We start from the raw sequence: 55,081 nt of genomic DNA on the forward strand, positions 1-55,081 counted from the left end.
CGTAACTTCTGATTAGAAGTTGCGCTGGAAGCGGATGAAGCCGCTCCAGTGGTCGTCCATGATCGGAGTACCAGCCGGCGCATCAATGTTGGTGTAGTTGACTGCGAGCTTCGCGTCGAAGTTCTCGACGATCTCGTAATCCACGGTCAGACCAGCGTTGATGACATCAACGTCGCCGCCTGCGAGGTTCGAGATGAAGTCATGACCAACGGCGTCGTAGTACTGAGCACCGATAGAAGCCTTCAGCTTCGGCGTGAACTTGTAGCCGATGAGGCCGCCAACGGACCACTCCGAACCGAAGCGAGCAACGTTCGGCGTGCCGAAGCCGCCGAGATCGAACGGATCGGTCGAGTAGAAGTTGATGCCGCTTTCGTAGATCGCCATTGCCTGTGCAAACAGACGCTCGGTCAGGTCAGCCTTGACGATTGCCTTAAGAGCGAACTCTTCTGCAGTTGCGTCGTAAGCAGCGTAGAAGTCTGCAGTGCCCCAACCCTGAGCAACGCCAACCTTACCGACGAAGTTCGGCGTGTAGTCGTAGTTGCTGTCAGCCTCTTCGAGAGCGAGCGTGGCGGTGAAGCCGTTGCCTGCTGCGAAGGTGTAGTTGATGAAGTGAACGCGATCACCACCGCCATTGTCGAACTCACCCGAGATGGATGCGTCGTACAGCGTGTCGGAGAGACCCATGGAGAGGCCGCCGAGCGAGATGATTGCCTGCTGCAGACCAACGGTCGAGCCAACACCCGTGGAGTAGGCGTTGCCGTCGTTGACGTCCCAAGCAGCCGGGAACGTGGCGGTCGCACCGGTCGTGGACGTTGCGCGCAGCTTGATGAAGCCGCCGAGCGTGCCGTATTCGGTCTCGGAGCGGGCGTCGATGTTGAGCTCGCCGCGAGCGTACTTGCGCCAGCCGTCGTCGTTCTCGTTCCAGTTGATCTGGTAACGGACCATGCCGCCGATCTTCAGGCAGGTTTCGGTGCCCGGGATGTAGAAGAAGCCTGCGCCGTAGACGTCGCAAACGCGAACGTATTCCATCGGCTCCGGCTCGGGAACGATGATCGGGTCGGCTGCTTTTGCGCCGGTGGCAGCAGCTGCGAGAGCTGCGGAGCCGATGAGAAGGCTCTTGAGTTTCATGTTCTGACCTCCAGTCAAAGTTCTAAATGCGGGTCTGGGTATTTTTGCTGAAGGACAGCGTTCCCTGCCCCATCCCCAAGAATTGAAAAGTTCACGCTCTCGCGTCCCCTTTCCGAGCCTGACATTACTCATGGGGCCGCCGGGTTCAACCGCGATTACGCGGCAAGGCCCTCTGGCGACCTTCTATCCGGAATGGCTGTTGCACAAATGACACGATCTGAGCCGCCGGGTAAGCCTTTCTTAACACTTGGAGCCCGGATGAGCCCATAAGCGGAGGGTGTAGTAGGCCAATTCTACTGTGTTTCGGAGACGAATCGTGGGGAATCGAGAATGAAATGCCGGACGGAAGCCAGGCTTGATTCTCTGACGACTCTTCGCGGAACTGGCGTCGTCAGCGCTGTCCGCTGACGACGATGTGGAATTTCTCTATAATAAAGCATGGAAATTCGAATGCCGTATTGATTGTCGGTCCGGTTTTCTTTATCCAGCGTCTCGCCGGAGAGGTGGCCGAGTGGTCGAAGGCGCTCCCCTGCTAAGGGAGTAGACCCCAAAAGGGTCTCGTGGGTTCGAATCCCATCCTCTCCGCCATTTTCCCTTAGCTTTGACAATCCACCCAGCAGTTCAGACAAGCCGCACTTCGCGGTGATGGCCACCGACGCAGGTCGGATCCCGCCTGGATTCCCTTGTTCTCGGGCATTTTTGCTTCCACCGGTCTCATGATTCTGACTGGAGGTCAGAACATGAAACTCAAGAGCCTTCTCATCGGCTCCGCGGCTCTCGCAGCTGCTGCCACCGGCGCCAAGGCTGCCGATCCGCTTTTCGTTGCCGAGCCGGAGCCGATGGAATACGTCCGGGTCTGCGACGTCTATGGTGCCGGCTTCTTCTATATTCCGGGCACCGAAACCTGCCTGAAGATCGGCGGCTATGCGCGCTATCAGATCGACTGGTCGGATGCCGATGATTCCAAGCGTTCCCTCATGGGCGGGGATGTCTATGACGAGGTCTGGGAAACCTGGGGAGCCGGACGCAGCGATAAAGCTGGCGGCTGGCGCAAGCTCGCTCGGGCCAACCTGACAATCGACGCCCGTTCGGAAACCGAGTTCGGTACGCTGGGCAGCTTTATCGAGCTGCGGGCTGACGCCTATTCAGGTGTTTCTCGCCTCGGCGCGCCGAGCGGAAGTGGTCCATTCTCTGTCAATGGTGCAACGCGCGGCGCATATCTGAATCAGGCCTACATCACGCTTGGCGGGTTCTTCCTGGGCTACAAGAGCACGATCTTTGATCAGGGGCTCGGCGGTGAGTTCGATGCTGGCGGCTTTGATTCTTCGGTTCACACGCTGGGTTACACCTTTGTGCCGGGCAACGGCGTGTCGGTTTCGCTGGCGCTGGAAGAGAACGACTACAATTACGACTACACGCCCAATGTGGTCGGTAAGGTGGGTGTCTCGCAGGGCTGGGGGTCGTTCGACGCATTCGCAGCCTATGACGCAACGGCCAAGGAATGGGGCCTCAAGGGCTTTGCCCAGTTCAAGGCGACCAATCAGCTGAGCGTCGAGCTGCTGGCCACCTACTTCTCGGATCCGAGCCTCTACAGCAATGGCTATGACTACTCGGCCGGTGGTTACCTGAAATATGCTGCAACGCAGAAACTCTCGGTCGGTCTCGGCGGTCAGTACTTTGCTGACAAACATGGCTCCAAAGCCGACGACTGGGCTATTGGCGGTGTCATCGACTACGAGCTGGTCGAGAATCTCGATACCAAGATCGCCGTGAACTACAAGGATGGCGACAGCTACAAGGACGGCGCGATGAGCGGTTTCTTCCGCATCACGCGAAGCTTCTAACGAAGCAGCAGTGCATACCGGGATCTGGCGAGACTTCGCCGGGTCCCGGCCTTGGAGATATCGTTGTTGGCGGGCGCTTCGATCAATTGAGAGTGCTTTTGGTGACAGGGGTTGGCGACATCTTCGTGCAGGCTCTCCCATGGGTGGGTTTGCCAGTTCCGTTCAACAGGGCCGCTTAAAAATACAGACGAATGCCGCGGGGGCTCAGCGGGGCGGACGGATCAATAAGAATAAGCGTGTGTTCTTTGGACCATCAGTTAGTGGTGATGGTATCTCCGACAATCGGAGGTTGTGTACATGGGGAACTGGTACAAACTCGCTCCGTTGAGTTTCTTCGGAGGTCAGGACAAGGTTGAAATAAACGCCCTGAATTGCGTCCGGGACGCTCTCTGACATGGGGAGCGTCAGTCGTCTGGAAGAGGCATGGGGTGTTTCAGGAGAGGGCTACTCTGTCACTTTCGACAGTGAGCGGCTCCGGCTTGTCTCTGAATTCAGCCTGAAGGAGCTCTTTGCAAAGTATGGCGACATACTTTGGGAGCCTGGCTCGCACAAATACAATGTCACCTTCTTTATCGGGGAGCTGGATGAGCTCCTGATGGGGAAGCGCTTCAGCACATTCGGGCAGGATGCCCTTGATGCGTTGATCGGGAAATTGCGCGCTCGCGGAAACAGCAATGCGACCATCAATCGAAAGATGGCCGCGCTGAGCAAGCTTCTGCGGAAAGCGCATAAAATGGGTGACATTCACAGCCTGCCCGAATTTCGACGTCAGAAAGAGCGCTCCGGACGCATCCGCTTTCTCTCGTGGAGCGAAGAGGAGATGCTTTTCGCCGCGATCCGACGCCGCAGCGAAGATGCCTGGCGGCTTTCTGTCTTTCTGGTGGATACGGGGTGCAGGCTGGGCGAAGCCATCGGGCTGACCTGGAACGACGTACAGGGTGGACGCGCGAGCTTTTGGATCACGAAATCCGCGCGTGCGCGCTCCGTGCCGCTGACGGCGCGTGCGCAGAACGCTGCCGGTGTCCGGAAAGAGGGGCGGGAAGGGCCGTTCGCCATGCTGCGGCAGGCCCAGTTTCGCACCATCTGGAATGAAGCCAAGGCAGAGGTGGGACTCTCACAGGATACGCAGGTCGTGCCGCATGTGCTGCGCCACACATGTGCGTCGCGTCTTGTGCAGGGCGGTATTGATCTGCGCCGGGTGCAGATGTGGCTTGGCCACCAGACGCTGACAATGACCATGCGCTATGCGCATCTGGCGACCGGCGATCTCGACCCCTGCGTCGACGTTCTGGAGCGATGCTCCTGCGGGAAGATCACGACGGCCAGCTAGGCTCTGGTCCTGTGCCGGTGTGTTGGGGAGGGCGCTATCGCGGTCGGTGGGGGGGCTTTATCCAGAGTGTCGCGGTGCTTTTTCGGCCTGATCGACAAAGGCTGCGATGTTTTCCGGCAAATCACCGGTTTCGAGCAGTGGTGCGTGTCCCTGTCCGGGAACGACAATGGACTGCATGTCAGGATGCCGGGTTTCCATCTCGCCCAGTGTTTTCATGGAGAGAAGACGCGAATTCTCACCGCGCACCGCAAGAAGCGGAATGCCGGTCAGGCCGGAAAAGAGCGGCCATAGCTCCGGAAGCGGGCGATCCAGGTCTATCTCTTTGAGTGGCTTGACGAGTTTCGGATCGAAATCCGCCAGAAGGCTTCCGTTTTCCTGCCGATAGAGCGCACCGGTAAAGCGTTCCCAGTCTTCATCCGAAAGGGCGGAAAAGGCATCGCCGTGGATGGTTTTCTGGATCTCAATCGCTTCTTTGAGTGTGGCCGGTTTGGGCGCGCGTTGCAGATAGGAGCGGATCTGGGCAAGACCGTCTCCTTCCACCACCGGGCCGATATCGTTGAGAACAACTGCCTTCAAAAGGGCAGGCCGTGAGGCGCTGAGCGCCATGATAATCAATCCGCCACGCGAGGTGCCGATGAAGGCTGCGTGTTCGACGCCCATAACGGCAAGGCCGGTGGTGATATCGGCGGCCTCAATGGCCACGTCATAATGACGCCAGTCCGGGTCGCGGTCGGACAGGCCGCGTCCGCGATAGTCGAAGACGATGACCTTGCGCGGTTTCGGGGCATCGGTCGCGAGAAAAAGGGCGAGCGGGTGGAAGTCCCGCGCATTGCGTGTCAGGCCGGGAAGGCAAACCACGGGCAGACCGGGATTGTCCTCACCATAAACGCGAGCGTGAAGTTTCAGGCCATCCTGCGCCGTGTAGTAGACATCGCGAAAATCTTCTTCCGACACAGCTTCCCTCGAATGTCGCCTGTTTGCTGTTTGTATCAGACGGTTGGCGCATTGATCAGAGTCTCGATCAGCCGCCGACCGTCAGATCTTTTTCGATGTCGAACCGGCCGGTCAACTGCATCTTGTAGATCTGCAGATTCTCCATCACCCGTTGAACATAGTTGCGCGTTTCCGAATAGGGAATGCGTTCGATCCAGTCGACGATCTCCTCCACCGATTTTCCGCGTGGATCACCATAGCGTCCCATCCATTCCGTGGCGCGGCTCGGACCGGCATTGTAGCCGGCGAAAGTGAGGATGTAGGAGCCGTTGAAGCGCGCGAGCTGTTCTTCCAGATAGGCTGCGCCAAGCGTCACATTGTAGGTGGGGTCTGCCGTCAGGCGGGCGCGGGAATAGGGCAGGCCGCTCTTGCGCGCCATTTCCTGTGCAGTTGCAGGCATGAGCTGCAGGAGGCCGCGCGCTCCGGCGGGTGAGACGGCGGCGGCGTTGAACTCGGTTTCCTGCCGGGCAATGGCGTAGGCGAGGGCCTGTCGGGCGGACGGGATGGAGGCGGCGTCCGGGATTGCGCCGACCGGATGGGCAAGTGCGCCGATGTCCAGTCCGCGCCCGGCTGCGATCTTGCCGACGCGCAGCGCCGTTGTGTAGTCGCCTCGGTTTGCCGCCATATTGGCCAGAAGCGCCAGCTCGCCCGGATTGTCGAGCTGTTGCGCGAGTTTCCGGTAAAGGCTGCCAGCGCGCCATGCATGGCTTGTCTGTTCCAGGCTCTTGATTGCTCGCACCATCTCGCGGGCAAAAAAGTGCCGCCGGTTGTCGTCCCGGGGGGCAGGCGCATCGGCTGCAAGCTTTGATTGCCCAAGCCGGGCCGTCGCCAGCTGCCCGTAGAAGGTCGCGCCGAAGCGCGCTGCCTCTTTATAATGGGCGTCCGCATCCCCGGGGCCGCCGGCCTCTGCCGCGCGGCCGAGCCAGTAATGCGCTCTGGCGTTGGAAATCGGCCCTTCGGCGATCCCGGCGATGCGCGCGAAATGCTCTGCCGCCTTTTCAGGCCTGTCGAGCATGCGCAATGCATACCAGCCGGCATGGAACTCCGCATCGGCTGCCCGCGAAGGGCTTTCGGCCGCATGGTTCGCCGCGATCTTATAGGCCGTTTCCGCGTCATCGATATCCAGAAGCTCGCGGGAGAGGACGCGTCGCTCCACCCACCATTCATCCGGGTCGATCAGGCTTTGCGCATCCTGCGGCGCGGTCAGCATGACCTTTGCAGCTTCATCGAAACGGCCGCTGCGGCGCAAATAACGGGTTTTTGCGAAAAGATATCCGGCGCTCTGCTGCGCCTCGGGCACGGCGTCGAGCAGCTCTTCCGCATTTTTCTCGCCGCGAATGACCGCCGCCCATGCCTTGGTCAGTTCCACACCGCCGGCGCGTTCTGCGACGCGTTCGGCGGAGCGTATGCGCGCATTATAAAGCATCTGCTCCATCCGCACCCGGTGGTCGGCGGTTGAAAGCAGGGTGTCGAACTCTTTCATGAACGCTGTTTCGCGCGCCGCATCGAGTTTTGCCTCGCGCCAGAATGTGGATACCAGCGCACGCGCCTTGTCTTCCTGCGATAGCGCCAGATGCGCGCGGGCAAGCGCCACCGTTCCCTCAAAGGTTCGGGGCGGCATGTCTCCAAGCAGGGCGACGACCACATTGGGGCGCTGATTCTCGCGATAAAGCGCCCGCTCGCTGTGATCGCGCAGGGTGAGCATGCCGGGCCAGCCGGCGAGGTCGCCGGCAGTCTTGGCAATTTCGGCGCTGGACAGCGTGTCGCTGGCGGAAAGAACCAGAGACCAGCTCAAAATGCGGCGCTCGAGCCCGTTTTCCGTCATGCTGTTGCGCAGGGTGCGCGCCGTTTCGGGATCTCCGGTCGAGATGGCGTCCAGTCCCGCGATCATGGCGCGCATGTCGGTCGACTGACCGGTTTCGCCGTCCACGACATTGGGGCGCACGGTTGCACGGGTCAGCGCGTCAATCACGGCGCTGGGCGCAGTTGCTGCATCGGGACGCGCAAAGGGGATGGGCGCCATTTCGGGCAAAGACTGGGCCTGCACGATTGTCGAAACGGAGAGGAGAAGCAGCGGGACAAGCGCGGCTGATGTCTTCATGCAAAAAGCACCCGAACAGGTCGACCAGAGGTCCGACGATAATGAACCAGCGTGGACGCTGTTTTTTTCGGCGAGACGGGCCCGACCCCGTCCTGCTGAAGCAAACATGCCACTCAGGTCGGATTCTTGCGGGCAAGAGATGGCAAGACTATGGTGCGCCGCGACATCTTCGGCTAGAAGCATCCGTCGGCGGTTCTGGCCGTCATAATTGCATCCAATCTCATTCAGGAGTTCGACATTATGTTCAGGGGGTCTCTCACAGCGCTTGTGACACCGTTTGCCAAAGATGGCAGCCTGGACAAAAAAGCGTTTCGCGAACTCGTTGAATGGCAGATTGCCGAAGGCACGACGGGTCTTGTTCCGGTCGGCACCACGGGCGAAACGCCCACGCTGACGCATGAAGAGCATCGCGAAGTGGTCCAGATCTGCGTCGAGACGGCTGCCGGTCGCGTTCCGGTGATCGCAGGCGCAGGGTCCAATTCCACCCGCGAGGCCGTTGCGCTGGCCAAGTTCGCCGAAGAGGTGAAGGCCGACGCAGCACTGGTGGTCACGCCGTATTACAACAAGCCGACGCAGAACGGTCTCTATGAGCATTTTGCGACGGTGGCGCGTTCGACGAGCCTGCCGATCATCATCTACAACATTCCGCCGCGTTCGGTGATCGACATGTCGCCCGAGACCATGGGCCGGCTGGCGAAGGACTTTGCCAATATTGTCGGTGTGAAGGACGCAACGGCAAAGGTCGACCGGGTTTCAGAGCAGCGTCTCACCTGCGGCAAGGACTTCATCCAGCTCTCCGGCGAAGATGCGTCGGCTCTGGGCTTCAACGCACATGGCGGCGTCGGCTGCATTTCGGTGACGGCCAATGTGGCGCCGCGCCTGTGCGCGGAGTTCCAGGCGGCAACGCTTGCCAATGACAAGGAAAAGGCCCTTGAACTGCAGGACCGGCTGATGCCGCTGCACAAGGCGATCTTCATCGAGCCGGGCCTGTGCGGTGCGAAATATGCGCTGTCGCGTCTCGGCAAGGCCGAAAATCGGGTCCGCCTGCCGCTCGTGCCGATCGAGGCTTCCACCGCGGCGGCCATCGACGCAGCCATGCAGCACGCAGGCCTGCTGAAGTAGAGCATTTTGCAGCCGGGCAAATACGCCCGGCGTCGCACAAATGCGGTGAAACAAACGGGCATTCTTCTGCCCGCTGGAAGGCGGAAGCGCTCATGAGCGCTTCCGGCGCATTTGGGACACATGGCGAAAGACAAGAATCCGAACGTTCAGACGATTGCCGAAAACCGCAAGGCGCGCTTCTCCTATGAAGTGCTGGACACGCTGGAAGCCGGCATTGTTCTGACGGGCACCGAAGTGAAGTCGCTGCGCGAAGGGCATGCGAACATCCAGGAAGCCTATGCCTCGATAGAGGACGGCGAATGCTGGCTGATCAACTCGTATATCCAGGAATATTCCGCCGGCAACCGGTTCAACCATGAGCCGCGGCGCAAGCGCAAACTGCTGATCTCCAAGCGGGAACTCTCAAGGTTCGCCCAGTCAATCGAGCGGGAGGGCATGACCCTCGTGCCTCTCAAGCTCTATTTCAACGAGCGCGGGCTGGCCAAGCTCCAGGTCGCCGTGGCGCGCGGCAAGAAGCTGCACGACAAGCGCGAGACGGCCAAGAAGCGCGACTGGAACCGCGAAAAGGCAAGGCTCCTGAAGCAGAGCGGTTGATCCGCAGACTGCCGCAGAAGCGTTTCGCCATCAGAATCTAATTATCGAGAAATTCGCGTATATCGCGGAAAACGCTGACGAACATGTCTTCGGTCAGGCGACCGGTGTTCGTGTTGTAGCGCGAGCAGTGGTAGCTCGAGAATATGGAGAAGCCGGCGACTTCCTGGCGCGCGCCATGCGCGAACTTGTGTGCCGCGACGCGGCCGCCAAGGGCGCGCACGGTTGACTGATGCGCGATCACGCCGAGCGTCAGAATGGCCTTCATGTTTTTGAAGCGCTTCATCGTGGGGGCGAAAAAGTGTTCGCGGCAGGTGTTTATTTCCGAACCCACGGGCTTGTTTTCCGGCGGCACGCAGCGCACGGCATTAACGATTGCCGCATCGATGAGGGTGAGGCTGTCGTCTGGGCGCGCCTCATACTCTCCTTCGGCGAAACCAAAGCGTTTCAGCGTGCTGTAGAGGAGGTCGCCGGCGTAATCGCCGGTGAAGGGGCGGCCGGATTTGTTCGCGCCGCGCAGGCCCGGTGCGAGGCCGACAATCAGAAGCGAGACATTGTCGTCGCCGCCTTTGGGAAGAAAAGCCGGGACCGGCGCGTTGTGCCACTCGGGCTCCTTGACGCGCCAGTCTGCGATGAACTGGTGCAGGCGCGGACAAAGCGCGCAATCACGCGGCGGCTCGGTGGCCTGCGCCGGAACAGTGCTCATAGATCGTCGAACGTCTCGTCATCTTCAGGATCAGCCTTGCGGGAAGGCCGCTCGCTTGTCGCACGGCCAACTTCGTCGCGCAATGAGGAGAGATCGATGAAATTGTCCGCCTGACGGCGAAGATCGTCAGCGATCATCGGCGGCTGGGACTGGATGGTGGAAACGACGCTGACCTTGCGGCCCTTGCGCTGAAGAGCCTCGACCAGCGTGCGGAAGTCACCATCACCGGAGAAGATCACGTAATGATCGACCACGTCGCACAGCTCGAGCGCATCGATTGCCAGCTCGATGTCCATGTTGCCCTTGATCTTGCGGCGACCTGCGGAGTCGGTGAACTCCTTGGCCGGCTTGGTAACGACCTTGTAGCCATTGTAATCCAGCCAGTCGATCAGCGGGCGAATGGACGAATACTCCTGATCCTCCACCAGAGCGGTGTAGTAGTAGGCGCGCAGCAGGTAGCCGCGTTCCTTGAAGCTGCTCAGGAGCTTGCGGTAATCGATGTCGAACCCTAATGCCCGCGATGTGGCATACAAATTTGCGCCATCAATGAAGAGCGCTATCTTTTCCCGTGGATCGAACATCGTCAAATTTCCTGTTTCAAAAAAGGTTGGCGCACAAAACGAAAGCGTCGCGCCGGAAGGTGCCCAAAAAGCTATCTCTTATGAGGAAATAGCGCTGAACTATGATAGTTCCAACCAATATATAAATTCGTCATAATTACAAGCTGTGGGCTGGCGCGCCGGCTGCCATCACCGCGCCGCAATTGCGTGTTGATCGGAAAGCAAGCGTTGCGTCTCGGCCTTGAATTTTTCGGGCTGGCAGGGTATTGACGCGCTGGATTTCCTTGCAGATTTACGCATGAAAGGGGCACTGAATGGCCCGTGTGACCGTTGAAGACTGTATCGACAAGGTCGATAACCGCTTTGATCTCGTGCTCCTGGCGAGCCACCGCGCCCGCCAGATTTCGCAGGGCGAAGCAATTACCGTGGACCGCGACAACGACAAGAACCCCGTTGTCGCCCTGCGCGAGATCGCTGACGAGACCCTGTCTCCGGGCGACCTCAAAGAAGATCTGATTCACTCGCTGCAGAAGCATGTCGAGGTTGACGAGCCGGAAGCCGATCTCCCGGAGATCAGCGAGCCGTCCGCCGAGGCCGTGGAAGCAAGCGCAGAGCAGCCGGAGGAGGAGATTTCCTTCGACCGCATGAGCGAAGAAGATCTGCTCGCCGGCATCGAAGGCCTCGTGCCGCCGGAAAAAAGCGACGATTTCTGATCGACACGAATGTTCGGCATGGCAATCTCTTCCTTGCCGGAACATTCCTGCCTATCTTAAACATGCGCCGTGCACCTCGCGGCGCATGTTTTGCTTTGCGTAGACAACAATAAGAACAGAGGAAGCCGCCCATGATGCGTCAATACGAGCTTGTCGAGCGTGTTCAACGCTACAAGCCGGACGTCAATGAGGCGCTACTCAACAAGGCCTATGTCTACGCAATGCAGAAGCACGGTCATCAGCGCCGCGCCTCTGGCGATCCCTATTTTTCGCATCCTCTGGAAGTTGCCGCCATCCTGACCGACATGCATCTGGACGAGGCGACCATTGCTGTCGCCCTCCTGCATGACACAATCGAGGATACGAGCGCCACGCGCGCTGAGATCGATGAACTGTTCGGCCCCGATATCGGCAAGCTCGTCGAGGGTTTGACCAAGCTGAAGCGCCTCGATCTTGTTTCCAAGAAGGCGCATCAGGCAGAAAACCTGCGCAAGCTTCTGCTCGCCATTTCCGACGATGTGCGCGTGCTTCTGGTGAAGCTCGCTGACCGTCTGCACAACATGCGCACGCTCGATCACGTGCCCGAGCACAAGCGGCTCCGGATCGCCGAAGAGACCATGGACATCTATGCGCCGCTGGCCGGCCGCATGGGCATGCAGGACATGCGCGAGGAGCTTGAAGAGCTCGCCTTCCGCCACATCAATCCCGAAGCGTTTCGCGCTGTGACGGAGCGGCTGGCGGAGTTCTTCGAGCGCAATCGCGGGGTCATCAAGGCCATTGAAGAGGCGCTGTCACACCTCTTTACAGAACACCAGATCGAGGCGACGGTGAAGAGCCGCCAGAAGAAGCCCTGGTCGGTGTTCCGCAAGATGGAGACGAAGGCGCTTTCCTTCGAGCAGCTGTCGGACATTTTCGGTTTCCGCGTGCTCGTCGATACGGTCGAAGACTGTTACCGGGCGCTGGGCGTCATCCACTCCACTTGGTCGATGGTGCCGGGGCGCTTCAAGGACTACATCTCCACGCCCAAGCAGAATGACTACCGGTCGATCCATACGACGATTGTCGGGCCGTCGCGCCAGCGCGTGGAACTGCAGATCCGCACCTATGACATGCACGGCATTGCCGAATACGGTGTTGCCGCGCATTCGATCTACAAGGATTTCGGCGGCAAGGTGAACGGCGCGGATCACCGCATCTCGCGCGACACCAATGCCTATGCCTGGCTGCGGCGCACCATCGAGGCGCTGTCTGAGGGCGATACGCCGGAAGACTTCCTCGAAAACACCAAGCTGGAGCTGTTCCAGGACCAGGTTTTCTGCTTCACGCCCAAGGGGCGGCTGATCGCGCTGCCGCGCGGGGCAACGCCCATCGACTTTGCCTATGCGGTCCACACCGAGGTGGGCGACACCTGTGTCGGCGCAAAGGTCAATGGCCGGATCATGCCGCTCATGACCGAGCTGAAGAACGGCGACGAAGTGGAGATCATCCGCTCCAAGGCGCAGGTGCCGCCGGCGGCGTGGGAATCGGTCGTTGTCACCGGCAAGGCGCGCGCCGCCATCCGCCGCGCCACGCGAAACGCGATCCGCAAACAGTATTCCGGTCTCGGCGCGCGCATTCTCGAGCGCGCCTTCGAGCGGGCCGAAAAGACCTTTTCGCGCGATGCGCTGAAGCCGGTGCTGCACCGGCTCGGTCGGCAGGATGTGGAGGATGTTCTGGCTGCGGTCGGGCGCGGGGAGCTTTCCTCGCAGGACGTGGTTCGCGCCGTGTTCCCCGACTACAAGGACGAGCGCGTCACGCAGGCCCCCAAGGAGCGCGAGGAGGGCTGGTTCAACCTGCGCAATGCGGCGGGCATGCTGTTCCAGATCCCCGGCCGCTCTTCGCGCAAGGCCAAGCGCACCACGCGTGATGCTTCGGGCGAAACCCCGCAGGGCAGCGCTGTGCCGATTCGCGGCGTGACGGGCGATCTGCCGGTCAGCTTCGCGCCTGAAGGGGCGGTGCCGGGCGATCGCATTGTCGGCATTCTTCAACCCGGTTCCGGCATCACCATTTATCCGATCCAGTCGCCGGCGCTCACCGCGTTCGACGATCAGCCGGAGCGGTGGATCGATGTGCGCTGGGACATTGACGAGCACATGAAGGAGCGCTTCCCGGTCCGCATGTCCGTCACGGCCATCAACGAGCCCGGTTCGCTGGCCGAGATCGCGCAGGTGGTGGCCTCAAACGATGCCAACATCCACACGCTTGCCATGGAGCGCACCGCGCCCGATTTCACCGAAATGCTGTTCGATCTCGAGGTCTGGGACCTGAAGCATCTCAACCGGCTGATTTCGCAACTCAAGGAAATCACGAGCGTGAGCGATGCGCACCGCGTGAACGGCTGATCGCACGGGTGGGCAAGGCATCACAATGTTGCGGCCCGCTGTCCGATGGTGGTGGGGCATGCGCCAATAGGCGGTTGCGCCGCCCCGACAGTCAGCAAAATGGCCCGCCCGTTCGCAAATTGGTTACTTGCGGCGCGGCCGGGGTGAATTGACCCGACCAGCGCTCATGAACAACGTGCCGAATGCGCTGTTTCTGGCAAGATACGCCTTTGGCGAGACTGGGAGTAGGCGGGGTGATCGCGGTTTTCACCCTGATCGTTTTGCTGTTCTACCCAATGCCTGGGGCCAGCGCACACCCGGCTCCCGAGATGGCAACCGCAAGCGTGATTGCAGTCGCCGCTGATCATGGGCCTGAGGGCGGTGCTCATGATGACGTGGATGCCTCCGCTCAGGATTGCTGCGCTCTTCACTGCATGCCCATGGGGCAGTCCTCTTTCCATGCCATCCGGCCTGTGCGCTTCGCCGCGTGTCTGGCCGCTGATCCGGCAGAAAACATCTGCGCCTTTCAGGCTAAACGATTGCTCAAGCCGCCCCGTCAAAACCTCTCCTGAACATTCTCCCCGCGCGATCTGAACGCCTCACGCATCGCCGTGCGTTCGTCCGGGCGCGGGGAGGAACGCTCCTTCTGTTCAAGAGAGGCTGATATGAAAGCTCTACTGCATTTCGACAGTGGCGGGATCAAGCGCGCCGCCCGGCCGTTCCGCTCCGCCCTTTCAAAGCTGCATCTCGTCGCCCGCCGTGCGGAGCTGACGGGCGCATATCCAGACCGGCAAAGCGCCGTGCGCGCAGCGCCGGGCTGGGCGCTGACCGATTACGATCACGAAGCGGTCGTGCCCGTTGCGCTCGACAAGATGAGCCGGGTCATTGACTGGGATTACCCGATCCTCTTCTGGCTCGAACGGGAGTTGCGCGCACGCAATGGCGCGCCGTTGCGCCTGCTGGATGCCGGTGGGCATGTGGGCACCAAGTTCCGTGCCTTTCGTGACCTTCTGGACCTCTCAAGGGTGCAATGGCAGGTCTATGAACTGCCGGCGATGGTGAAGGCGGGAAGGGATATGGCGGTTTCCGAAGGTCTGGAGGCGCAACTCTCGTTTTGCGATTGCCTTGAGGAAATAGAAGAAGCGGACATCCTGCTTTGCTCGGGGCTGCTGCAATATCTGGATATGCCGTTTCCCGATTTCGTCAAAAGCCTGCCTGCGCGGCCAAGGGTCATCCTTCTCAACAAGGTCGCCTTAAGGGAAGGGCCTTCGGTCTACACGCTGCAGCGTGGCGGGCCGACCTATCTGCCCTACCATATCCGCAACAAGGCCCGCTTTCTGGATGATCTGGAGGCGCTCGGTTATCAGGTCGTCGACAGCTGGCGCATCCAGTATCTGGCGCATCAGGTTGCGAGTCACCCTGAACTCGGCTGGAGCGAAAGCCGCGGCTACATGCTTCAGGACAGGAACATGGCGCGCGTTTCATAGCCGCGCGTCATGCGGTCACTGATTGATCGGCGGCGTCAAAATTCTGCCGTTTCAGGCGCTTAGAACAATTGCGTTTCCGGCCATCTCTTCGGAAGCGCAATTGGTCGAGTGGTTGCCCTTGCCCCATCTGTCTCAGCTTGCCTATATCGATGCACAAACCGGTTTGCGGGAACGCGCCGTTAAGGAGGTCGGTCTTATAGGATCGGAGTGCTGGGGGAGAAGCATGTTGGCATTCGGGGGTGCGGTGTAGTCGCGATGTTGTTTCGACGTAGAAAACCTGCCGATTTATGGGAAAAGACGCGAACCCTCGTTTGGCCGCGTCGGTCTTTCTGGCGATCCGCACAATATTTCGTAAAGCGGGCCCTTCGGCTCACGGCAACGCCGCATGCCATCGCAGCCGGCGTTGCGGCAGGCGTTTTTGCGTCCTTCACGCCCTTCATGGGCTTTCACTTTTTCATCGCCGCCGGTCTGGCCTGGTGCCTGGGCGGAAACCTTGTCGCCTCGGCCATCGGCACCGCCATTGGAAATCCGCTGACATTCCCCTTCATCTGGGGCGCGACGCTCGAGACCGGGCGCATGATCCTCTACGGCGGCGATATTCCTCAGGGAGCGCCCATCCATCTGGGCAAGATGCTGAGCCATCTCGAATTCTCGCAGCTCTGGGAGCCACTCCTGAAGCCCATGTCCATCGGCGCTCTGCCGCTCGGGATCACCTTCGCTCTGGTCTTCTATTTTCTGACACGCTGGGCGGTTTTCGGGTTTCGTGAGCAGCGCCGCAAACGCCTTGCCGAGCGCGCACGCCGCAGGGCGAACCAGCAGGCCTTTGGTGCAGGGACGGCAACAAGTTCATGATTATCGGTATCGGAAGCGACCTGATCGACATTCGGCGCGTCGCAAAAACGCTCGATCGCTACGGCGAACGGTTCACGCAGCGTGTGTTCACGGAGGTGGAGCGCGCGAAGTCTGACAAGCGCCGCGAGCGTGCTGCCTCCTACGCCAAGCGCTTCGCAGCCAAGGAAGCCTGCTCCAAGGCGTTGGGCACGGGCATTTCGCGCGGTGTCTTCTGGCGCGAAATGGGCGTCGTGAACCTGCCGGGCGGCAAGCCGACCATGGAGCTTTCTGGACGCGCGCGCGAGCACGCCATGAACATGACGCCGCCTGGAATGAAAGTGCTTGTCCATTTGACCATTACCGACGACTTTCCGCTGGCTCAGGCATTCGTGATTATCGAGGCGGTTCCCGACACGGGAAACTGAGGCTGAAAACTGCGCAAGGGAGCGTTGTCGCATTGCCGCCGCCTTTCTGGCGCGATAAGACCGTGCCGAAACAGTCGAACCGAGGAAGTAATGAGCGTGGCTGACAAGACGAAGAAGAAATCGGGCGGGGCAGGCGAGACGGTGAGCGTGATCGTCCAGGCGCTTATTCTGGCGCTGGTTATCCGCACTTTCTTTTTTCAGCCATTCTCCATTCCATCGGGTTCGATGCGTCCGACCCTGCTAGAAGGCGACTATTTGTTCGTCACCAAGTGGGCTTACGGTTATTCACGCCATTCGCTGCCGTTCTCGCCGCCGCTGTTCTCCGGCCGTATCTGGGCGTCCGAGCCCGAGCGCGGCGATGTGGTGGTGTTCAAGTTCCCGCCGAACCCGTCCATCGATTACATCAAGCGTGTGGTTGGCCTGCCGGGCGACAAGATCCAGATGCGCGATGGTGTTCTCTTCATCAATGATGAGCCGGTGCAGCGCGAGAAGCTTGGCCAGATCACCGATCCCGACATCACGGAGATGGACCGCCCGGTCGATGTCTATCGCGAGACCCTGCCCAATGGCGTTTCCTACGAGACGCTGGACCTGACGGAGAACGGCGTGGGCGACAACACGCGTGAGTTCGTGGTTCCTGAAGGGCATTACTTCATGATGGGCGACAACCGCGACAACTCCGCCGACAGCCGTTTCTCGGTCGGTTTCGTGCCGGCTGAAAACCTGGTGGGCCGCGCCAATGTGATCTTCTTCTCCATCGCCGGCGGAGCGAGCCCGCTTGAGCTGTGGCGCTGGCCGTCGGAAGTGCGCCCGTCGCGCATTCTCAACTGGGTCGACTGAGCCTTGCCAAAAACCATGGCTGTCAAACGTCTGCGCGGACCCCAGCTCGTCGCTGAGGTGTCCCGGCGCACCGGGTTTGCTTACAAGGACGCCGCGCTGGTCGAGGAAGCGATGACGCATTCCAGCGCGCGCGGTCGCGCGGGCGTGGATTATCAGCGTCTTGAATTTCTCGGCGACCGGGTTCTCGGACTGGCCGTTGCCGAACTGCTTTTCGAAAGCTTTCCCAAAGCGCCGGAAGGCGAACTCTCGGTGCGCCTCAATGCGCTGGTGAATGCCGAGACGCTGGCCGAAGTCGCCGACGAACTGGATATCAGCCCGCTGATCCATATGGGCAGCGATTTGCGTGGGGCTGCGACACGCAAACAGATCAATCTGCGCGCCGATGTGATGGAAGCCCTGATTGCGGTCGTCTTCCTGGAAGCGGGGATCGACGCGGCCCGCACATTCGTTCGCACCCATTGGGGATCGCGCGCGCGGGCCAAGGGCGCTGACCGACGCGATCCCAAGACAGCGCTGCAGGAATGGGCGCATCAGGTTGCTGGCGTCACGCCAGCCTATAGTGTTGACGATCGGCAGGGACCGGATCACGATCCGGTCTTCTCGGTCGCCGTAAAGATCAAGGGTTATGACCCCGCATTCGGCAAGGGACGCTCCAAGCGCGAAGCCGAGCAGGCGGCGGCCACGACCATGCTGGAGCGCGAAGGCGTCTGGCATAGAAACGAGAACGTATCATGAGTGAAGACATATCGATTGACAGCCCGCAGGGTGAAACCCGCTCCGGCTTCGTGGCGCTGATCGGCGCGCCGAATGCCGGCAAATCGACGCTGCTCAATCAGCTCGTGGGCGCAAAAGTGTCCATCGTCACCCATAAGGTGCAGACGACCCGCGCCATCGTGCGCGGCATCGCCACCCATGAGAGTGCGCAGATCGTGTTCATCGACACGCCGGGCATCTTCAACCCGCGCCGCACGCTCGACCGCGCCATGGTCACCACCGCCTGGGGTGGGGCCAAGGACGCCGATGTGGTGGCGTTCCTCATCGATGCCGAACGCGGCATCAAGGGAGATGCGGCAGCCATTCTTGAAAAGCTCAAGGACGTCGCTCAGCCCAAGATCCTCATCCTCAACAAGGTCGACCGCGTGAAGCGCGAAACCCTTCTTGAGCTGGCGGCAAAGGCCAATGAGGCGGTGGCGTTCGAGCGCACCTTCATGGTCTCGGCGCTGCAGGGCTCGGGCTGCGATGACCTGCTTTCCTATTTCGCTGAAACGCTGCCGGTCGGTCCCTGGTACTATCCGGAAGACCAGATTTCGGATCTGCCGATGCGCCAGCTCGCTGCCGAGATCACGCGCGAGAAGCTGTTCCTGCGGCTGCATCAGGAAGTGCCTTACGCCATCCATGTGGAGACGGAGAAATGGGAGGAGCGCAAGGACGGGTCCGTGCGCATCGACCAGGTCGTCTATGTGGAGCGCGACAGCCAGAAGAAAATCGTGCTCGGCCACAAGGGCTCGGCCATCCGTGCCGTCGGACAGGCCGCGCGTGAGGAAATCGCCGATATTCTCGAGCAGAAGGTTCATCTCTTCCTGTTCGTCAAGGTGCGCGAAGGCTGGGGCAATGACCCCGAGCGCTACCGCGAGATGGGGCTTGAATTCCCGTCCTGACGGGAGGACAGTGGCCGCATGGAATGGCGCGACGAAGGGATCATTCTGGGCGTCAGAAAGTATGGCGAGACGAGCGTCGTCCTTGAAACGATGACGGCGGCGCATGGCCGTCATCTGGGGTTGGTGAAGGGTGGCCGGTCACGCCGCATGCAGCCACTCTTGCAGCCGGGCAATCGTGTTGATCTCGTCTGGCGCGCCCGGCTTGAAGAGCATCTCGGCGCGTTTCAGGTTGAACCTCTCGAGCTCAACGCCGCGCGATTGCTCGCCTCGGCCGTCGCCATTCACGGCATCCAGCTTCTGGCTGCACATCTGCGGCTCATGCCCGAGCGCGACGCGCATGCCGGGCTCTACGAAACACTCAAGGTCATCACGGCGCATCTGGACGATCCCGAGATTGCCGGGCCTCTGATGGTGCGCTTCGAGCTGGCGCTTCTGGATGAGCTGGGTTTCGGGCTCGACCTTGGAAAATGCGCGCTAACGGGAAGCCGTGAAGGGCTGGCCTATGTCTCTCCCAAATCGGGACGTGCGGTGACGCAGGAGGCCGGAACGCCGTGGCGCGACAAGCTTTTGCCATTGCCTGCATTCCTGACCACGCGGAACATGGCGGAGACGACGCGCGAAGCGCTGGACGACGCTTATCGTCTGACCGGCTTCTTCTTTCACCGCAATGTCTACGAGCCGCGCGGCATGGAAGAGCCTGATGCGCGCGGCGGTTTCCTTCTGGCGCTGGCCCGCTGCGCCGGGCGCGCCACGGACTGATCTTCGCTTACTCTGCCGGCGCGAGAGACGGGCGCGTCACGGCGGCTTCCCGGATCGGCATGTGAACAACGGCGGCGAACAGGCCGAGCAGCACGCCAAGCCACCACACGGGATCGTAGCTGCCGAAAACGTCGTAGAGATAGCCGCCCAGCCAGACGCCCAGGAAAGAGCCGACCTGGTGGGAGAAGAACACGATCCCGCCCAGAAGCCCCAGATGGCCCGTGCCGAACATGATCGCCACCAGACCGTTCGTCGGGGGCACGGTGGAGAGCCATAAAAGCCCCATGACGATGGCGAAGATGATGACGCTTGTGGGTGTCTGGGGCAGGAGCAGGAAGGCCGTCACCGCGATGGAGCGCGCGATATAGATCAGCGACAGGAAGCCCGGCTTTGAATAGCGTTGACCGATATAGCCGGACGCCAGAGAGCCGATAATGTTGAAAAAGCCGATCAGCGCCAGCGCGATTACCGCATAGCGCGCATCAATGCCGATATCGCCGATATAGGCGGGGAAGTGCGCGGTGATGAAGGCGACCTGAAAACCGCAGACGAAGAAGCCCGCAACCAGCAGAAGAAAACTGCGATGGCCGAAAGCCTCACGCAACGCTTCGCCGATGGTCTGCTTGAAGATCTCGGCGCTGTTTCTGGCGGTGGCGGCATTGCCGACGAGCGGGATTGCCAGAAGCGGCACCACCAGCATGGCTATGCTCATATAGACAAGCGTGTCCGACCAGCCGAATGCATCAATCAGCCCCTGACTGATCGGGGCGAAGACGAACATGCCGGCCGAGCCGGCGGCAGTCGCCAGACCGAAGATCAGGCTGCGCTTGTTGGCAGGCGTGCTGCGCGCGAAGGCCGCAAGAATGATGCCGAAGGAGCCGCCCGCGACGCCGAGCCCCACAAGCACGCCACCGCCGATATGCAGCATGGCTTCGCTGGTGGGCATCGACATCATCAGAAGACCGGCAGCGTAGATCACCGCAGAAAGCGCCAGAACCCGCCAGGTTCCAAACCGGTCTGCTATCGCGCCGAAGATCGGCTGACCGACGCCCCAGAGCAGGTTCTGGATCGCCATGGCAAGGCCGAATGTGGTGCGGTCCCAGCCGGTTTCGGCCAGAAGCGGGAGCTGAAAGAAACCCATCGCCGAACGTGGGCCGAAGTTCAGTGCCGCGATCAGGCATCCGCAGACAACCACCAGCCAGGGAAAAGAGGGCTGGCCGGCATCCCGGCTGGTGCTTTGCTGTGTCATGGGAGTTTGCGCCTTGCGGTTCCAGTGTGGGAGGACGTTTCGGCGTGCAACCTAGCTCAGCAGTGCAACTGTTTTAATCGACAAATTGTGCACGAAAGATCAGTTTTTCTCATAATTTAGCTGGCGTCATGGGAATAAACCGGCGGACAGAAGCGTTGATGTAAAAGAAGCATCAGGACCCGTCCGAAAGACGGGCAGGGGGCATGGACGGCAGACGAAAGGCGATTGTCGGCGAGATACCGGGGCTCCGGCGCTATGCGCGCGCGCTCATGCATGATGCCGATGCCGCTGACGATCTCGTGCAGGACTGTCTGGAGCGCGCTTTTCTGCGGCTCGACAACTGGCAGACCGGAACGTCGCCGCGCCGATGGCTCTTTACGCTGATGCACAATCTTTTCGTGGATGGCGTCCGCGCGCGCAAACGGCGTGGCGAGGTGTCCGATCAGGTGGCGTTCGATGCGCCGGATCTGTCGAGCGCGCCGGAACAGAATGGCGTTCTTGATCTGCGCGACGTGCTCGACGCCCTTCAGGACGTGGCGCCCGAGCGGCGCGCCGCCATTCTGCTGGTCGGCGTGGAGGGCATGAGCTACGCCGAGGCTGCACAGGTTCTGGACATCCCGACGGGAACGCTTATGTCGCGCGTGGCGCGCGGGCGGCAGGATCTGCGTGACGTGCTCGATCTTGCGCGGCGGCGGCGCATTCTCAAGGCGGTGGAATGATGACGCAACGCAGCTTTGATGAGAGAGACATCCACCTTGCGCTCGATGGCGAGTTGCCGGCCGAGGACATGGCTGCCTATGAAGCCTGGCTCATGGCGCGACCCGACATGCGGGCGCTCAGCGCGCGCTATGCTTCCGACCGTGCGCTTCTGCGCGAGACGCTCTCGGGGCTTGCCGGTGAGGAGCCGCCGCAGCGATTATCTGATGTGGGGCTGGGAGCCGGTCGACGCAAAAGCCCGGCGCGCCGCCGCAGCATGGTTGCAGCGGCTGCCGCGCTGCTTCTGGCAGTGGGGGTGAGTGCCGGATATTGGGCAGGGCGCACAGGCTTCAATGGTGCTGAAACACTCGCCACGCTTGAAGTCGTGGGGCAGGCGGTTGCGGCGCATCAGGTTTATGCGTCGGAAAAGCTGCATGTGGTCGAGGTTGGGGCGAGCGATCGCAACCATCTGGTCGGCTGGCTTTCAAACCGCGTGGGCACCCAGCTGGTGGCGCCTGATCTGAGGCCGGAGGGTTTCGACCTCATGGGCGGACGGCTTCTGCCTTCGGGCGACAAGACGGCAGCGCAGTTCATGTATGAAGACCCGGAAGGCGAGCGGGTTTCTCTTTATGTCGCGCACTGCCTTCAGGATGAGAAAACAGGCTTCCGCCTGTTCGAGGAGGAGGGTAGCCGCGCCTTCTACTGGCATGAAAACGGGTTTTCCTACACCGTGGCCGGTGCGATCCCGCAAGCGCAGCTGCTGGAGCTGGCGAATGCCACCTATCGCCAGCTGATCGCCGGCAGGTGATGCCGGGTTGGTTGCTCTGAAGAAAAGGCGTTCCACCCATCCTGTGAACGGGTGGAACGGTTTGGTTCAGCCTTTTGCAAGAGCCTTTGTGGCGCCGCCGGAGGCGGGCTTCTTGCTGTCGAGCGGCAGGTAATGCACATCGCGCTGCGGGAAGGGAATGGAAATGCCCTTCTCGTCAAACGCCTGCTTGGCCGCCTTCGTCATGTCGAGGCGCGTCTGCCACCAGTCGGCGGTCGAGGTCCAGTAGCGCAGCGTGACGGCCACGGCGCTGTCGCCAAGTTCGGACACGTAGGTCACCGGTTCCTGATCTTTCAGAATGCGCTCGTCGGCAGCGGCCAGATCCATCATGGTCTGCTGCGCCAGATCGATGTCGTCGCCATAGCCGATGCCGATCACCAGGTCGTTGCGGCGGCGCGAGTTGCGCGAATAATTGGTGACCGAGGTGTTCCACAGCGAGCTGTTGGGCGCGAGAATGTAGAGGCCGTCGACGGTCTTCATTTCCGTGGCGAAGAGGCCAATGGCCTGGATGGTGCCGGAAATGCCGCTGGCTTCCACGAACTCGCCGACCCGGAAGGGTTTCAGGACCAGCAGCATGATGCCGGCCGCCACATTCTGGAGCGTGCCCTGAAGCGCAAGGCCAATGGCGATGCTGGCGGCGCCCAGCGCTGCAATGATGCTGGCGGTTTGCACGCCAAACTGGGCGAGTACCGTGACGCCGACGAGAACCAGAACCGCATAGCGGGCGACCTGGGACAGGAAGCTGGTGAGCGTGGCGTCGAAGGAGCGGAAATGCTCGAGCGTGCGGCGCACCCATTTTTCGACCATGCCCGCGACGATGAAGCCGGCAATGATGAGAATGATGGCGCCGAGAATCGAGAAGGCGTAGGAAACAGCGAATGCGCTGACCTCCGCCCAGGCCGCCTGGGCAGCGGTCGTGATGGTCTCAGTTTTAAATTCCATTGTGGGGGACGTCTCCGTGCCATTGTGGTCGTTTGCGGCGTGCGAGGGCTGGAAGAAACTTGCCCTCCCTTTGTGTGCGGCGCGCCGTGAGCGGCCGACAGGCGCTCGACTGCGAAAGCCGGCGAACACCCGTGTCTAACAAGCCTTGCATCCGGCTGTAAATCCGGCGTGACAGGGAGGAGAATACAAAGCCGGCTGCTCAGCCCTGCCGGCCAAGCTCGATTTCCGCAAAGCGCGCGAGGAAGGCTTCCTGCGCCAGTCTGGGCGGCTGGGGGGCGATTGCGATGCCTTCCGGTGGCATGCCGCGCGGGCGGCCGAAAAACTTCGCCGCTTCGGGAACCTCAAAACCCGCCAGTTGCGTCGCTTCGTAGAAGGCGGCGATCTGGTCGGCGCGTTTGATGGCCTTTTTCAGCTTTTGCGAGAGGTCGGGCGGAAGCGAGAAGCGCAGATGGATGGCTGTCTGAAGCCGCTTCTCGACGGATTTGTAATCATCGCCCAGCGTTGCCTTGAAGGGCGAGATCATGTCGCCGATCACATATTCGGGAGCATCGTGCAGAAGCGCGGCGAGCGCATGGTCCGGCGTGGCGTCGCCCGAAAGCTGGCTGAAGATCTCTTCCACGAGAAGGGAATGCTGCGCGACGGAATAGGCGTGGTCACCCCTTGTCTGCCCGTTCCAGCGCGCGACACGCGCAAGCCCGTGTGCGATGTCGATGATCTCTACATCGAGAGGTGAGGGATCGAGCAGATCGAGGCGGCGGCCGGAAAGCATCCGCTGCCAGGCGCGCATTCCGGTCTTTGCCGTCGGGGGCGCCATCAGCCCGCATCTCCGTCACTGGCCGGAAAGGTGAACGTCGCCCAGGCCGGAATGGCGAGGGTCACTTCGGTTTCGCCTGCGGTGATCGGGTTGCCGGCGTCCATCGCGTCCTTCACCCGGTCGATCCGGGCGATGGCGAGCGCCTGATTGCCGGACACGGTTCCAAGCGCGCCCAGCGGCTTGCCGCCTGCCCTGAGCTCGGTTCCGGCGGCGGGCAGGTCTGCATCGGCCTGAGCGATCAGAAGCCTGCGGCGCGCGGTGCCGCGATGGTGCATGCGCGAGACGACCTCCTGACCGACATAGCAACCCTTCCTGAGGCCGACGCCGCCATTCTGGTCGAAAAGCACATCATGGGGAAAGGCGTCGCCGAGTTCGTAGTCGCTGCCGCTTTCTGCAACGGCATGGGCGATCCGCAGGCGGTCCAGATCCTCGACGCCGGCATCCTGTGCGGGCGCATCTCCATAGTGCCGATAGACCGTGATGGTCTCTGGGAAACGTTGGTCGATTACGGTTGAATCACTGTATGAAGAACCAGAATCACTTTCCCATGAAACAGAGATAACACTCTGTTCAGGCGAGGAAATCTGAGCCTTGGCGCGCAGCTTGTAGAGCGTGAGGCGCTTGACCAGATCTGCTGCAATATCGGCCCGGCATTCGATGCGGAATGCTTCGTCGCCCGCCCTTGAGATCAGGAAATCGAACAGGATCTTGCCCTGCGGCGTCAAAAGCGCCCCGGGGCGACACTCACCGGAGCCAAGCTTTGCGAGGTCCGTGGTGATCACGTTTTGCAGAAAATGTTCGGCCTCGGGGCCCTCAAGCGTGAAGAGCGCGCGATTGTCGAGATGGCAGGTCGGCATGGTTGATCCGGGGAAGATTCTAGATAGGGCCTGCCCTCTAGCTAGGATGCTTTTGCGCTGGCGACAACCCGGCTTCTTTGTCTGAGGCCATGCCCAGGGGCCTGACCCTAGCGCCCGGTCTTTTCACGCAACCGCGCCGCCGCTTCGGCGAGCGTTCTCGCGCTTTTCGCGCTCAGCCCGCCATCCTGATAATCACGGCGGATCGCATCTTCGATTTCATCGGCGATGCTGTCGAGGGAGGGGCCTCTGTCGGTTCCTTGAGCACTTCGGTGATCGAACAGATTGATCCAGTGGTCCGTGTCGCGGCCAAAGCGCATCAGGCGATCCAGATAGATTTCCGCACTGCCATCGCGCGACAGAAGGCCAAACAGGCCCGCAGCCAGCGAGAGCGGGCTCATGACCACGTCGCGAAGACCATCGGCCATCAGCTTGACCTGAAAGAGAACCACGCGGCGCACCAGCCGCGTTCGTTGGCCCGAGCTTTTGGAAGTTGCAAAAGCACCGGCTCGAGGCTTCGCCATCCCGTTCATGCGTTCCTCCCTGAAACTCAATTGGATATGGGGGCGCAGTGCCCGATTGCAAGAAATGCGGTCTTCGCTTGCAGTCAGTCTCCGGCGACGAAGAAGGACCAGCGCCCCTCAGGCGTGATGCCCACACGATAGAAGATGTAAGCGCCGAAGCTCTTCATGTCTTCATAGTCGCCGGCCGTGACGAGCGTGAAGAGTTCCACACGTTGCTTCTTGTCGAGCGTTTCCAGCGGCAGGGCGAAGAAATAGGGCCAGACATACATTTCCTGCGGCGTGCCCTGATCGAGATGCACATAACCCGCCTGCAGAACCTCAAGCAGGATTGCGAGAATTTCCTGACCTTCCTCGTCGCCTGATAACTCCAGAAGATGCTCAAGCGGGTCGCCCTCCAGAAGGCCCAGCGAGAGGCGCGTTCCGGTTTCGCTGTTGCCGATCAACGGGCGCAGCTGTTCGAGATCGCCGCTCTTGGTCGCTTCAACGATCAGGCCATGCATGCGGCGCACGGGTTCGGGCAGCTGCTCCAGATCGTACTGAACCTGAGGGATATTCTTGCCGATCTCGGTGTCAGGACGCACCGTGTCGCGCAGGGGGGTGTCCTTCAGGGGCGTCGCACCCTCTGCGTCGCCGGGCGTATCGCTGTTTCCGGCAGGCATGCGGATGGGCGGGGGAAGCGGAACACGCTCCACGCTGTCGGTGTCTGCTTCTTCTTCCGCTGCCGGTGCCTCATGCAGTTCGCTCAGCGCCAGCGCCGGGGTGGCGGCCCCCATGGTCAGCAGCAGCGCTACCGGTCCGGCCAGAAGTCGCCATCCGGGCCCGGCCAGCGACAGCGGGGTTGCAAGGCTCTGAACGTTCAGGAGATGCCGCATCATTATCAGGTCTCAGTTTCCGTAGCGCTGCACGATTTCTTCGGACAGGCGCGAACCTTCTTCCATATACCGGTCAATGGCGGCCAGAGCCTGCGCCGTGCACTTCTCATAGGTGCCGGCGAAGGAGCGGTAGCCATGATTGAAGCTGGCGATCAGCTTTTCGCGGCGATCCGGCGTCGGCGTTTCCGTTTCGAGAAGCGCTTCCATCTTCTCGCGCCATGCTCCGGATTTCTCGCCGCACAGGTTGCGCAGATAATGGACGGAGCCGATCACCTCCGCGAGCTGCAAAAGCGGCTTCTCATAGCTGGCGTCATTGGCTTGCGCGGCAGGTGTCGCCATCACGATCACGGCCAGAAGCCCTGTTCTTACCGATCCTCTACGCATGCCGTGTTGTCACCCAGCGAGCCCCAGACTGTCAAACCCCGTGCTTTTCCAGAGTATGGCACATGGCCTTGAAGAAAGTGGCAAGATTGAGAGCATTCTCCAGGCCATGTTCAAGAGGCGGCCAGGTGTTGCAGTTCTTCAATGATTTCGCGCGTGCTGTCGGTCAGCGGCATGGCGGCGAACGCATCGGCGGAAAACCAGCCGGCTTCGCTTGCATCGTCACCGGCAACCGGCTCACCGGTCATGACCGTGGCGCAGAAGACGGTGAGCCGATAGATCTTTGCGTCGTCCCCGTTCAGCACGATCTCGCGATAGGGGCTGGCGGTCGTCACGGTCAGTCCGGTTTCCTCCAGAAGCTCGCGGGCCAGCGCCTGTTCGGCGGTTTCGCCCGCCTCCACGCGCCCTCCCGGAAAAGCGAAGTAATCCTTCGCCGGGGCGCGTCCCCGGCGCACCAGAAGAAAGCAACCATTCTTTTGTACTGCGGCCGATACGGCGCGTATTTCCTTTGGTTTAGTCGGCAAAAGCCTTGCATCCTCTCCGTTCATCGCCAAAAGTCCGGCGCTATATTTATGTTCTGATAAGTTGGGGGAACGCAATCATGCAGGCATTGAGGAGCGGAAAACTTGTCGCCGGTCTGGTGGCCATGCTGTCGCTTTCGGCGTGCGCAACGCTAAACGAGACCCAGTGCGAAACGGTAAACTGGAGCGATCTGGGGCGCAGCGATGGCGCTGCCGGCCGCAGCACCTCCTACATCCAGCGGCACCGCGAGGCCTGCGTGAAGTACAATCTGCCGGTCGATGAGAACGCGTGGCGTTCGGGCTGGGAAGACGGCATTCGCCGCTACTGCACGCCTGAAAACGGTTTGAGCGTTGGGCGCGAAGGCCGCAGCTATGCCAATTCGTGCCCGGCGCGAATCGCTCCCGGTTTTGAAAACGCCTATCGGGTTGGCAAGCGCGTACACGACGCCCAGTCTGACTACGACCGGCTGAAGAGTGACCTTGAGCGTCTCTATGACGATCTGGAAGATGCGGCCAAGGGCGAGGAGCGCCGCAAGGTGCGCAACCGGATTTCGCTGAAAGAGTCGGAGCTGTTCCTCGCCGAGGGCCGCCTGCGCGATGCCCAGCGTCTTTATGATCGCTATCTCTATGAGGAAGGCGGCCGGTACTAGGTCGCCGGTGATACCGGTATGTGTGGTCGCTTTGCCCTGACATCGACGCCCGACGCGGTGCAGTCGCTTCTGGCGGTAACGGATTTCGAGCCGTTTCCGCCGCGCTACAACATTGCGCCCACACAGCCGATCCTCATGGCAATGTCGGGTCCGACGCGCGCGCCGGGCTCCAATCTCCCGGCGCGGCAGACCATGCTCGTGCGCTGGGGGCTTATCCCGTCCTGGGCGAAGAACCCCGCCGATCTTTCCCTGCTGTTCAACGCGCGCTCCGAGACGGCGGCTGAAAAGGCGTCGTTTCGCACGGCCATGCGCCATCGCCGTACGCTGGTCCCGGCCAACGGCTTCTATGAATGGCGGCGCGTCGGCAGCAAGAAGGCCGAGCCTTACTGGATCAGGCCGAAGCAGGGCGGGCTGATTGCGTTTGGCGGGCTCATGGAAAGCTGGTCGGAACCGGGCGGAACCGAAATGGACACCGGCGCGATCCTGACCACCGAGGCGAATGAGGACTTGCGCGGCATCCATCACCGCATGCCGGTGGTGATCCAGCCCGAGGATTTCGAGCGCTGGCTCGACTGCCTCAATCAGGAACCGCGCCACGTGGCCGATCTCCTGAAGCCGGCCCAGCCGGATTTCTTCGAGGCAGTGCCCGTTTCAGACCGGGTCAACAAGGTGGCCAATGTCGGCCCGGACCTTCAGGAGCGTGTGGAGCGCCGTGAAGAGGCGCGCTCCGCGCCCAAACCCCGCGACGATGGCGGGCAGCTCGATCTTTTTTAGAGCATCGGCCCGGAAATCGGAATCGATTTTCGGAAAGCACGATGCGCAGGTTCAATAGGTTAGAGCGTCCTTTGTGCATCCGAATGAACGCACAAAGGACGCTCTAAAACACCGTGCGCAGAAGGTGCACTGCCTCGGCGCCATAGCGATAAACGCCCTCGCGCACGCCACGGAAGGACTGCGTCGTCACATCGCTGACGGGCAGGGGCAGTTCGTCGGTGGAGATGCGGCCCAGAATGAGGTCTGCCAGAGACTTGCCGAACACGGTTCCGGGGCCGATGCCGCGACCGTTGTAACCGGAAAAGCCGATCACATTGTCGCCGAGGCGGTGGAATTTTGGCAAATGGTCGGCAGTCATCCCGATATGGCCATACCAGCAGTTTTCAAACCGCGTGCCTTTGAGTTCGGGGAAAAGCCGCGCAATGGCGCGCGCGGCCCAGGCGCGGTGAATGGCCTGTCCGGTGCCTTTCAGGGCACCGACACTGCCAAAGACCAGCCGGCCCTCGCGGTCCCAGCGGAAGGAGGTCAGGATCTGCTTCGTGTCCCACGCGCCCTGACGCCCGGGCAGGATCGTGTCGCGCACGGCCTGCGGCAGCGGCGGGGTGGCGAAGTTGAAATAGGGGAGGTGAACGATCTCCTGCCGGATCTGCGGCCAGGGCGAGTTTGTATAGGCATTGGTGGCGACGATGACATGGCGCGCCGTCAGTGCGCCAGTCGAAGTCTCCAGCCGCCAGTCGCTGCCGCTGCGCTCCGCCTTCGTGACGCGGGAACCGGTGTGAAGGCGTGCGCCGGCATTTTGGGCCGCATGGGCAAGCCCGCGCGCATAGGCAAGTGGCTGGATGGTGCCGGCGCGTTCATCGAGAAGCGCGCCGGAAAAAGCCCGGCTGCCAACCTTCGCGCGCGTTTCTTCGCGATCAAGCAGTCTGACCGGCGCACCGCGCGCCTGCCACTGCCGGGCGCGTTCGCCCAGCTGCGCGAGGCCGCTTTCGCCGACAGCGCAATGAAGCGTGCCGACAGGCATCGCCTCGCAGTCCATGCCGTGCTGCGTCGCCAGGTCGAACACCACGCGCGGCGCATCGCCCAGAAGGTCGAGCAGGCGCTCGCCATAGGTTTCGCCGAGAATGCCGGGCAGATCGTCGGGCATCACCCACATGCCGGCATTGACGAGGCCGACATTGCGTCCCGAGCCGCCGAAGCCGATTTCCTCGGCTTCCAGAAGCACCACGTCCGTGCCGGCTTCCGCCAGAAACAGCGCTGCGGACAGCCCGGTGTAACCGCCGCCGACAATGGCGACCTGCGCCCTGGCGTCGCCAGACAGCGTCTCGGTTTGCGGGGCGGGGGGCGCGGTCTTCTCCCACAGGCCGTGGGAAAGCGGGTCGTTCCTCATGATGCGGGCTCATTCAACGCTTGGATTGCCGCGACACTTCACATGCCGATCGCTGGCGATCCAAGCGAAAAATCCGCATCACTTCATGCGCACGTCGCATTGAAGTGGTCAAAACGCGCTACACACCATCCTCACCACCGTTCTCACGGTGTTCGGAGATTGCGCTGCCCCTTGCCACACGCTCCGGCTGTCGCCGGAACAAAACCTCAGTCGGTCTGCGTGTCGTAGGGGTGCTGACGGGGTGCCGGTGCAGGCTTTTCAGACTTGCACTGCAGAGCGGCATTGATCGCTGCCGGACCAACCGCATGATACTGGCTAAGCAAAAGCTTGTCCTGTTCGGCGGTATACTCTGCTGGCTTGTTCATATCGCGGGGCATAACTCTTCCTTGATTCCGCGTTGTCGTCCCTTCCGAGCAGATGGGGACCGAATCCGACAAAATCTTGACAGACCGCCCAGCCGGAAGAAGCATCTTTAAAATTGCCGCATCAGCCTTAACAATTCCTTCACAATGGCCCTGTGCTTGCAATACCTCTTTAGGGCCGCGAAGTCGGCTTTGCTTCTCATCCCCAGCCTTTTGGCTTTCAGCTTTTAGTCTTGACGCATTTGCTGCCGGCGGCGATAAGAACGCCTATGAAAACGCTGTGCGCCATTATCGGCATTTGCATTATCGGCTAGCGCCAAACCGCTGGTCCGGACGTTTTCGCCCTCCTTTCCCGACGAGAAAAACGCCCAGGCCAGACGGCCGGAGTGAGCCGTGCCCGCAGTGCAGAACCGCACCGGCGCGACGATGGGTTGAAAACGGAAGGCGAGGATGACGAACGGTTTCAAGGGCCTCAGGGTCTACAACACGCTGACGCGGGCCAAAGAGGACTTCGTCCCCATCGATGCGGACAGGGTGCGCATGTATGTGTGCGGGCCGACTGTCTATGACTATGCGCATATCGGCAATGCGCGTCCGGCCATTGTCTTCGACATCCTGTTCCGGCTCCTGCGCCATCTCTATGGCGAGGATCACGTCACCTATGTGCGCAACATCACGGACGTGGATGACAAGATCAACGCACGCGCCCGGCGCGACTATCCCGATCTGCCGCTCAATGAGGCGATCCGCGAAGTCACGCAGAAAACGGCCGACCAGTATCACGCCGATGTGGCGGCCCTTGGCTGCCTGAGGCCGACAATCGAGCCGCGCGCAACCGAGTTCGTTCTGCCCCGCGCCGACGGGCTGACGGACATGGCGAGCCTGATTCAAACTCTCATGGATCGCGGCCATGCCTATGAAGCGAATGGGGAAATCCTTTTCGATACAGCCTCCATGCCGGCCTATGGCGGGCTTTCCAAGCGCAAGCTGGAAGACCAGCAGGCCGGCGCGCGCATCGCCGTCGAGGCGCACAAGAAGAACCCGGCTGACTTCGTCCTCTGGAAGCAGTCCTCTGCGGATGAGCCGGGCTGGGACGCGCAGTTCACCATCGATGGCGAGGCGGTGACGATCCGTGGCCGGCCCGGCTGGCACATCGAGTGCTCGGCCATGTCGGCGGCCTATCTGGGCGAGGAGTTCGACATTCACGGCGGTGGCCTCGACCTGATTTTCCCGCACCATGAAAACGAGATTGCGCAATCATGCTGCGCCCATGGCCGTGATGTCATGGCGCGCTACTGGATGCACAACGGCTTCCTCCAGGTGGAGAGGCGCAAGATGTCCAAGTCGGAAGGCAATTTCGTCACCATCAACCAGCTTCTGGAGACGGAAGTGTTCGGCGGTCGATCATGGCCGGGCGAAGTGCTGCGGCTTGCCATGCTGATGACCCATTATCGCGAGCCGATCGATTTTTCGGTACGCAAGCTGGAAGAGGCCGAAGCGGTGCTCGATGGTTGGTACCGCGCCGTTGGCGATGTTGCGGCGGGTGGTGCTGGATGCGCCGACATGGTGGCCGCGCTCAGCGATGATCTTGGCACGACGGGCGCCATCGCGGCGCTGCACGAATTGCGCAGCGAAGCGGCCAAAGGCAATGATGAAGCGCGGCAGGCGCTCAAGGCGAGCGCCGGCCTTCTCGGGCTGCTGGGGCAGACGGAAAGCGAATGGTTCGCCGCAAAGGTGTCAGACGCGTCCATCGATACGGGCGCTGTTGAGGCCGCCGTCGAGGAGCGGCTCAAGCAGTTGCGCGAAAAGAACTTCGCCGAAGCCGACCGCATCCGCGATGAACTTACGGCGCAGGGGGTGCAGCTGATGGACTACAAGGATCCTGAAAGCGGCGAGCGTCGCACGAAGTGGGAGGTGAAACGGTGATCGATCATATCGGCATACGCACGGCGGATTTCGACCGCGCGAAAGCGTTTTACGACAAGGCAATGGCGCCGCTTGGCGCATCGCTGCTCATGATGGTGCCGCCGGAACATACTGATGGCGTGAAAGTGGGCGGATATGGCCGCGACCGGCCGGTCTACTGGCTGAGCGAAGGCGCGCCGGCGAGCGAGCCAAAACACATCGCCTTCACCGCCAATACGCGCGACGAGGTGGATGCGTTTTACAGGGCGGCGCTGGAAGCCGGCGGTCGTGACAATGGCGCTCCGGGCCCCAGACCGCACTACCACCCCGATTATTACGGGGCCTTCGTGTTCGATCCTGACGGCAACAATGTGGAAGCCGTCTGTCACAGGCCAGTATAGAGCATTTTGCAGTCAGGTGAGATCACCTGACGTCCGCATAAATGCGGAGAAACAAGCAGATGGAGCGGATAAGGGAGGGACAGGAAATGAGCCTCGACAACAAGCCCGTCGATTCCGGCGGTTGCCAGTGCGGTGCGGTTCGTTTCCATGTCGAGGGCGCGCTGGGCGAAGCATCGGTGTGCCACTGCCGCATGTGCCAGAAGGCCAGCGGAAACATCATGCTCCCACTGGTCTCCGTCACCGGGGCAAAACTGAGCTGGACGCGCGGTGAACCGAAGCGCTTCCAGTCTTCCTCCCATGTCCGGCGCGGCTTCTGCGCTGATTGCGGCACCCCGCTTACCTATGAAGCGCCGCACGGTGTCGCGATCACCATCGCCGCCTTCGACCAGCCCGGGGATATCGCTCCGGTGGTGCAGTGGGGCGTGGAGAACAAGCTGCCATACACGGACGGCATACCGGCGCTGCCGGCATACACATCGGACGATGACGAGGAGGCCGCAGAGCTTCTGCGGGGGCTCGTTTCCCATCAGCATCCCGACCACGACACGGAAGAATGGCCGTTGCCCGCAAACGGGCGGAAAGACAAAGAAAATGACTGAATTGCGCACGCTTTATCCCGAGATCGAGCCCTTCGACAGCGGTATGCTGGATGTGGGCGATGGCCATACGATTTACTGGGAGCGTGTGGGAACGCGGGGCGCCAAGCCGGCGGTCTTCCTGCATGGCGGACCGGGGGGCGGCTGCGGGCCGACGCATCGCCGGGCCTTCGATCCCGAAAAATACGACGTGATGCTTTTTGATCAGCGCGGTTGTGGCCGCTCCCTGCCGCATGCGGAACTCGAGGCCAACACCACCTGGCATCTCGTCTCCGACATTGAGCGGCTGCGCGCCATGATGGGCGTGGAGAAATGGCAGGTGTTTGGCGGTTCGTGGGGCTCGACGCTGGCGCTCGCCTATGCCGAGACACATCCCGAACGGGTGTCGGAACTCATCGTGCGCGGCGTCTACACGCTGACCCGCGCCGAGCTCGAATGGTACTACCAGTTCGGCGTGTCGCAGATGTTCCCCGAGAAGTGGGAGCGCTTCCTTGCGCCGATCCCGCAGGCCGAGCGCGGCGACCTGATGGCCGCCTACCGCAAGCGCCTCGTCTCGGAGGATCGTGCTGTCCAGCTTGAAGCGGCCAAGGCCTGGAGCCTGTGGGAAGGGGAGACCATCACCCTTCTGCCCGATCCCTCGCTGACGGAGCAGCATGGCGATGATGATTTCGCCATCGCCTTTGCGCGGATTGAAAACCATTTCTTCGTTCATGGCGGCTGGTTCGAGGAAGGCCAGCTGCTGCGCGACGCGCACAAGCTTGCCGGCATTCCCGGTGTGATCGTTCACGGGCGTTACGACATGCCGTGCCCGGCGCACTATGCCTGGCAGCTCCACAAGGCGTGGCCCGATGCCGAGTTCCACCTGATCGAGGGCGCGGGGCACGCCTTCTCCGAACCGGGCATTCTCGACCGTCTGATCCGGGCAACCGACCAATTCGCAGGCAAATGACCATGGCAGACAAAGAACGCATCTACCTTTTCGACACCACGCTGCGCGATGGTCAGCAGACGCCGGGCGTGGATTTCTCGGTCGAAGACAAGATCGCCGTGGCCAAGCTGCTCGACGATTTCGGCTTCGATTATGTGGAGGGCGGCTATCCGGGCGCAAACCCGACCGACACGGCCTTCTTTTCCAAGAAACGCACCTCGGATGCCGCATTCGTCGCCTTCGGCATGACGAAGCGCGCCGGCGTCTCGGCGTCCAACGATCCGGGCCTTGCAGCGCTTTTGCAGTCGCAGAGCGATGCGATCTGCTTCGTCGCCAAGAGCTGGGATTACCATGTGCGCGTGGCGCTGGGCTGCACCAATGAGGAAAACCTCGAATCGATCACCGCATCGGTCGAGGCCTCCGTCGCCAAAGGCAAGGAAACGCTGCTCGACTGCGAACACTTCTTCGATGGCTACAAGGCCAATCCGGATTATGCGCTTGCCTGCGCCAAAGCCGCTTACGATGCGGGCTGTCGCTGGGTGGTGCTGTGCGACACCAATGGCGGCACGCAGCCGGCTGAAATCCGGGAGATCGTGCAGGCGGTGATAGCGGCCGGCATTCCCGGCGACCATCTGGGCATCCATGCGCATGACGATACGGGCCAGGCGGTGGCGAATTCGCTCGCCGCAGTCGAGGCCGGCGTCAGGCAGGTGCAGGGCACGCTGAACGGCATTGGCGAGCGCTGCGGCAACGCCAATCTGGTGACCATTCTGCCGACGCTTGCGCTCAAGCCTGCCTATGCCGACCGGTTCACCACCGGCATTCCGGCCGAAAAGCTCGCCGATCTTTCGCGGCTGGCGCATGGTTTCGACGAGCTTTTGAACCGCGCGCCGGAGCAGCAGGCGCCCTATGTCGGTGCATCGGCCTTCACCACCAAGGCCGGCATTCATGCCTCCGCGGTGCTGAAAGAGCCGGAAACCTATGAACACGTGCCGCCGGAAAGCGTCGGCAACACGCGCCGCGTGATGGTCTCCGATCAGGGCGGAAAATCAAACTTCATCGCCGAGCTGAAGCGTCGGGGCATTGCGGTCGACAAGGCCGATCCGCGCCTCGATACGCTGATCTCGCTGGTCAAGGACCGTGAGGCGCAGGGCTATGCCTATGAGGGCGCGGATGCGAGTTTCGAGCTTCTGGCACGGCGCACGCTTGGCCGGGTGCCGGAGTTCTTCAAGGTCGATGGTTTCCGCTGCATGGTGGAGCGCCGGTTTGACGCCAATGGCGACCTGAAAACCGTGTCGGAAGCCGTGGTGCGGGTGACCGTGGATGGCGAGACGCTGATGTCGGTTGCCGAAGGGCATGGCCCGGTCAATGCGCTCGATATCGCGCTGCGCAAGGATCTCGGCAAATATCAGAGCGAGATTTCGGATCTGGCGCTGGCCGATTACAAGGTGCGTATTCTAAACGGCGGCACGGAAGCAATCACGCGTGTTCTGATCGAATCCTTCGATGGCAGCGGCGCCCGCTGGTGGACCGTCGGCGTGTCCGACAACATCATCGACGCTTCGTTTCAGGCGCTGATGGACTCCATCATCTACAAGCTGGTCAAGAACCGGGACAGCGACGGAGAGGCGGCTGTCGACGCTGCCTGATTTCTCCTGACGCAACGCTGGACCAATAAAATGAAATGGCGACGGGCGCGCCTGCTGTGACAGGATGCCCGTCCATGGCTTTGGCCGTTGTTTCGTGGAACACTGATGTCTGAGATTGCCGGTAAGCCGCTCGATGAGAGCCGCAATGATGCGCTGCGCGGATTTGTTTTCGCGATGTCGGCCTATGCCATGTGGGGCTTTCTACCGCTCTACATGAAGCTGGTCGCGCATATCCCGGCAACGGAAGTGGTTGCGCACCGTGTTCTGTGGTCGCTGCCGGTGGCGGCGGTGATCCTGCTTGTTCTGGGGCGCACCAGCGATGTGCGAGAGGCGCTTCGCTCGCCGCGCACCCTCATGATGGCAGCGCTCACGGCGGCGATCATCTCGTGCAACTGGGGCATTTATGTCTGGGCCATCGCCACCGACCGCGCGGTCGAAACGGCGCTTGGCTATTACATCAATCCGCTTGTCAGCATCGCCATGGCGGCCATCTTTCTCGGCGAGCGGCTGAACCGCCTTCAGATCGCGGCGGTGTGTCTGGCGGCGGTGGCCGTGGTGGTTCTCACCACCGATGCGGGCGGGCTGCCATGGGTTTCGCTCAGCCTCGCCCTGAGCTTCGCGGCCTATGGAATCCTGCGCAAGACGCTGCCGATCGGACCGAGCCAGGGCTTTTTCCTGGAAGTGCTGATCCTCACCCTGCCGGCAATCGGCTATCTGGGGTGGCTCGCCTTTGCGGGCGAAGCGCATTTCGGCCCGGCAAGCCCCACAGACATGCTGCTTCTCATCGGCTGCGGCCCGGTGACGGCCATCCCGCTCATCCTGTTTGCCTCCGGCGCGAAGCTTCTGCGCTATTCCACCATCGGCATCATGCAGTACACGGCGCCGACCATGATCTTCCTGATTGCCGTGTTCGTGTTCAAGGAGCCGTTCGGCGGTGTGAAGGCGATTGCCTTCGCCCTCATCTGGGCAGCTCTCGCACTCTACAGCTGGTCGATGCTGCGCGAGGCGCGGCAGGCAAAAAAATAGCCGCCCCTGAGGGCGGCAAAAAATCCGATGATGCCGGAAGGGGTGCGGCGGGCATCTTCGGCCAGAGCATCGGGCCGAAAAGCGGGTGCCGCTTTTCGGTTGCCCCGATGCTCCATCAAGAAACCAGATCGCCCTTTGGGCGTAGGGCGATCCAGGGACGTTCACGCGGGACAGGACGAACCGGAGAGCGCTTTGCGGGACGACGCTCCGGCGATGGATGCCTGCATCAGCGATGCACCGCGCACCCTCATGGAAGCAGGCTTGTGTGACAGACGCACTGCAATCCGTTGAACTTCCGGTGACAGTTCGGGCCAGTGACAGTCCTGACGAACAGCGTTGATAATTGTGGACAGTCAGAGCCTGTCGATGGTTGCCGTGTCGCCTTCGTCGCCCGCCGTGCGCGTTGCCGCAGCTTTCAGGATCGCGGGGACGATGTCCTCGGCCCTGTCCACCACAATGGGGCGCACACGATGATCCGAATGCACGAAACCTTCCTGTTTCATGTGTTCGATCAGTGTGAGAAGCGGGTTCCAGAAACCACCGATATTGGCGAAGACCATCGGCTTTTCATGCCGGGCGAGCTGCGCCCAGGTCATGATTTCGACGATCTCCTCCAGCGTGCCGATGCCGCCGGGCAGGGCCACGAAGGCGTCTGCGCGCTCGAACATGCCGTGCTTGCGCTGGTGCATGTCCTCGGTGATGATCAGCTCGTCCAGTTCCGTCAGCTCGACTTCGTTGGCTTCGCGGCGGATCAGGAATTTGGGGATGATCCCGGTGACCTTGCCGCCGGCATCCATGGTTCCACGGGCGACAGCGCCCATGATGCCCTTGGTGCCTGCGCCGTAAACCAGCCGCAGGCCGGCATCCGCCAGCCCCCGTCCCAGCGTAAGGCCTGCCTGGAAATGACTTTCATCGCGCCCATTGCTCGATCCGCAATAAACGCATACCGACTCGATTGTGTTCATGGAAACCATTGCTTGTCTGGGTTACTGTTGTGGTCAAGAGGGCAAGGGCTTTTTCTTGTAGGCGGAGTGAAAAAGCGTTACAGCCTGTCATAAACGGAAAAACGTGCATTATGGGCTTTACACCATCCAAGGGGCTTCTCTTCGTCTCCGGCGCCGTCATTGCGGGTCTCGGAGCAGCATATGTTCTGGGCGCATTTGATAAGCCGGAGCCGTCGCCGGCTGCCGTTTCAGGGTCTCCCGATGCTGGTGCGCCAGCCACACCGTCTGCAAAACCTGATGACGCGAAGGCCGCAGCCGACACCAAGGAAGCGCGTCTTGAGGAAGCTGCGAGCGCAGACGATGCGAAGGCTTCGGACGCGCTGAGCCCGGCGGAAGAGGTCTTGCCGCCGTCCTTCGACATCGTCCGTGTCGAGCCGAATGGCTCCATGGTGATTGCCGGGCGGGCTACGCCCGATGCGCAGGTCGAGATCATCAACGGGTCTTCCGTTCTCGCCATTGCCACAACAGGCGCTTCAGGGGATTTCGCTGCGGTTCTCGACGAGCCGCTGGAGCCGGGCGACTATCAGATCGTGCTGCGCGCGACGACCGGGGACAATGTGGTCGCGACCTCGCTGGAAACGGCCATCGTGACCGTTCCCGACGACGAGACCGGTCAGGTGCTTGCCCTGGTGGACAAGCCGGGCGCGCCAAGCCGCCTCATCACCGTGCCGGAAGCAAAGGCCCCGCAGGCGGAGACTGCACAGGCGTCCGCTCCCGCAGCAGCGTCCGGGCAGGGGGAAGGCGAGCAGGTTGCCGCTGCTGATGCCGGTGCGCCGGTAGCAAATGCACCGGCACGACAGGATACGACGCAGCCCGCAGCTGAAACTCGGGCGACGGGCGACGAGCCGGTCGAGACAGCCAGCGCCCAGGATGCGCAGCCGGCCGCAACAGGTGAGGCTCCGGCCCAGACGCCGAAAGCGCAGAGCGCGACGTCGCCCTTCATCGAGGCGGTTGAAATCGACGGTGGCGAGGTGTTCGTCGCCGGTGCGGCGCGGGCGGGAAGCACGCTGCGCGTCTACGCAAACCAGATCCTGCTCGGCGAGACGGTCGCCACGCCCAACGGGCGCTTCCTGATCGAAGCGACGCGCGAACTGCCGGTCGGGGACTATATCGTCCGGGCCGACATGCTGTCGGATGACGGCCGCACCGTGATCGGGCGCGCTGCCGTGCCTTTCACACGCTCCGAAGGCGAGCAGATCGCAGCGGTCGCGAAGCCGGAGGGGCAGGCCCCGACGCTGAATGATGCAAGCAATGGCAAGGATGCGCGTCTGCCCGAGGGCAATGGTCAGGCGGCAGACGGGACGGGCGAAAGCACGCCCCAGGGCCAGCAGGCCGTCGCATCTGCCGGCGACAGCGCGTCGGAGAACGGAGCCACCGCTCCCAAGCTCGCGCCTGTGGATGGCTCCGTGATCATTCGTCGTGGCGACACGCTCTGGCACATTTCGCGGCGCGTTTACGGGCAGGGCATCCGCTACACGACGCTTTATCTGGCAAATCAGGACCAGATCGAGGATCCCGACCGCATCTGGCCGGGGCAGGTTTTCGCCGTGCCCGAGACCACGCAGGAAGGCGAGCCGGCCGACATGAAGGCCATCGAAGAGCGCATGGTCACGCCGGAAAATCCGGGTTAGCCAAAAGGAAAATCCGCGTAGCCCTTGAAGAATGGCAGGCTTTCATCGTATATCGCCGATTAACGATGAAAGTTTTGCCATGGCACGCGCCCTGTCGGATGAATGTTGCCCGCACCAGAAGCTGGTGCAGGGCTTCAATGCCCTGTCTCACCCTGCGCGGATCAAGATCCTCAAACACCTGTCGGGGTTTGACGCCTGCTGCTGCAAGGAAGTGGTGCAGCATCTGGATCTCGCCCAGTCCACGGTTTCCCAGCATCTGAAGGTGCTGGTGGAGGCGGGGCTGGTGCAGGTGCGACCGGAGCGTCAGAGCTCCCGCTATGAGGTCGATACCGAAGCGCTTGCCAGCCTTTCCGAAGCTTTGTCGCTGTTGACGCAAACCTGCGTCGACGCGAAAGAAAACAAGAAGTTACGGCTGGAGGCCGAAGCGAATGAGCAATAAGACCGTATCCGCGGAAGGCTCCACCCTCGAGACATTGCGCAATCTCTGGCCCTATATGTGGCCGAGCGACCGGGCGGATCTGAAACGGCGCGTGGTGATCGCGGCCTTCTTCCTGGTGCTGGCGAAGATCATCCTGGTTTTCGTGCCCTATTTCTACAAATGGGCGACCAACACGCTGTCGGGCGAGGGCACGGCGCCGGCTTTCCTGCCGGCCATGCTGGCCGGGCCGATCATGCTGGTCGTTGCCTATAACGTGGTGCGGGTTGTCCAGCTTGGCTTCAACCAGCTGCGCGATGCGCTGTTTGCACGTGTCGGGCAGCATGCTGTCCGGCAGCTTGCCCACCGCACCTTCGTGCACATGCACAATCTCTCGCTGCGCTTTCATCTGGAGCGCCGCACGGGCGGCCTGTCGCGCATCATCGAGCGCGGCACCAAGGGCATCGACACGATTGTCCGCTTCACGATCCTGAACACGATCCCGACGCTCTTGGAATTCCTGCTGGCGGCGGGCATCTTCGCCTTCGCCTATGGCTGGATCTACGTGGCCATCGTCGCTGTCACCGTCTGGCTCTACACCTGGTTCACGGTGAAGGCGAGCGACTGGCGGATCGGTATTCGCCGGCAGATGAACGATTCCGACACGGAAGCCAACACCAAGGCAATCGACTCGCTGCTCAACTTCGAGACCGTCAAATATTTCAACAACGAGGCCATGGAGGCGCGCCGCTTCGACCGTTCCATGGAGCGTTATGAGGATGCGGCGACCCGCACCTGGACCTCGCTTGGCTGGCTGAACTTCGGGCAGGGCGTCATTCTGGGGCTCGGCATGACGGCGGCCATGGGGCTTTCTGCCTATGAGGTGATGCAGGGTACGCAGACCGTGGGCGATTTCGTCTTCATCAACGCCATGCTGATGCAGCTCTCCATCCCGCTCAACTTCATCGGCTTCGTCTATCGCGAAATCCGTCAGGGCCTGACAGACATCGAGCAGATGTTCGACCTGCTGGATGTGAGCGCGGAAGTGACCGACAAGCCGGATGCAAGGCCGCTCGAGGTCGATCAGGGCACGGTCCGCTTCCACGATGTGCGCTTTTCCTACGATCCCGAGCGTCCGATCCTCAAGGGCGTCGATTTCGAGATCCCGGCTGGCAACACCGTTGCCGTTGTCGGGCCTTCGGGCGCCGGAAAGTCCACCATCTCGCGTCTTCTTTTCCGCTTCTATGACGCGCAGAGCGGCGAGATCACCATTGATGGTCAGAACGTCAAGGATGTGACGCAGAAGAGCCTGCGTGCGGCCATTGGCATGGTTCCGCAGGACACGGTCCTGTTCAACGACACGATCGCCTACAACATCCGCTATGGCCGGCCAGACGCCACGGATGAAGAGGTGCGCAAGGCCGCCGAGATGGCGCAGATCGGGGCTTTCATCGAAAGCCTGCCGGAAGGCTATGACACGATGGTCGGCGAGCGCGGGCTGAAGCTCTCGGGTGGCGAGAAGCAGCGCGTCGCGATTGCGCGCACCATCCTCAAGGCCCCGCCCATTCTGCTGCTCGATGAGGCGACCTCTGCGCTCGACACGCATACGGAGCAGGAAATTCAGGCCGCGCTCGACACGGTCAGCCGTGGGCGCACCACGCTGGTCATCGCGCACCGCCTGTCCACCGTCATCAATGCCGACGAGATCATCGTGCTCAAGGGCGGCGAAATCGCCGAACGCGGCCGCCATCTCGCACTGCTTGATGCGGGCGGTCTTTATGCGGAGATGTGGAACCGTCAGCGCGAGGCCACGGAAGCCGAAGAGGCCCTGCGCAAGGCGCGCGAAACGGACGAGATGGGCGTGGTCGTGCGCCGCGAGCCTGCCTACTGACGGACCGGTGGATTGTTTCGGGTTCGACTGGATGTCGGACCCGGAAAATCTTCCGAAACAAGAACTTGTCGGCGGATATACTGGTTCCGACATTTGCCTTCATTGCCCTCGCATTGCACATGCAGGTGTTGGAAACCAACCGCTGATCAGGCCAGATCGCCGTGCGTCCGTTCGGACGCACAAAGGACGATCGAAATAATGGATGGAGCATCGGATTAACCGAAAACCGGTTTCCACTTTTCGGTCCGATGCTCTAACGCGTTGCGGGACAACCCGGATTCCGTTACGAAGGCCGCTAATTCATTCGATTTGAAAGTGGCCTTTCATGAGCCTTGTTGACACGATCCGCAAAACCTTCGTGCCGATACACCGGGAGGGGTATCCCTTTATCGCAGCCTTTGCCGGCGCCACCATCATTCTCGGCTTTATCTGGGAACCGCTGTTCTGGATCGGCCTGATCCTGACCGCCTGGTGCGTGTATTTCTATCGTGACCCCGAGCGCGTAACGCCCGTCGACGACGACCTGGTCATCGCGCCCGCCGATGGCGTCATTTCCTTTGTCGGTCCCGCCGTTCCGCCCGCCGAACTCGGCATGGGCGAAGGGGAGATGACCCGCATCTCCGTCTTCATGAATGTCTTCTCCTGCCACATCAACCGCGCGCCGGTGCGCGGCCGCATCTCGCTGATCGAGCATCGGCCGGGCCGCTTCCTCAATGCCGAGCTCGACAAGGCCAGCGCCGAGAACGAGCGCAATGGCCTCGTGATCGAAAGCCCGCATGGCCCGATCCCGGTGGTGCAGATTGCCGGTCTCGTGGCGCGGCGCATCGTGTGCTGGGCGGAAGCGCCGGGCGAGATCGCCGTTGGTGAGCGCTTCGGCCTGATCCGCTTCGGGTCGCGCGTTGATGTCTATCTGCCGGCAGGAGCCGTTCCGCGCGTCGCCATCGGCCAGACTTCCGTTGGCGGCGAGACCGTTCTTGCAGCGTTCGACAGTGCGCTGAAACAGCCCATCGTGCGGGTTTCCTGATGGCCGGGCCCTTTCCACCATTTGAGCCGCACGGCGGGGGCGGGCCGAAGCTGAGTGAAATTCCCCTGCGCATGCTGGTGCCGAACGTGATTACCGTTCTGGCCATCTGCGCGGGGCTTTCGGGCATCCGGCTCGCCTTTGAGGGGCGGGTCGAGATCGCCGTTGTGATGGTCCTCATCGCCGCGTTTCTGGACGCCGTGGACGGGCGTGTTGCGCGCATGCTCAAGGCGTCGTCCAATTTCGGCGCGCAGATGGATTCGCTGGCCGACATCGTCAATTTCGGTGTTGCGCCGCCGCTGGTGCTTTATGCCTATGTGCTGGATCAGGCGGGCGCGCTGGGCTGGATTGCGGCGCTGCTCTTCGCCATCGCGTGCTGCCTGCGTCTTGCCCGCTTCAACGTGATGCTGGATGATCCGAACCGTCCTGCATGGCACACGGACTATTTCGTCGGCGTGCCGGCTCCGGCCGGGGCGGCACTGGTTCTGTTACCCGTTTATCTGGGCTTTCTCGGCATCGCGCCGGACATGACCATGGCGCTTGCAGCCTCTGCCTACACGGTGCTGATCGGCTTCCTGCTCGTCAGCCGCCTGCCGGTCTATTCCGGAAAAAGCTCCGGCAGCCGCGTCCCGCGTGAATATGTGCTGCCGCTGATTCTGGGACTTGCGCTCTATGTGCTGCTTCTGACGAGCTATACCTGGCTCACGCTGACGGTTTCCGCCGGCTGCTACCTGATCTTCCTCATCTTCAGCATGCGCGCCTATTCGCGTCGTGCCGAGCGGGAAGAGCAGAAGGCTGCGGAAGCCGCTGCCAAGGTAGAAGACAAGGAAGCGTAAGGCCGGAGGGCCTTGCGCTCGCCAGACATCCGCTCAGAGCAATTCCAGGAAAAGCGGAAACGCTCCAAGTGCGGAAAGGTGGGGGATCGGTTGGGAAGGCGTTCCGTGAAGCGCTGAACCGCCCCAGAGCATTTCACGTCCCTTTGGAGCGTTTTGCGCGGGGCTTCGGCCCTCACTCGTCGGCTGCCGCCGCCGGCGCACCGCGCACTTCGATCATCCGTTCAAACAGGGCTTCGGAAGCACGCATGTTCTCGCGCGACGAACGCGCAATCAGTTCCTCGATTGTCATCGGTTCCAGCGTGCGCACGTGGCGCGCAGGCACAAATCCGCGCCGTTCCATATAGACGGGAACCACCCGGGCCTCGGCCTTCAGCGCGATGCGGGCTACGGCGCGGAACAGGCGGAAGGTCTTGGTGTCGGGATTGACGTCGTTGGGCATGTAGACGGCGAGGCGGCCATTGCCGCGCAGACGGCGCACCAGCCGGCGGCTCACAAACACATGATGTGCGTTAAAGGCAATGGTGCGGGCAAGCGCGCGCCACGGCTCCAGAAACGGAGACTTTGCGGAAAACTCATCCAGAATGTGCAGTGTGTCGTCGGGCAGGAGAGCGAGCATGGCCGCCGGGTCGAGGCTCGACTGGTGCCACACCACATAGATCACCGGAGTATCCGCCTTGCGCGCCGTATCGACCCCGCGGTCGCTGATGCGCAGAAGGAGCTTCAGCGGCGCGTGCAGGGCCGCCTGGTGGAAGCTGACGCCGCGTCGATACTGAACGATGGCTGCCATCGCCGCCCACAGGGCAACAATGAGCAGAACAAGCTCTATGATCAGAATCATGCCGCGTCTCCCAATCGCCGGGGCTCAGGCCGATTGGCGAGAGCGCGCCAGCACTATGATCTACGTTCTGGTTGCATCGCCGGTCGTCGGCGGAACCTGCCGTAGCCCCTCGTGGCGCGGCGTCTTCGTCCGCTGCCGCGTTGAAAGGTAACGAAAGGGGCTGGCAGGTCAATCGCGAAGGCCGGCTGCAGGGCAACCGGCCCATGTCTCATTCCGGCATCTGGTAGCGCGTAAAGGCGTTTTTCTTTACGTCGAAGATCAGGCCGGTCTCGGTCAGCTCGGGGCTGGCGAGCGGCAGGATCTTTGCCGCGACCTCGGAAGGATGGGGCAGGGTGTCGGGATCTTCGCCCGGCATTGCCTGTGCGCGCATGGCGGTGCGGGTTGCGCCCGGATTAACCGCGTTGATGCGCAGCGGCATGTTCTTGGTTTCATCCGCCCAGGAGCGCGCCATGGCCTCCACGGCGGCCTTGGAAGCCGCATAAGGGCCCCAGAACGCGCGTGCGGAGTGTGCCGCACCCGAAGACATGATGATCGCGCGGCCCGCGTCAGAGGCGCGCAGAAGCGGGTCCACGGAGCGGATAAGCCGCCAGGTCGCGGTGACGTTGATGTTCATCACCTTTTCGAAGACCTTGGCCTCCACATGGCCGAGCGGGGCGATGACGCCCAGAATGCCGGCATTGGCGACCATGATGTCGAGCTTGCCCCAGCGTTCGTGGATCGCGCCGCCAATGCGGTCGATGCCGGCCATGTCCGTCAGGTCCAGAGGCACGAGCGTGGCTTCGCCGCCCTGCGCCTTGATCTCGTCATCGAGTTCTTCGAGGCCGCCCACGGTGCGGGCCACGGCAATCACATGAGCCCCGCAGGCCGCCATTTCCTTCGCGAGAAAATAGCCGATGCCGCGCGAAGCGCCGGTGACCAGCGCAAGCCGGCCGCTTAAATCAGGTTTCTTGTATGTCATTGACCGCCTGCTGCGAGGAGAGAAAGCGTGCGCACATTGTCCGTGCTGTCGTGATCGGTCAACCGCGTCGGATAGTCCTTGGTGAAGCAGGCGTCGCAATATTGCGGCTGCTCGGCGTTGCGCGCTGCCTCGCCGACGGCGCGGTAAAGCCCGTCAATGGTCAGGAAGGCGAGTGAGTCGACGCGGATGAAGTCGGCCATTTCCTCGACCGACATGCGCGAGGCGAGGAGTTTTGAGGCTTCCGGCGTGTCGACGCCATAGAAGCAGGGCGAGCGCGTGGGCGGGGAGGCGATGCGCATATGCACTTCGGCTGCGCCGGCGTCGCGCACCATCTGCACGATCTTCTGGCTGGTGGTGCCGCGCACGATGGAGTCATCCACCAGCACCACGCGCTTGCCTTCGATGCAGAGGCGGTTCGCATTGTGCTTCAGCTTCACACCCATATGGCGGATGGAATCGGTCGGCTGGATGAAGGTGCGGCCCACATAGTGGTTGCGGATGATGCCCAGCTCGAACGGCAGATTGGCCGCCTGTGCGTAGCCAATGGCCGCCGGCGTGCCCGAATCGGGAACCGGAACAACGATGTCGGCATCCACCGGCATCTCGCGGGCAAGCTCCGCACCGATTTCCTTGCGCACCTCATAGACATTGCGTCCCTCGACAAGCGAGTCGGGCCGCGCAAAGTAGACATATTCGAAGATGCAGAAGCGGGGCTTCTCCTTGACCTCGAAGGGGAAGTGGCTTTCCACGCCCTTCTCGGTCACGACGATCATTTCGCCGGGCTTCACGTCGCGCACGAAGCGCGCGCCGATGATGTCGAGCGCACAGGTCTCCGAGGCCAGAATGTAGGCCCCGTCGAGATCGCCCAGAACCAGCGGGCGGATGCCCAGCGGATCGCGGCAGCCGATCATCTTCTTAGACGTCAGCGCGACGATGGAGAAGGCGCCCTCGATCTGCTGCACCGCATCGATGAAGCGGGCATTGATGTCCTGCTCCTTGCTGGTGGCGACGAGGTGAAGAACGGTCTCCGTGTCCGATGTGGACGAGAAGATCGAGCCTTCCTTCTGCAGCTTGCGCTGCACGGTCATGGCGTTGGTGATGTTGCCGTTGTGGGCAACGGCAAGGCCGCCATCGGAGAGCTCGGCGAAGAAGGGCTGCACGTTGCGCAGGCCCGAACCGCCGGTCGTCGCGTAACGGGTGTGCCCGATGGCGCGGCTGCCATGCAGCCGGTCGAGCACGGACTGTTTCGTGAACGTGTCGCCGATCAGGCCGATATGGCGTTCGACGTGGAACTGGGTGCCGTCGAAGGAGACTATACCCGCCGCTTCCTGACCGCGATGCTGCAAGGCATGCAGGCCAAGCGTGACGATCGCGGCCGCATCACTGCGACCGAAAATGCCGAACACGCCGCATTCGTCGTGAAAATGGTCGTCCGCTTCGCCTGCGAGAGGCAAATTGTCTTCCAATGCCATTTCTGGCCGCCCTTTCATTGTGACACAGACGGCCCGTGACCGTCAGTTAGCGGTTTCACCTTCGCCGGACACACCGTTGGACAGGCGATCGAAAACCGAGTTGTCCGGATCGTCCGGAAGCAGGCTCTGAATCCACTGGCCCACACCGTCCAGCAGGGGACGGGACTTTGCTTCCGTAACCCATTCCGGCGGGTTTGCACCCATCAGCCAGTTGAGGAACAGAAGCGCCACGGCAACCACCAGGATACCGCGTGCGGCACCATAGAGAAAGCCGAGCGTGCGATCGAGCGCGCCGATGCGCGAATCGATGATGAAGTCCGCGATCTTCATCGTGATGATCGTCACCACGATCAGCGCCACGAAAAACACCGCCGCAGCCGCAACCGCGAGCGCCAGCATCTCGTTGCTGATATAGGGCGCCACATAGGGCAAAACCAGCGGATGCAGGTAGTAAGCCGCGATGGCTGCCGCAACCCAGGAGGCGATGGACAGCACTTCGCGCGAGAAACCGCGCACCATGGCCAGCATGGCCGAAACAAGCGTGAAGCCGACAAGAATTCCGTCAAGCAACGTGATTGGCATTGTCACCCCTACTCCTTTGGCAGTTAGGATGCCCCCGCAAGGTCATGATTGTTGTCTTCCGGGCCACTGTCCGCCAATCGATCCGTTCATACCGTCCCGCTAGGCCGCCTTGGCGCCCGCGATGCGGGCAACCAGTTCGGCAAGCGCTTCGGGCCGCGCCGACCGTGCTGCGATGGCACCCGATCCGTCCTCGTTGCCCGGCGGCATGACCGCTTGGGCGAAACCGAGCTTTTCGGCTTCCTTGAGACGGCTCGCTGCATGCGCAACGGGTCTGACAGCGCCCGAAAGGCTGATTTCGCCGAAATAGACGCAATCGGCTGGCAGGGCAAGCCCGGTGAGGGAGGAGACAAGTGCCGCAGCCACCGCCAGATCGGCCGCCGGCTCCGAAATCCGGTAGCCACCGGCCACATTCAGATAGACATCATGGGTTGCAAAGCGCACCCCGCAATGCGCCTCGAGAACGGCCAAGACCATGGAAAGTCTGGCGGAATCCCATCCCACCACTGCGCGGCGCGGCGTGCCGAGCGGCGAGGGGGCGACAAGCGCCTGGATTTCCACAAGAACCGGTCGCGTGCCCTCCATCCCGGCGAAGACGGCAGCGCCCGGAGCGGCCGCGCTGCGCTCGCCCAGAAAGAGTTCGGACGGGTTGGAGACTTCGCGCAGCCCCTTGTCGCCCATCTCGAACACGCCGATTTCGTCGGTCGGGCCGAAACGGTTCTTCACCGTGCGCAGGATGCGGTAGTGATGGCCGCCTTCACCCTCGAAATAGAGAACGCCATCCACCATGTGCTCCACCACGCGGGGGCCGGCGATCTGGCCTTCCTTGGTCACGTGCCCGACGAGCACGACAGCTGCGCCGGTGGATTTAGCATAGCGGATCATGGCCTGCGCCGAGGCGCGCACCTGTGTCACGGTGCCGGGGGCTGAATCGGCCATGTCGGTCCACAGGGTCTGGATCGAGTCCAGAATGACGAGATCGGGCCGTTTTCCGTCCTCGATGGTCGCCAGAATGTCTTCCACATTGGTCTCGGCGGCCAGTTCCACGGGCTGCTGCGCCACATGGAGACGCTGCGCGCGCAGGCGGATCTGCGCCACCGCTTCTTCGCCCGATACGTAGACGATGCGGTGGCCGCGCTCGGCGAGGGCGGCTGCTGCCTGTGTCAGAAGGGTGGATTTGCCGATGCCCGGATCGCCGCCGACCAGCAGCGCCGAGCCGCGCACGAAGCCGCCGCCGGTCACCCGGTCAAGCTCACCGATGCCGGTGGTGATGCGCGGTGCATCCTCGATGTCGCCGGAAAGCGTGGTGAGCGCCACGGCGCGTCCCTTGCGGGCCTTGCGCGAGGCGGCCTGCGGGCCGGAGCCGATGCCGCTCGACGTGCCTTCCTCGACCAGCGTGTTCCACGCGCCGCATCCGTCGCATTTGCCGGCCCAGCGCGCATGCACCGTGCCGCAGTTCTGGCAGATGAACTGGACGCGTGCGCGGGCCATCAGATACGGTCCCCGCCGTGCACGTAATGCCGCTCATAGCGGCGGCCGAGCGAGGTCAGCAGCTCATAGGAAATCGTGCCGCATGCCATTGCCACGTCGTCGACGGGCATGTTGTGGCCGATGAGCTCGATGAAGTCGCCCACCTGCAACGCATCGGGACCGAGATCGGTCACGTCGAACAGGGTGAGGTCCATGGTGATGCGGCCGATCACCGGCACGCGCTCGCCATCCACAAAGCCGCATGCGCCCTGAGGCACCGCGTTGCGCAGCGGCACGCCCGCACCGGAGCCGGAGCGGTGGTAGCCATCGGCATAGCCGGTTGCGGTGACCGCCAGAAGCGTGTCGCGGGTTACAGGTGTCGCACCGTAACTGACCGTGCCGCCGGCGGGCACCTGACGCAGTTGCGCAATGCGCGCCTGAACCGTGGCCACGGGCTGCATCGGATTTTCCGTATTGTTTACGGGATTGCTACCGTAAAGCGACACGCCCGGGCGCGTTACATCGCACAGGAACTCACCGCCCAGAAAGATGCCGGCGGAGTTCGCCAGACTTGATTCTGCATCTGGGAAAAGTGCGCAAAGTGCCTGAAATGATTCCAGTTGTTTCCGGTTCATCGGATGGTCCGGCGTGTCGGCGCAGGCCAGGTGGCTGAGGATCAGCCGCGGCGTCAGCGCGCCGGTCAGGGCGTTCTCCTGCGCCAGAATGCGGGTTCGCTCCGGCGTCAGGCCGAGCCGGTTCATGCCCGTCTCCACATGCAGCGCACAGGGGCGTGGCGTGTCGCCATCGTCCCAGCCATGGGCTTCCCAGATCGCCAGATCCGTCTGCGAGTTGAGCACCGGGATGAGACGCCCTTCGCGGTAGAAGGAAGCTGCCTCGGGGCTGAACAGGCCGTTGAAGACATAGATCTCGGCATCGGGCGCGGCACCCCGCACGGCAAGCCCCTCTTCGGGCAGGGCGACGAAGAACTTTCGGCAGCCCTCGGCGACCAGCGCCGCGACCACCGGACCTGCGCCCAGCCCATAGGCGTCGGCCTTCACCACGGCGGCTGCTTCCGCCGGGGTCGAGCGTTCGGCCATCTGCCGGTAATTGGCGACCAGTGCATCCAGGTCGACTGTCAGGCGGCCACCGGCAACGCGGGGGTCTGCGCCGCGCATCTGCGGATCGATTGAAGTCATGTCTTTGCTACTCAAAACGTTCGGGCATCCGATCTTCTTCGGCAAGATCGGAGAAGCGGGTGAATTCGCCGTGGAACGCGAGCTGAACCGTGCCTGTCGGACCGTGACGCTGCTTGGCGATGATGACCTCGGCCTTGCCGCGCACCTCGTTCATCTCGGCTTCCCACTGCATGTACTCTTCGGTGCCGGGCTTCGGCTCCTTGTTCTTCAGATAGTACTCGTCACGATAAACGAACAGAACCACGTCGGCGTCCTGCTCGATCGAGCCCGATTCACGAAGGTCGGCGAGCTGCGGGCGCTTGTCGTCACGCGCTTCCACCTGACGGGAGAGCTGTGACAGTGCGATGATCGGCGTCGAAAGCTCCTTGGCCAGCGCCTTCAGGCCGGTGGTGATTTCGGTGATTTCCTGCACGCGGTTCTGCGAGTTCTTGGAAGAACCCTGCATCAGCTGCACATAGTCGATGATGATGATGTCGAGGCCGCGCTGGCGCTTCAGACGGCGCGCACGGGCAGCAAGCTGGGCGATGGAAATACCACCCGTCTGGTCGATGAAGAGCGGGATCTTCTGCATCGTCTGGGCGCAGGCCACAAGCTTCTCGAAATCGGTCTCGGTGATCTCACCGCGGCGGATCTTGGAGGAGGGGATTTCGGTCTGCTCGGAAATGATACGCGTGGCGAGCTGTTCGGACGACATTTCGAGCGAGAAGAAGCCGACCACGCCGCCATTGGCAGCCGCAAAGGAGCCATCGGCCTGCTGCTCTGGCTCATAGGCCGCAGCAATGTTGAAGGCGATGTTGGTCACAAGCGACGTCTTACCCATGGCAGGACGTCCGGCGAGGATAATAAGGTCAGAGGGCTGCAGTCCGCCCATGCGACCGTCAAGGTCGCGCAGGCCCGTCGAAATGCCCGAAAGGTGGCCGTCACGCATGAAGGCAGCGTTGGCCATGTCCACGGCGGTCTTGGTCGCATCGCCGAAGCTCTCGAAGCCGCCATCGTAGCGGCCGGTCTCGGCCAGTTCGAAGAGGCGTCGCTCGGCGTCCTCGATCTGCTTGTTGGGCGCCATGTCCACCGGCGCGTCATAGGCGATGTTGACCATGTCTTCGCCGACCGTGATCAGCGAACGCCGGACCGCCAGATCGTAGATGGCGCGACCATAGTCGGAAGCGTTGATGATCGTCACGGCTTCGGCCGCCAGACGCGCAAGATACTGCGCCACGGTCAGCTCGCCGACCTTCTCCTCGGCAGGGAGAAACGTCTTGATGGTGACGGGGTTGGCCGTCTTGCCCATGCGGATCAGATCGCCGGCGACCTCGAAGATGTTGCGGTGAAGCGGCTCATAGAAATGCTCCGCTTTCAGAAAGTCCGAGACACGGTAAAGGGCATCATTGTTGACCAGGATTGCGCCCAGCAATGCCTGCTCTGCCTCAATGTTGTTCGGTGCTTCGCGATAAAGCTTTGTTTCCGCTGTTTCGAGCTTGCGGACTGCCGCCTCTGCCATCTGAGCTCTTCCGGTGTTTCAGTGTCACTTGGCCCGGACAGACGCAATGCGAAACGTCCAGACCACCCCAATCATATGTCCTAGACGCTGCAGGCTCTGAGGATAAGACCTTGAAGGCTGTTCCAGCCTGCAAATCCCGCTATCCACCGCCAGCCGCGACATGAAAACCACAGCGTCCAGAAATGCCATCCATATTAGATGATTCGCTTGACAGCCACGCATCTATCTTTGGGACGGGAGAGGCGCTTTTTACTCCGCTGCCTGCTTGAATTTTCCGGGCCGCTTGCCGTTGGGGTTCGCGAGCCGCTTCTCCGTCTCTCCGATATAGTCGCGGGTCACCGGCAGCGTTTCCCGCCTCTTGGTCAGCTGGATCTGGAACACCACCATTTCCTGCCAGCGGAATGAGGCCTCGGAGCCTGCCAGATAGAATTCCCACATGCGCGCGAAGCGCTCGTCATAAATCTCCACCGCCCTGGCGCGGTTCTTCTGAAAACGCTCCTGCCAGTGTTTCAGCGTATCCGCATAGTGAATGCGCAGGATCTCCACATCGGTCACGATCAGCCCCGACTTCTCGATCGGGGGGAGCATTTCCGAAAGGGCGGGAATGTAGCCGCCCGGGAAGATGTATTTGCGGATGAAGGCATTGGTGATCGAAGGGCCGGTCGAGCGGCCAATCGTGTGCAGAAGCATCACGCCATCATCGGCCAGAAGCCGCGCGCACTGGTCGAAATAAGTGCGGTAATGGTTGATGCCCACATGTTCGAACATGCCGACCGAGACAATCCGGTCGAACGGACCCGTCAGCGAGCGATAATCGACGATCTCGAACCGGGCCTTGTCTGAAAGCCCCGCTTCTTGTGCGCGCGCGCTCGAAACCCGGTGCTGTTCTTCTGAAAGCGTCACGCCAAGGAGTTGCGCGTCGAACTGGCGGGCAATGTCGAGACCGAGACCGCCCCAGCCGGACCCTATGTCCAGCACCCGGTGGCCGGGCTGTAGCGCGAGCTTCGCCATGATGTGGCGCTTCTTGGCGCGTTGCGCCTCTTCCAGAGAAACCTCCGGCGTCTCGAAATAGGCGCAGGAATACTGCATGTCCTCATCGAGGAAGAGGCGGTAGAGCTCTTCGGAAAGATCGTAATGCCGCCGCACATTGCGCCTGGAGCGCGCCTGTGTGTTGAGTTGATGAAGACGCCGCAACGGGTAGCGAAGCATCTCGCCCAGCCTGAGCAGAAAAGGCTGGGTCTGCGTCTCATCCATATTGGTGTAGACTATTTGCAGAAAGGTCAGGATATCGCCTTCGACGATATCCACGTCGCCTTCCATGTATCGCTCCGGCACGGCAAGCATGGGGTCGAGCGCCATGGCGCGCTCTGCCGCCGCTGTGCGAATAACGATATGGACGGGATTACCTGTCCCGTCACCGAAGACATGCGTTTTGCCGGCCGCGTCGGTTATTGAAAGCGTGCCTTTGCGGACCAGGCGAAAAACGAATTTCTCAAGCAACCAGTTCATCGCAACACCCCCAAAAGTCTCGGGAGGGTGTGATTATGAAACAATTTTATGAGGATTGAAAAGGGCCAGACCTCATCCTGTCTTTAGCCAGTTGATTATTCCTGCCGTCTGTTGACATGAAGCATTCGATTGAGACGAAGCCGACTGATCCCGCAGCATTCGCTGCGAAACAGGCGCTCTGAAACCGGCAAGCAGTCCATCACCGCTTTCAGGCAATAAAAAAGCCGGGCGTTTCCGCCCGGCTTCAAACCGATGAGGCGCGTTGACTTACGAGTTCTCTTCTTCGTCGCCTTCGGCTGCTTCTGCGCCGGCTTCCGAAGCTTCATCATCGTACTCGGCTTCCGGATCGAAGAACTCGTCCGGGCGCGCGGTGTCGTTGATGTCGTCGCCGTAGATGGCTTCAGCGGAATCGAGCGTCTCGCCGCGTGCCTGGCGCTCTGCCTCGTCGCTCGAGCGAGCGATGTTCAGCGTCACGGTTGCCTCGACCTCTGCATGCAGGGCGATGGCGACGTTGACCAGACCGATCGTCTTGATCGGGTGGTTGAGCTCAACCTGGCTGCGGCCGATCTTGAAGCCTTCTTCGGCCAGGAACTCGACGATGTCGCGGGCTGCAACAGAACCGTAAAGCTGACCGGTCTCGGCTGCGGAGCGCACAACCACGAAGGACTTGCCGTCGAGCTGCTCTGCAACGCTTTCGGCTTCCTTCTTCTGCTCAAGGTTGCGGGCTTCGAGCTCAACGCGCTGACCTTCGAACTTCTTGCGGTTGGCAGCGTTGGCGCGAAGAGCCTTGCCGCGCGGCAGCAGGAAGTTGCGTGCGTAACCGTCTTTGACCTTTACCTCGTCGCCCATCTGGCCGAGCTTGGCAATGCGTTCAAGGAGAATGACGTCCATCGTTTCTGTCCTTCTTCATCGGCTTTTGAAGCCGGAAAACAAATCAGGGCAGGTCAGAAACGGAAAATGCCGGTCTGTGCGGCATCTGGGTCGCTGTCCTGCCGGTGGCAGTTAGGGGCAAAGGCCCCAACTCGGGATTTGAAAGAACTCTTCCGCGCCCGCCGCGGAGAGTGGGCGGGCGGATAAACCGCCCGCGCCGAAACTTACTTCACCACGTAGGGGAGAAGGCCCAGGAAACGAGCGCGCTTGATGGCCTTGGCCAGCTCGCGCTGCTTCTTCTGGCTCACCGCGGTGATGCGGGAGGGGACGATCTTGCCGCGCTCGGAAATGTAGCGCTGCAGGAGCTTTACGTCCTTGTAATCGATCTTCGGAGCGTTGGCGCCGGAGAACGGGCAGGTCTTGCGACGACGATGGAACGGGCGCCGCGTCGGGATCTGGTTGATATCGACCATTATTCGGAGCCTTCCTTCTTGTTGTCGCGGTCAAACTCGCGACGGGGACCACGGTCGTCACGGCGCGGGCCGCGCGGGCCACGGTCGTCACGACGCGGGCCACGGTCATCACGGCGCTGCATCATTGCGGACGGGCCTTCCTCGTGTGCTTCGACGCGAACGGTCATGAAGCGGAGGATGTCTTCCGACAGACCCATCTGGCGCTCGACTTCCTTCACGGCTGCGGCCGGGGAGTCGATGTCCATGAGCGTGAAATAAGCCTTGCGGTTCTTCTTGATCCGGTAGGCGAGGGACTTCTGTCCCCAGTTCTCGACCCGGCCGACGGAGCCGCCACCAGCCTCGATGATGCCCTTGAACTGTTCTACAAGAGCGTCAACCTGCTGCGGCGAGAGATCCTGCCGGGCAAGGAACACGTGTTCGTAAAGTGCCATTGTCTTGCCTTTCTTCCTTTTGTGTCACACCGGATCCCAGCGGCTAAAGCCTCAGCGACACCTCTTTGCGGGCAAGCCCGACGAAGAAAGGCGCTTGGACGAGACGGTCGAGAGCGGAGACACGGGAGGCGGAAGGACTTGCCTTCACAACGCACGCACAGGCGCACGGCCCTCCGTTCAGCCC

General features: G+C 61.7%; 56 protein-coding genes and 1 tRNA gene. 30 read left to right on the plus strand and 27 right to left on the minus strand.

Annotation, left to right across the window (positions count from 1 at the left end):
• Positions 1-12: 12 nt before the first annotated feature.
• Positions 13-1,128, minus strand: coding sequence for a porin (locus ACRTG1_RS20865; protein ID WP_206547348.1), 1,116 nt, complete (start codon positions 1,126-1,128; stop codon positions 13-15).
• 497 nt (positions 1,129-1,625) lie between these two features.
• Between ACRTG1_RS20865 and ACRTG1_RS20870 the strand changes: the two genes are divergently transcribed.
• The 3 genes from ACRTG1_RS20870 to ACRTG1_RS20880 all read left to right on the plus strand — a co-directional run bounded on the left by ACRTG1_RS20870 (position 1,626) and on the right by ACRTG1_RS20880 (position 4,302).
• Positions 1,626-1,716 (plus strand) — tRNA-Ser (locus ACRTG1_RS20870).
• A 152-nt stretch (positions 1,717-1,868) separates the two neighbouring features.
• Complete coding sequence (locus ACRTG1_RS20875; RefSeq protein ID WP_206547349.1) at positions 1,869-2,972, plus strand: porin; 1,104 nt, start codon at positions 1,869-1,871, stop codon at positions 2,970-2,972.
• A gap of 394 nt (positions 2,973-3,366) precedes the next feature.
• A complete protein-coding gene (locus ACRTG1_RS20880; protein WP_432517070.1) occupies positions 3,367-4,302 on the plus strand; it encodes a tyrosine-type recombinase/integrase in 936 nt (311 codons plus the stop codon).
• A 57-nt stretch (positions 4,303-4,359) separates the two neighbouring features.
• On the opposite strand, the gene ACRTG1_RS20885 is transcribed toward ACRTG1_RS20880, so the two are convergent.
• Together ACRTG1_RS20885 and ACRTG1_RS20890 are read right to left on the minus strand one after the other, a co-directional pair.
• Positions 4,360-5,256 (minus strand): alpha/beta fold hydrolase, encoded by an 897-nt coding sequence (locus tag ACRTG1_RS20885; RefSeq protein ID WP_432517072.1) that lies wholly within the window; start codon positions 5,254-5,256, stop codon positions 4,360-4,362.
• A gap of 67 nt (positions 5,257-5,323) precedes the next feature.
• Entirely contained in the window at positions 5,324-7,396 is a 2,073-nt protein-coding gene (locus tag ACRTG1_RS20890) for a transglycosylase SLT domain-containing protein (RefSeq protein ID WP_432517074.1), read from the minus strand.
• A gap of 240 nt (positions 7,397-7,636) precedes the next feature.
• Here ACRTG1_RS20890 and dapA point away from each other — a divergent pair, with 240 nt between their 5' ends.
• Both dapA and smpB read left to right on the plus strand, forming a co-directional pair.
• A complete protein-coding gene (dapA, locus tag ACRTG1_RS20895; RefSeq protein ID WP_206546606.1) occupies positions 7,637-8,518 on the plus strand; it encodes a 4-hydroxy-tetrahydrodipicolinate synthase in 882 nt (293 codons plus the stop codon).
• 120 nt (positions 8,519-8,638) lie between these two features.
• Positions 8,639-9,112, plus strand: coding sequence for an SsrA-binding protein SmpB (gene smpB / locus ACRTG1_RS20900; protein WP_113154659.1), 474 nt, complete (start codon positions 8,639-8,641; stop codon positions 9,110-9,112).
• Between the two features lie 37 nt (positions 9,113-9,149).
• On the opposite strand, the gene ACRTG1_RS20905 is transcribed toward smpB, so the two are convergent.
• Together ACRTG1_RS20905 and ACRTG1_RS20910 are read right to left on the minus strand one after the other, a co-directional pair.
• Positions 9,150-9,815, minus strand: a complete 666-nt coding sequence (locus ACRTG1_RS20905) for a uracil-DNA glycosylase (protein WP_206546607.1) — start codon at positions 9,813-9,815, stop codon at positions 9,150-9,152.
• On the minus strand, positions 9,812-10,396 hold the full coding sequence (locus ACRTG1_RS20910) for an NYN domain-containing protein (protein WP_113154661.1): 585 nt from the start codon (positions 10,394-10,396) through the stop codon (positions 9,812-9,814). Before ACRTG1_RS20910 ends, ACRTG1_RS20905 begins: the two co-directional genes overlap by 4 nt.
• Before the next feature lie 293 nt (positions 10,397-10,689).
• Between ACRTG1_RS20910 and rpoZ the strand changes: the two genes are divergently transcribed.
• The 10 genes from rpoZ (at position 10,690) to recO (ending at position 19,448) form a co-directional block, all read left to right on the plus strand.
• Positions 10,690-11,088, plus strand: coding sequence for a DNA-directed RNA polymerase subunit omega (gene rpoZ, locus ACRTG1_RS20915; protein ID WP_113154662.1), 399 nt, complete (start codon positions 10,690-10,692; stop codon positions 11,086-11,088).
• 131 nt (positions 11,089-11,219) lie between these two features.
• Positions 11,220-13,469 carry a RelA/SpoT family protein gene (locus tag ACRTG1_RS20920; RefSeq protein ID WP_113154663.1) on the plus strand — a complete coding sequence of 750 codons (2,250 nt, stop codon included), beginning with the start codon at positions 11,220-11,222 and terminating at the stop codon, positions 13,467-13,469.
• Between the two features lie 233 nt (positions 13,470-13,702).
• Positions 13,703-14,020: a hypothetical protein gene (locus ACRTG1_RS20925; protein ID WP_297557883.1), complete on the plus strand. Its 318-nt coding sequence runs from the start codon at positions 13,703-13,705 to the stop codon at positions 14,018-14,020.
• 93 nt (positions 14,021-14,113) lie between these two features.
• Positions 14,114-14,935, plus strand: a complete 822-nt coding sequence (locus ACRTG1_RS20930; protein ID WP_432517077.1) for a methyltransferase, TIGR04325 family — start codon at positions 14,114-14,116, stop codon at positions 14,933-14,935.
• 255 nt (positions 14,936-15,190) lie between these two features.
• Entirely contained in the window at positions 15,191-15,787 is a 597-nt protein-coding gene (locus tag ACRTG1_RS20935) for a DUF2062 domain-containing protein (protein WP_206546610.1), read from the plus strand.
• Positions 15,784-16,191 (plus strand): holo-ACP synthase, encoded by a 408-nt coding sequence (gene acpS, locus ACRTG1_RS20940; protein ID WP_113154668.1) that lies wholly within the window; start codon positions 15,784-15,786, stop codon positions 16,189-16,191. Before ACRTG1_RS20935 ends, acpS begins: the two co-directional genes overlap by 4 nt.
• Positions 16,192-16,281: 90 nt before the next feature.
• Complete coding sequence (gene lepB, locus ACRTG1_RS20945) at positions 16,282-17,031, plus strand: signal peptidase I (protein WP_206554744.1); 750 nt, start codon at positions 16,282-16,284, stop codon at positions 17,029-17,031.
• Between the two features lie 15 nt (positions 17,032-17,046).
• On the plus strand, positions 17,047-17,766 hold the full coding sequence (rnc, locus tag ACRTG1_RS20950; protein WP_206546611.1) for a ribonuclease III: 720 nt from the start codon (positions 17,047-17,049) through the stop codon (positions 17,764-17,766).
• Positions 17,763-18,689 carry a GTPase Era gene (gene era, locus ACRTG1_RS20955; RefSeq protein WP_206547356.1) on the plus strand — a complete coding sequence of 309 codons (927 nt, stop codon included), beginning with the start codon at positions 17,763-17,765 and terminating at the stop codon, positions 18,687-18,689. Before rnc ends, era begins: the two co-directional genes overlap by 4 nt.
• 18 nt (positions 18,690-18,707) lie before the next feature.
• Positions 18,708-19,448, plus strand: a complete 741-nt coding sequence (gene recO / locus ACRTG1_RS20960) for a DNA repair protein RecO (RefSeq protein WP_432517080.1) — start codon at positions 18,708-18,710, stop codon at positions 19,446-19,448.
• A gap of 7 nt (positions 19,449-19,455) precedes the next feature.
• On the opposite strand, the gene ACRTG1_RS20965 is transcribed toward recO, so the two are convergent.
• Entirely contained in the window at positions 19,456-20,697 is a 1,242-nt protein-coding gene (locus ACRTG1_RS20965) for an MFS transporter (RefSeq protein WP_432517082.1), read from the minus strand.
• Between the two features lie 203 nt (positions 20,698-20,900).
• Here ACRTG1_RS20965 and ACRTG1_RS20970 point away from each other — a divergent pair, with 203 nt between their 5' ends.
• Positions 20,901-21,416 carry a sigma-70 family RNA polymerase sigma factor gene (locus ACRTG1_RS20970; protein WP_206546615.1) on the plus strand — a complete coding sequence of 172 codons (516 nt, stop codon included), beginning with the start codon at positions 20,901-20,903 and terminating at the stop codon, positions 21,414-21,416.
• Positions 21,416-22,201: an anti-sigma factor family protein gene (locus ACRTG1_RS20975; RefSeq protein WP_432517083.1), complete on the plus strand. Its 786-nt coding sequence runs from the start codon at positions 21,416-21,418 to the stop codon at positions 22,199-22,201. Before ACRTG1_RS20970 ends, ACRTG1_RS20975 begins: the two co-directional genes overlap by 1 nt.
• 66 nt (positions 22,202-22,267) lie before the next feature.
• Here ACRTG1_RS20975 and ACRTG1_RS20980 read toward each other — a convergent pair whose 3' ends face one another.
• The 7 genes from ACRTG1_RS20980 to ACRTG1_RS21010 all read right to left on the minus strand — a co-directional run bounded on the left by ACRTG1_RS20980 (position 22,268) and on the right by ACRTG1_RS21010 (position 27,130).
• Entirely contained in the window at positions 22,268-23,161 is an 894-nt protein-coding gene (locus ACRTG1_RS20980) for a mechanosensitive ion channel family protein (RefSeq protein WP_283799353.1), read from the minus strand.
• A 199-nt stretch (positions 23,162-23,360) separates the two neighbouring features.
• Positions 23,361-23,975: a YfbR-like 5'-deoxynucleotidase gene (locus tag ACRTG1_RS20985; RefSeq protein WP_432517084.1), complete on the minus strand. Its 615-nt coding sequence runs from the start codon at positions 23,973-23,975 to the stop codon at positions 23,361-23,363.
• Entirely contained in the window at positions 23,975-24,832 is an 858-nt protein-coding gene (locus ACRTG1_RS20990; protein ID WP_432517086.1) for a YgfZ/GcvT domain-containing protein, read from the minus strand. Before ACRTG1_RS20990 ends, ACRTG1_RS20985 begins: the two co-directional genes overlap by 1 nt.
• A gap of 107 nt (positions 24,833-24,939) precedes the next feature.
• On the minus strand, positions 24,940-25,353 hold the full coding sequence (locus tag ACRTG1_RS20995; protein WP_432517087.1) for a hypothetical protein: 414 nt from the start codon (positions 25,351-25,353) through the stop codon (positions 24,940-24,942).
• A gap of 83 nt (positions 25,354-25,436) precedes the next feature.
• Positions 25,437-26,228 (minus strand): hypothetical protein, encoded by a 792-nt coding sequence (locus tag ACRTG1_RS21000; RefSeq protein WP_432517088.1) that lies wholly within the window; start codon positions 26,226-26,228, stop codon positions 25,437-25,439.
• A 9-nt stretch (positions 26,229-26,237) separates the two neighbouring features.
• A complete protein-coding gene (locus ACRTG1_RS21005) occupies positions 26,238-26,609 on the minus strand; it encodes a TIGR02301 family protein (protein WP_113154680.1) in 372 nt (123 codons plus the stop codon).
• Positions 26,610-26,719: 110 nt separating this feature from the next.
• Entirely contained in the window at positions 26,720-27,130 is a 411-nt protein-coding gene (locus ACRTG1_RS21010; RefSeq protein ID WP_246746427.1) for an NUDIX hydrolase, read from the minus strand.
• Between the two features lie 77 nt (positions 27,131-27,207).
• On the opposite strand from ACRTG1_RS21010, the gene ACRTG1_RS21015 reads away from it, so the two are divergent.
• On the plus strand, positions 27,208-27,777 hold the full coding sequence (locus tag ACRTG1_RS21015; RefSeq protein ID WP_224873357.1) for a DUF2799 domain-containing protein: 570 nt from the start codon (positions 27,208-27,210) through the stop codon (positions 27,775-27,777).
• 18 nt (positions 27,778-27,795) lie between these two features.
• Positions 27,796-28,551, plus strand: a complete 756-nt coding sequence (locus ACRTG1_RS21020) for an SOS response-associated peptidase (protein WP_206546621.1) — start codon at positions 27,796-27,798, stop codon at positions 28,549-28,551.
• 103 nt (positions 28,552-28,654) lie between these two features.
• Here the strand turns inward: ACRTG1_RS21020 and ACRTG1_RS21025 are convergent, their stop codons facing one another.
• Positions 28,655-29,938 carry an NAD(P)/FAD-dependent oxidoreductase gene (locus tag ACRTG1_RS21025; protein ID WP_432517091.1) on the minus strand — a complete coding sequence of 428 codons (1,284 nt, stop codon included), beginning with the start codon at positions 29,936-29,938 and terminating at the stop codon, positions 28,655-28,657.
• A gap of 206 nt (positions 29,939-30,144) precedes the next feature.
• Positions 30,145-30,303 (minus strand): transcriptional regulator, encoded by a 159-nt coding sequence (locus tag ACRTG1_RS21030; protein WP_162742263.1) that lies wholly within the window; start codon positions 30,301-30,303, stop codon positions 30,145-30,147.
• A 447-nt stretch (positions 30,304-30,750) separates the two neighbouring features.
• On the opposite strand from ACRTG1_RS21030, the gene cysS reads away from it, so the two are divergent.
• The 6 genes from cysS (at position 30,751) to rarD (ending at position 36,805) form a co-directional block, all read left to right on the plus strand.
• Positions 30,751-32,226: a cysteine--tRNA ligase gene (gene cysS / locus ACRTG1_RS21035; protein WP_432517093.1), complete on the plus strand. Its 1,476-nt coding sequence runs from the start codon at positions 30,751-30,753 to the stop codon at positions 32,224-32,226.
• The gene (locus ACRTG1_RS21040) at positions 32,223-32,606 is read left to right on the plus strand and encodes a VOC family protein (RefSeq protein WP_206547366.1); all 384 of its coding nucleotides are present in this window, start codon (positions 32,223-32,225) and stop codon (positions 32,604-32,606) included. The genes cysS and ACRTG1_RS21040 overlap by 4 nt, the downstream gene beginning before the upstream one ends.
• 86 nt (positions 32,607-32,692) lie before the next feature.
• On the plus strand, positions 32,693-33,205 hold the full coding sequence (locus ACRTG1_RS21045) for a GFA family protein (RefSeq protein ID WP_432517095.1): 513 nt from the start codon (positions 32,693-32,695) through the stop codon (positions 33,203-33,205).
• Entirely contained in the window at positions 33,198-34,151 is a 954-nt protein-coding gene (pip, locus tag ACRTG1_RS21050) for a prolyl aminopeptidase (protein ID WP_113154688.1), read from the plus strand. The genes ACRTG1_RS21045 and pip overlap by 8 nt, the downstream gene beginning before the upstream one ends.
• Positions 34,148-35,779: a citramalate synthase gene (gene cimA / locus ACRTG1_RS21055; RefSeq protein WP_206547368.1), complete on the plus strand. Its 1,632-nt coding sequence runs from the start codon at positions 34,148-34,150 to the stop codon at positions 35,777-35,779. Before pip ends, cimA begins: the two co-directional genes overlap by 4 nt.
• Positions 35,780-35,884: 105 nt before the next feature.
• Positions 35,885-36,805 carry an EamA family transporter RarD gene (gene rarD / locus ACRTG1_RS21060; RefSeq protein WP_432517097.1) on the plus strand — a complete coding sequence of 307 codons (921 nt, stop codon included), beginning with the start codon at positions 35,885-35,887 and terminating at the stop codon, positions 36,803-36,805.
• A gap of 353 nt (positions 36,806-37,158) precedes the next feature.
• Here the strand turns inward: rarD and ACRTG1_RS21065 are convergent, their stop codons facing one another.
• Positions 37,159-37,770 carry a TIGR00730 family Rossman fold protein gene (locus ACRTG1_RS21065; RefSeq protein WP_432517098.1) on the minus strand — a complete coding sequence of 204 codons (612 nt, stop codon included), beginning with the start codon at positions 37,768-37,770 and terminating at the stop codon, positions 37,159-37,161.
• A gap of 110 nt (positions 37,771-37,880) precedes the next feature.
• On the opposite strand from ACRTG1_RS21065, the gene ACRTG1_RS21070 reads away from it, so the two are divergent.
• The 5 genes from ACRTG1_RS21070 to ACRTG1_RS21090 all read left to right on the plus strand — a co-directional run bounded on the left by ACRTG1_RS21070 (position 37,881) and on the right by ACRTG1_RS21090 (position 43,603).
• Positions 37,881-39,440, plus strand: a complete 1,560-nt coding sequence (locus tag ACRTG1_RS21070; protein ID WP_432517099.1) for a LysM peptidoglycan-binding domain-containing protein — start codon at positions 37,881-37,883, stop codon at positions 39,438-39,440.
• A gap of 79 nt (positions 39,441-39,519) precedes the next feature.
• Positions 39,520-39,879 carry an ArsR/SmtB family transcription factor gene (locus ACRTG1_RS21075; protein ID WP_113154692.1) on the plus strand — a complete coding sequence of 120 codons (360 nt, stop codon included), beginning with the start codon at positions 39,520-39,522 and terminating at the stop codon, positions 39,877-39,879.
• Complete coding sequence (locus ACRTG1_RS21080) at positions 39,869-41,746, plus strand: ABCB family ABC transporter ATP-binding protein/permease (RefSeq protein WP_206993580.1); 1,878 nt, start codon at positions 39,869-39,871, stop codon at positions 41,744-41,746. Before ACRTG1_RS21075 ends, ACRTG1_RS21080 begins: the two co-directional genes overlap by 11 nt.
• Before the next feature lie 325 nt (positions 41,747-42,071).
• Positions 42,072-42,770: a phosphatidylserine decarboxylase gene (locus tag ACRTG1_RS21085; protein WP_113154694.1), complete on the plus strand. Its 699-nt coding sequence runs from the start codon at positions 42,072-42,074 to the stop codon at positions 42,768-42,770.
• Positions 42,770-43,603 carry a CDP-alcohol phosphatidyltransferase family protein gene (locus ACRTG1_RS21090; protein WP_432517101.1) on the plus strand — a complete coding sequence of 278 codons (834 nt, stop codon included), beginning with the start codon at positions 42,770-42,772 and terminating at the stop codon, positions 43,601-43,603. Before ACRTG1_RS21085 ends, ACRTG1_RS21090 begins: the two co-directional genes overlap by 1 nt.
• 172 nt (positions 43,604-43,775) lie before the next feature.
• On the opposite strand, the gene ACRTG1_RS21095 is transcribed toward ACRTG1_RS21090, so the two are convergent.
• The 11 genes from ACRTG1_RS21095 to rpsF all read right to left on the minus strand — a co-directional run bounded on the left by ACRTG1_RS21095 (position 43,776) and on the right by rpsF (position 54,897).
• On the minus strand, positions 43,776-44,441 hold the full coding sequence (locus ACRTG1_RS21095; RefSeq protein WP_206547372.1) for a 1-acyl-sn-glycerol-3-phosphate acyltransferase: 666 nt from the start codon (positions 44,439-44,441) through the stop codon (positions 43,776-43,778).
• 208 nt (positions 44,442-44,649) lie between these two features.
• Complete coding sequence (locus ACRTG1_RS21100; RefSeq protein ID WP_113154697.1) at positions 44,650-45,399, minus strand: SDR family NAD(P)-dependent oxidoreductase; 750 nt, start codon at positions 45,397-45,399, stop codon at positions 44,650-44,652.
• A complete protein-coding gene (purF, locus tag ACRTG1_RS21105; protein ID WP_206546631.1) occupies positions 45,396-46,871 on the minus strand; it encodes an amidophosphoribosyltransferase in 1,476 nt (491 codons plus the stop codon). Before purF ends, ACRTG1_RS21100 begins: the two co-directional genes overlap by 4 nt.
• 42 nt (positions 46,872-46,913) lie before the next feature.
• The gene (locus ACRTG1_RS21110) at positions 46,914-47,453 is read right to left on the minus strand and encodes a CvpA family protein (RefSeq protein WP_113154699.1); all 540 of its coding nucleotides are present in this window, start codon (positions 47,451-47,453) and stop codon (positions 46,914-46,916) included.
• A 99-nt stretch (positions 47,454-47,552) separates the two neighbouring features.
• Positions 47,553-48,941: a DNA repair protein RadA gene (radA, locus tag ACRTG1_RS21115; RefSeq protein WP_113154700.1), complete on the minus strand. Its 1,389-nt coding sequence runs from the start codon at positions 48,939-48,941 to the stop codon at positions 47,553-47,555.
• Positions 48,941-50,116: an alanine racemase gene (alr, locus tag ACRTG1_RS21120; RefSeq protein WP_432517102.1), complete on the minus strand. Its 1,176-nt coding sequence runs from the start codon at positions 50,114-50,116 to the stop codon at positions 48,941-48,943. The genes radA and alr overlap by 1 nt, the downstream gene beginning before the upstream one ends.
• A 7-nt stretch (positions 50,117-50,123) precedes the next feature.
• On the minus strand, positions 50,124-51,614 hold the full coding sequence (locus ACRTG1_RS21125) for a replicative DNA helicase (protein WP_113154702.1): 1,491 nt from the start codon (positions 51,612-51,614) through the stop codon (positions 50,124-50,126).
• 249 nt (positions 51,615-51,863) lie between these two features.
• Entirely contained in the window at positions 51,864-53,123 is a 1,260-nt protein-coding gene (locus ACRTG1_RS21130) for a class I SAM-dependent methyltransferase (protein ID WP_432517103.1), read from the minus strand.
• A gap of 267 nt (positions 53,124-53,390) precedes the next feature.
• Entirely contained in the window at positions 53,391-54,014 is a 624-nt protein-coding gene (gene rplI / locus ACRTG1_RS21135; RefSeq protein WP_432517104.1) for a 50S ribosomal protein L9, read from the minus strand.
• Positions 54,015-54,217: 203 nt separating this feature from the next.
• Positions 54,218-54,466 carry a 30S ribosomal protein S18 gene (rpsR, locus tag ACRTG1_RS21140; RefSeq protein ID WP_002963610.1) on the minus strand — a complete coding sequence of 83 codons (249 nt, stop codon included), beginning with the start codon at positions 54,464-54,466 and terminating at the stop codon, positions 54,218-54,220.
• Positions 54,466-54,897 carry a 30S ribosomal protein S6 gene (gene rpsF, locus ACRTG1_RS21145; RefSeq protein ID WP_113154705.1) on the minus strand — a complete coding sequence of 144 codons (432 nt, stop codon included), beginning with the start codon at positions 54,895-54,897 and terminating at the stop codon, positions 54,466-54,468. The genes rpsR and rpsF overlap by 1 nt, the downstream gene beginning before the upstream one ends.
• Positions 54,898-55,081 lie beyond the last annotated feature (184 nt).

This window comes from Nitratireductor sp. PBL-C9 (assembly GCF_050877045.1).
Taxonomy (GTDB): Bacteria; Pseudomonadota; Alphaproteobacteria; order Rhizobiales; family Rhizobiaceae; genus Nitratireductor; species Nitratireductor aquimarinus.

Coding starts and splice junctions, on each gene's coding strand:
- rpoZ (WP_113154662.1), top strand. CDS start 10,690: ATGGCCCGTGTGACCGTTGAAGACTGTATCGACAAGGTCGATAACCGC.
- rarD (WP_432517097.1), top strand. CDS start 35,885: ATGTCTGAGATTGCCGGTAAGCCGCTCGATGAGAGCCGCAATGATGCG.
- rnc (WP_206546611.1), top strand. CDS start 17,047: ATGGCTGTCAAACGTCTGCGCGGACCCCAGCTCGTCGCTGAGGTGTCC.
- ACRTG1_RS20995 (WP_432517087.1), bottom strand. CDS start 25,353: ATGGCGAAGCCTCGAGCCGGTGCTTTTGCAACTTCCAAAAGCTCGGGC.
- ACRTG1_RS21110 (WP_113154699.1), bottom strand. CDS start 47,453: ATGCCAATCACGTTGCTTGACGGAATTCTTGTCGGCTTCACGCTTGTT.
- cysS (WP_432517093.1), top strand. CDS start 30,751: ATGACGAACGGTTTCAAGGGCCTCAGGGTCTACAACACGCTGACGCGG.
- rplI (WP_432517104.1), bottom strand. CDS start 54,014: ATGGACGTCATTCTCCTTGAACGCATTGCCAAGCTCGGCCAGATGGGC.
- ACRTG1_RS21030 (WP_162742263.1), bottom strand. CDS start 30,303: ATGAACAAGCCAGCAGAGTATACCGCCGAACAGGACAAGCTTTTGCTT.
- rpsF (WP_113154705.1), bottom strand. CDS start 54,897: ATGGCACTTTACGAACACGTGTTCCTTGCCCGGCAGGATCTCTCGCCG.
- rpsR (WP_002963610.1), bottom strand. CDS start 54,466: ATGGTCGATATCAACCAGATCCCGACGCGGCGCCCGTTCCATCGTCGT.
- acpS (WP_113154668.1), top strand. CDS start 15,784: ATGATTATCGGTATCGGAAGCGACCTGATCGACATTCGGCGCGTCGCA.
- ACRTG1_RS21125 (WP_113154702.1), bottom strand. CDS start 51,614: ATGGCAGAGGCGGCAGTCCGCAAGCTCGAAACAGCGGAAACAAAGCTT.
- ACRTG1_RS20985 (WP_432517084.1), bottom strand. CDS start 23,975: ATGGCGCCCCCGACGGCAAAGACCGGAATGCGCGCCTGGCAGCGGATG.
- ACRTG1_RS20930 (WP_432517077.1), top strand. CDS start 14,114: ATGAAAGCTCTACTGCATTTCGACAGTGGCGGGATCAAGCGCGCCGCC.
- ACRTG1_RS20975 (WP_432517083.1), top strand. CDS start 21,416: ATGACGCAACGCAGCTTTGATGAGAGAGACATCCACCTTGCGCTCGAT.
- dapA (WP_206546606.1), top strand. CDS start 7,637: ATGTTCAGGGGGTCTCTCACAGCGCTTGTGACACCGTTTGCCAAAGAT.
- ACRTG1_RS20905 (WP_206546607.1), bottom strand. CDS start 9,815: ATGAGCACTGTTCCGGCGCAGGCCACCGAGCCGCCGCGTGATTGCGCG.
- ACRTG1_RS21015 (WP_224873357.1), top strand. CDS start 27,208: ATGCAGGCATTGAGGAGCGGAAAACTTGTCGCCGGTCTGGTGGCCATG.
- smpB (WP_113154659.1), top strand. CDS start 8,639: ATGGCGAAAGACAAGAATCCGAACGTTCAGACGATTGCCGAAAACCGC.
- ACRTG1_RS20865 (WP_206547348.1), bottom strand. CDS start 1,128: ATGAAACTCAAGAGCCTTCTCATCGGCTCCGCAGCTCTCGCAGCTGCT.
- cimA (WP_206547368.1), top strand. CDS start 34,148: ATGACCATGGCAGACAAAGAACGCATCTACCTTTTCGACACCACGCTG.
- ACRTG1_RS21045 (WP_432517095.1), top strand. CDS start 32,693: ATGAGCCTCGACAACAAGCCCGTCGATTCCGGCGGTTGCCAGTGCGGT.
- ACRTG1_RS21070 (WP_432517099.1), top strand. CDS start 37,881: ATGGGCTTTACACCATCCAAGGGGCTTCTCTTCGTCTCCGGCGCCGTC.
- ACRTG1_RS21065 (WP_432517098.1), bottom strand. CDS start 37,770: ATGAACACAATCGAGTCGGTATGCGTTTATTGCGGATCGAGCAATGGG.
- alr (WP_432517102.1), bottom strand. CDS start 50,116: ATGACTTCAATCGATCCGCAGATGCGCGGCGCAGACCCCCGCGTTGCC.
- ACRTG1_RS20965 (WP_432517082.1), bottom strand. CDS start 20,697: ATGACACAGCAAAGCACCAGCCGGGATGCCGGCCAGCCCTCTTTTCCC.
- ACRTG1_RS20980 (WP_283799353.1), bottom strand. CDS start 23,161: ATGGAATTTAAAACTGAGACCATCACGACCGCTGCCCAGGCGGCCTGG.
- ACRTG1_RS21000 (WP_432517088.1), bottom strand. CDS start 26,228: ATGATGCGGCATCTCCTGAACGTTCAGAGCCTTGCAACCCCGCTGTCG.
- ACRTG1_RS21130 (WP_432517103.1), bottom strand. CDS start 53,123: ATGAACTGGTTGCTTGAGAAATTCGTTTTTCGCCTGGTCCGCAAAGGC.
- radA (WP_113154700.1), bottom strand. CDS start 48,941: ATGGCCCGCGCACGCGTCCAGTTCATCTGCCAGAACTGCGGCACGGTG.
- ACRTG1_RS21025 (WP_432517091.1), bottom strand. CDS start 29,938: ATGAGGAACGACCCGCTTTCCCACGGCCTGTGGGAGAAGACCGCGCCC.
- era (WP_206547356.1), top strand. CDS start 17,763: ATGAGTGAAGACATATCGATTGACAGCCCGCAGGGTGAAACCCGCTCC.
- ACRTG1_RS21095 (WP_206547372.1), bottom strand. CDS start 44,441: ATGATTCTGATCATAGAGCTTGTTCTGCTCATTGTTGCCCTGTGGGCG.
- lepB (WP_206554744.1), top strand. CDS start 16,282: ATGAGCGTGGCTGACAAGACGAAGAAGAAATCGGGCGGGGCAGGCGAG.
- ACRTG1_RS20935 (WP_206546610.1), top strand. CDS start 15,191: ATGTTGTTTCGACGTAGAAAACCTGCCGATTTATGGGAAAAGACGCGA.
- recO (WP_432517080.1), top strand. CDS start 18,708: ATGGAATGGCGCGACGAAGGGATCATTCTGGGCGTCAGAAAGTATGGC.
- ACRTG1_RS20970 (WP_206546615.1), top strand. CDS start 20,901: ATGGACGGCAGACGAAAGGCGATTGTCGGCGAGATACCGGGGCTCCGG.
- ACRTG1_RS21100 (WP_113154697.1), bottom strand. CDS start 45,399: ATGACATACAAGAAACCTGATTTAAGCGGCCGGCTTGCGCTGGTCACC.
- ACRTG1_RS21005 (WP_113154680.1), bottom strand. CDS start 26,609: ATGCGTAGAGGATCGGTAAGAACAGGGCTTCTGGCCGTGATCGTGATG.
- ACRTG1_RS21080 (WP_206993580.1), top strand. CDS start 39,869: ATGAGCAATAAGACCGTATCCGCGGAAGGCTCCACCCTCGAGACATTG.
- ACRTG1_RS21075 (WP_113154692.1), top strand. CDS start 39,520: ATGGCACGCGCCCTGTCGGATGAATGTTGCCCGCACCAGAAGCTGGTG.
- ACRTG1_RS20910 (WP_113154661.1), bottom strand. CDS start 10,396: ATGTTCGATCCACGGGAAAAGATAGCGCTCTTCATTGATGGCGCAAAT.
- ACRTG1_RS20920 (WP_113154663.1), top strand. CDS start 11,220: ATGATGCGTCAATACGAGCTTGTCGAGCGTGTTCAACGCTACAAGCCG.
- pip (WP_113154688.1), top strand. CDS start 33,198: ATGACTGAATTGCGCACGCTTTATCCCGAGATCGAGCCCTTCGACAGC.
- ACRTG1_RS21090 (WP_432517101.1), top strand. CDS start 42,770: ATGGCCGGGCCCTTTCCACCATTTGAGCCGCACGGCGGGGGCGGGCCG.
- ACRTG1_RS20875 (WP_206547349.1), top strand. CDS start 1,869: ATGAAACTCAAGAGCCTTCTCATCGGCTCCGCGGCTCTCGCAGCTGCT.
- ACRTG1_RS21020 (WP_206546621.1), top strand. CDS start 27,796: ATGTGTGGTCGCTTTGCCCTGACATCGACGCCCGACGCGGTGCAGTCG.
- ACRTG1_RS20880 (WP_432517070.1), top strand. CDS start 3,367: ATGGGGAGCGTCAGTCGTCTGGAAGAGGCATGGGGTGTTTCAGGAGAG.
- purF (WP_206546631.1), bottom strand. CDS start 46,871: ATGGCATTGGAAGACAATTTGCCTCTCGCAGGCGAAGCGGACGACCAT.
- ACRTG1_RS20990 (WP_432517086.1), bottom strand. CDS start 24,832: ATGCCGACCTGCCATCTCGACAATCGCGCGCTCTTCACGCTTGAGGGC.
- ACRTG1_RS21085 (WP_113154694.1), top strand. CDS start 42,072: ATGAGCCTTGTTGACACGATCCGCAAAACCTTCGTGCCGATACACCGG.
- ACRTG1_RS20890 (WP_432517074.1), bottom strand. CDS start 7,396: ATGAAGACATCAGCCGCGCTTGTCCCGCTGCTTCTCCTCTCCGTTTCG.